Below are 57671 nucleotides of genomic sequence, written 5' to 3'. Positions count from 1 at the left end.
TCAGCCGGTGGACCGGGCGGTCCCGGTCGGCCGCGGAACCGGTGTCGTGGGCGGGCAGCGCCGAGGAGCCGCTCCACTCGCCCACCAGCCGCTCACGCTCCGGGGTGTCCAGCATCCGCAGCCGGGGCGTCGGGAGTCCGTCGGCCGCGCGGGTCATGCTGTCCAGCAGCTGGACGTAGTGCCCGGCCATCCTGCGGACGGTCGCCGGCACGAAGAGATCGGAGTTGTACTTGAGCACGCAGTGGAAGCGCCCCTCCGCCTCGTCCTCGTACGCCGACAGGGTCAGGTCGAACTGCCCTTCCTCCTCAGGGAGTTCGATGTACTCCAACCGGTAGCCGTACTGCTCGGTGGCCACCTTGTGGGTGAGCAGGATGAACATCGCCTGGAACACCGCCGAACGGCTCGGATCGTGCTGGAGCCCCAGTTCCTCGACCAGGAGCACGAACGGGTACTCCTGGTTGTCCAGGCCGTTGAGGACGGTGGAGCGGACCTGCTCCAGCAGCTCGGCGACCGTGGGGCCGCCCGACAGGTCCGCGTGCAGGGGCAGCGGGTTGACGAAGTAGCCGTAGACCGAGGCGAACTCCTGCTGGGTGCGGCCGGTCACCGGGCTGCCCACGACGACGTGGTCCTGCCCGGAGTAGCGGTGCAGCAGGACGTAGTACGCGCTCAGCAGCACCATGAACGGTGTCACCCCGTGCTGCTGCGCGAGGCCGTGCACCCGGGCGCTGAGGTCGTCGTCCAGGACGAAGAACTCGGAGGCGCCGTTGTGCGTCTGGACGGCCGGGCGTGGCTTGTCCACCGGAAGGTCCAGCAGCGGGACCTCGGCCGGGAGGTGGGAGCGCCAGTACTCCAGCATCCCGCGGGCCTCCGGGCCGGCCAGGAAGCGGTTCTGCTGGTTGAGGAAGTCGAGGTACCTCGCACCCACCGGCGGCAGCGCGGGCTCCCGGCCCTGCTTCAGGGATTCGTAGACGGCGAGGAGTTCCTCGATGAAGGTGAAGGTCGAGATCGCGTCCGAGACGATGTGGTGGACCGCCTTCATGATGACCCAGCGGCCCGGCGCACGCTTGAACAGGCGGAACCGCACCAGCGGATCGCGTTCGAGGTCGTACGGCTTGCGGTACTCGCGGATGATGGTCTGCCGGATCTCCTCCCACTCCTGGCCCTGGACGTCGAACAGGGCGAGGTCGGGCTCCGCCCCGGGCGTGGCCCGCTGCACCGGCAGCCCTTCCTCCAGGTGGAAGTTGGTGCGCAGCGCCGGATGCCGGGTGATGAGCCTCCGCACGGCCTCGAACATCAGGTCGGGTTCGAGTTCGGCGCGCACCTCCACCGCGCCACCGATGTTGTAGGCGTATCCGTCGGGGTTGAGCTGCTTGAGGAACCAGAGCGCCTTCTGGTTCTGGGTCAGCGGGTGACCGCTCTCGTCGGTGAACACCTCGACGGCCGACGCCGGACCGTCGCCACCGGCCGCATCGGCCGCCACGCGTTCCAGCAGCCCCTGGTACAACTGGTCGGCCAGCCGACCGACAGGGGTACCGCTCAGCAGGGCGACCACCGGTAGGGCGATCCCGAGATCGGCCTGCACCCTGGCCCGGAGCTCCATCGCGAGCAGGGAGTCGAGCCCGAGACCGCCCAGGCCGGCGGACGGGTCGATCTCCTCCCGCGCCGTGCGCAGCACGGTCCCGGTGAGCGAGGTGAACCGCTCGATCACGAGGGAGCGGCGTTCCGCCTCATCGGCGCGCCGGAAGAGGCCGAGGAAGCCGTCGCCCTCCTCGGCGGCGTGCTCGCGGGCGCTCGCGGCGAGTTCGGAGACCAGCGGCGGAGGCGTGTCGTACCAGGCCAGGAAGGTCTGCCAGTCGACGACCGTCGCCACCAGCAGCTGGGCACGGTCCTGCCCGATGACCCGCTCCAGCACGCTCATCCCGGCGTCCGGGGACAACGAACTCATCCCCCTGCTGTACAGGTAGTGGTCGACGAGGCCGAGTTCCTCGATCATGCCCGTCGCCCACGGACCCCAGTCCAGGCTCAGCGCGGGCAGCCCCTGCGCGCGCCGCCGGTGCGCCAGCGCGTCCAGGAAGGCGTTGCCGGCGGCGTAATTGGTCTGGCCCGCGGTCGTCAGCAGCGAGGCGATCGAGGCGAAGAGCACGAAGTGGTCCAGCGGCTCTTCCCGCAGATGGCGGTCGAGCAGGTACGCGCCCATGACCTTCGGCTCCAGCACGGCGTCGAAGGTGGTCCGGTCCATGTCGGCGACGAGTGTGTCGCGTACCTGCCCGGCGAGGTGGAAGACCCCGCGCACCGGGGCGCCGCCCCCGCGCCGGTACGCGTCGAGCCAGCCGGTGAGCGCGTCCTCGTCGGTCACGTCCACCGGTGCCAGGACCGGCTGAGCGCCGAGGGCCTCCAGTTCGCGCAGGAGCGCCACGGCCCTGCCCCGGCCGGTGGCCGGGTCGGTCGCCGCCCACTCCCGGCGCGGCGGAACCGGGGTGCGGCCCATCAGGATCAGCCGGCGGGCACCCCGCTTCACCAGCGTCCGGCAGAGGAGCCGGCCCAGTGCCCCGTACGCCCCCGTGACCAGATAGCTTCCGTCCGCGCGCAGCCTCAACGGCAGGGGGCCTGTCAGCCCCTCGGCGGGGCGGAGACGACTGGTCGCGCGACGGTCGCCCCGTAGACCGATCTCCTCCTCGTCGTCGGTCAGGAACTCGCGCAGCAGGGCCTCGGCGTCGGCGTGCAGGCCGGCCGCGCCGGGCGTCCGCACCGGGTCCAGGTCGACCAGCTTGCCGCGGTGTCCGGCCAGCTCCTGGTGGCGCAGCACCCGGGTGACGCCCCAGGCCGGAGCCGCGAGCGGCTCGACGCTCTCGCCCGGCGAGACGGGCTGCGCGCCCCGGGTGACCACGTGGAGCCGGCCACCGGTACGCCGTGCGGCGAGGATCCTGGCCAGTGCGACGAGGGAGTAGGCACCGGCCCCCGTGGCCCGCGCCAGGCCTTTGCGCTCGCAGGCCGCGAGTTCCGGGAGATCGAGGTTCCAGAGGTGGACGACCGTGCCGCCGAAGGGCGCGCCGTCCCGGTCCAGGTCCGCGAAGAGCCGCTCCAACTGCTCGGCGGACTCGGGCGCGACGGTGAACCCGCCGTCCCCGGGCAGCCGCCCCTGCGCGGCGCCTGCCCGCACCACACGGCAGCGGTCGCCCCGCGCGGTCACCAGCGCGGCGAACGCGTCCCCGAGGCCGCCGCCGTCCGCGAGGACCAGCCAGTCCTGCCCCGCAGGCCCGGCCGCGGTGCCACCCTCGGGGGCCTCGTCCCAGGGGCGGTCGATCCAGGTGGGCTCGGCGAGCCAGGAGTCGATGGTGCTCCGGGAGACCGCGGCCGACGTCTTCTCCACGTCCGCCGCGCGGAAACCACGTAAGCGGCCGAGCGCCGTGCCGTCCTCCGTGTACAGCGCGAGGTCCCCGACGAGCTCGTCACCGTCGCTGCGCGACACCGTGCCGTGCACCCAGAAGGGCCGGTCGCCGATGGGGGAGAGGCTCATCTCGTCGAGCGAGAGGGGCAGCCGGATCCCGGTACCCCGCGAGGCCGCCTCTCCCGCCAGGATCTGGGGCGTCAGCAGGCTCTGGAAGCAGGCGTCCAGCAGCACCGGGTGGATGTGGTGGCGGGAGGCGTCGTCACCGATCGCCGCCGGGGGCCCGACCCGTGCCAGCACCTCGTCGGTGCCGATCCAGACCTCCTCGATGGCCCGGAACGCGGGGCCGTAGTGGTATCCCAGCGCGGCCAGCCCGGCGTAGCACTCCTCGGCGCCGAGCCGGTGAGCGCTCCGTCCCCTGACCGCGTCGACGTCCAGCGCGGGTCCGGCCGAACGCCGCTGCGCGGAGCGGACCACCCCGCTCGCGTGCACCGCGCGTTCCGCGTCCGGTCCGGCGGGGACGGACGCGACGGTGAAGGTTCCGTCCTCCAGTGACACGGAGAGCCGCACGGTCCTGGCCTTGTCCTCGGTGAGGAAGAGGGCCTTGCGCAGGTCGATGTCGGCGAGCACCGCATGGGTGCCGCCGGTGAGGGTCCGGACCGCCTGGGTCGCCATCTCCAGGTAGCCGGCCGCGGGGAAGACCACGGTGTCCTGGATGCGGTGGTCGGCGAGGTACGGCAGGGTCTCGGTGTCGAGCCGGGACTGCCAGGTGGGTTCGGTGTGGCCGGTCCGGCGACCCAGCAGCGGGTGGTCGAGCCGACCGAGCCGGACCTGGGCGACGGAGCCGGGCTCCGTCCAGTGGCGGTCGCGCCGCCAGGGGTAGCGGGGCAGCGGGACCGTCTCGCCTTCGGGATGGAGCACGTCCCACGCGATGGGGACGCCGAGGTTGTGCAGGGTGGCGAGGGAGAGGGCGAAGCGCTCGCTCTCGTCCTCCGCCCGGCGCACCGAGGGCACGGAGACGGCCGTCCTGCCCCTGGCCTCCAGGCACTCGCGGATCGCGTGCCCGAGCACCGGGTGCGGGCCGACCTCCAGGAAGAGCCGGTATCCGTCGTCGGCGAGCCGGTCCACGGCGGCCCGGAAGCGCACCCGGTCGCGGACGTTCCTCCACCAGTAGTGGGCGTCCAGCTCGACGCCCTCGGCGACACCGTCAAGCCCCGTGAGGTAGAGGGGAACGCGTGCCGGGCGGGGCGTGATGTCCGCCAGGGAAGCCAGTAGTTCGTCCTTGATCCTGTCCATCGCGGCGCTGTGGTAGGGGACTTGGACCGCCAGGAACTTGGTGAAGACCTCTTCGGCGCGCAGCGACCGGGCCAGCTCGGCGAGCGCCTCCTCGTCCCCGGCGAGGGTGACCGAAGCAGGGCTGTTGACGGCCGCCACCGAGATCCGCGCCCCGAAGGGCCGCACCCGGTCCTCCGCCTCTGCCTCGGGCAGACCGACGGCGACCATGGTGCCCGCCCCGGCCAGGGTGTGCTGGAGACGGCTGCGGTGGACGGCGACGGCGACCGCGTCCTCCAAGGAGTAGACGCCCGCCTCGTAGAAGGCCGCGATCTCGCCGGTGCTGTGCCCCACGACCGCGTCCGGAACCACTCCGTACGAACGCCACAGGGCCGCCAGCCCGATCTGTACCGCGAAGTTGGCCGGCTGCGACAACCAGGTCTCCGCCATCCGGGACCGGTCCTCGTCGGCCGTCATCTCCTCGAGGAGGGACCAGCCCGCGAGGCGCCGGATCTCCCGGTCGCACGCGGCGACCGCGTCCCGGAACACGGGCTCGCTCGCCAGCAGCCCGCGTCCCATGCCCCACCACTGCGGGCCCATGCCGGTGAACACCTGGACCAGCCGGCGGTCCTGGGGATCGAGTCGCTTCGACCGGACCACCCGGGGGTGTTCCTCACCCCGGAGGTACGCGGCCAGGGCCTCGTCCAGGGACTCCCGGGAGGAGTGGACGACGGAGAGCCGGGACTCCAGGTGCTGGCGCCGGCGCGCGAGGGTGTGTCCGAGATCGGTGAGGGAGACCGCCGGACCCCGCGCGCCGGCGAGTTCGCCGCGGACGCCCTCCGCGATCGGTGCGAGCGCGTCGGGGTGCCGTGCGGTCAGCGGGAGGATGTTCCACCCCCGCTCCGGCACGGGGGACACGGCGGGGCCGGAGGCACGCTCCGGTGCCTCCTCCAGGACGATGTGCGCGTTGGTGCCGCCGAAGCCGAAGGAGTTCACACCGGCCCGGGCAGGCCCCTCGTGCGCAGGCCACGCGGTGACCCGGTCGGGGATCTCGTACGGCGAGGAGTCCCGGTCGATGGCCGGGTTGACGCGCTCCAGATTGATGTGCGGCGGGATGGTGCGGTGCTCGAGCGAGAGGGCCGTCTTGATCAGTCCGGCGATTCCGGCGGCCGACTCGGTGTGCCCGATGTTCGCCTTCACCGAACCGACGTAGCACCGCGCGCCCGGGGCGCGCCCGATGGCGAGGGCGCGGGACAGGGCGTTGGCCTCGATCGGGTCGCCGACCGGCGTGGAGGTGCCGTGCGCCTCCATGTACTGCAGGTCGCCCGGGGTGATGCCGGCCTCGGCGCAGACCTGCCGCACGAGCGAGACCTGGGCTTCTCCGTTGGGGACGGTTATGCCATTGGTCCGGCCGTCCTGGTTGACCCCGCTGGCCAGGATCACCGCGTGGATCGGATCCCCGTCCCGTACCGCGTCCTCCAGCCGCTTCAGCGCCACCAGGCCGACGCCCTCGGCGCGTACGTATCCGTCCGCCGAGGCGTCGAACGTGCGGGAACGGCCCTCGGGCGAGAGGAACCCGCCCTTCGTCTCCGCGACGGTGTACTGCGGCGCCATGTGCAGCAGGACCCCGCCCGCGAGCGCCAGATCGCTCTCCCGGCGCTTCAGGCTCTGGCAGGCCAGGTGCACGGCGACCAGGGAGGAACTGCACGCGGTGTCGATGGAGAGGCTGGGACCCCGGAAGTCGAAGGAGTGCGAGATCCGGTTGGACACCATCGTCATCATGGTGCCGGTCGCGGTATGGGCCGCGAGCGTCTCGAAGCTCAGGTCGGCGAACTGCAGGATCTTGTAGTCGAGCGTGAAGGCGCCCACGTAGACGGCCGTGTTGCTGCCCGCCAGGTCCGCCGGCCGCTGCCCGCCGTCCTCCAGGGCCTCCCAGGCCACCTCCAGGAGTTTGCGCTGCTGGGGGTCCATGTGGTCGGCCTCGCGACGGCTGATGCCGAAGAAGGCGGGTTCGAACTCGTCGAAGCCGTCGATGTATCCGCCACGGCCGCCCACCAGCCGCCCGGGTTTGTCCCGGTGACCGCTCCGGTGCGTGGTGACGTCGTAGCGGTCCGGCGGCGTGGGGATGACGCAGTCCTTGCCGTCCAACAGGTTCTGCCAGAAAGCACGGTGGTCCGAAGCTCCGCCGGGCAAGCGGCAGCCGATGCCGATGATCGCGATTTTGCCCGTCGAAACGTCGTTGGTCGCGTCAGCCAAGTTCGCACACTCCTCATCAAGTGGTCGCGCAGCCGCAGGCGGCGCCCAGGTCAGCGGTGCGGGGCCCGGAGGCCCTTTCAGGCGATGCCGTCCCCGGGCCGCTTCGCGCGGCGCCACGGACGGAAGAGACTGCCGAGGATCTCGTCGGTCCCCGGGAACGAGGTGGGATCGCTGAGACCCACCGCGGCCGGCTCACGGCCGGGCCGCCAGGTGAAGCTGCCGAAGAGGTGGTCCCAGCAGGACAGGTCGGAGCCGTAGTGGCCCGCCTCGGACAGGTCCGTGCTGTGGTGCAGACGGTGTTGTTCCGGGCTCGCCAGGACGTGGTTGAGCCGGCCGATCCGCACGTCGACGTTGGCGTGGACGAAATAGCCCTGCGCGGCGACGAAGAGCCCGGTGGCGAGCACGGCCTCCTGGGAGAACCCGGCGAGCGCCAGGGTGAGCTGCACGAAGCCCTGGGCGAGGACGATGTCGAGGACGTGGTTGACGCCGTTGTTGGCGACATTGACCTTCCGCGGGACGTGATGGACCCCGTGGAGCCGCCACAGGGCGGGATTGGTGTGCCCCAGCCGGTGGACCAGATAGCCGGCGAGTGAGCCGCTCAGCAGAGCCACGGGTATCTCGGCTCCCAGGGGGAGGAGTGGGTCGGCCGGGGAGATCATCCCCACCGCCGAAGTGACGGAGAACTGCGCCAGCGCGCTCCCCGCCATGGTCAGCAGGAAGTAGACGCCGTACCAACGCCATTCCGCCCCCTCGGGGTGCCAGTCGCGCCGGTGCGGAATCAGCCTTTCGAGGACGGTGAGATACATCAGGGTTCCGACGAGGAAAAGAGAACTCACTCGTTCGGGATTCCAGTCCAGCAGCAGCGCCGCCGCGGCCACCAGGAAGGTGGCCGTCAGAAGCACCGGATAGGCGAGGGAGCCGAGAACGCGCCGCCCGGTCGGGAGCGTGGAACGCCGCGGTGGCGTGTTCGCCGTGGAGGGGGCGGTGTCATCTGTGGGCCATTCGTTTCGGTGCACCCGAAATCCTCCGTAGGGATGCGAAATCAGCCTCGGTCCTGCGCCGTTGCAGGGGGTGGGGCCGTCGAATGCATGCGGAAGTCTCAGGGGGCGTACGGGAAGGTGCGCTGTCTTCTGTGGTAGCGCCCGTGCGAAGTCGGCTCCATGGGCGGCGGGAAGCAATCCCTGCGGACCGGGTGACCGATGTGGTCACCCTTCTTTTTTCGCCCTCTGCGAGCTCGGTTGATTCTTTTCCGCTTCCTGCGGATTCAATCCTCGACCGACGAATGGTTGAGCCTGTCCCCCGGAGAGCCCGTAGTCGGCCCCACGATTATTGAACAGGGGCTCGTGCGGATGCGGAACAGGGTCCGGGTATCTGTCGCCGATGTGAGTGACTTAGTCATGTTGGCGTTCTTATGTAGTTTTCTCAATATCATTTTTATGTATCGGGGGAGGTGCCGGGGAAGAGCTTCCCCGTGAGCCCCGTGAGCCACTGGCCCACCGGGGACGCCGCTCGGCCGTCACTCGTGCGACCCACCCAGGAGGCTTCCGGCGGGGCGTTGCACCAGACTCTGACGCACCGATGATCTTTACTCCCCGTCCGGGTGACGCCGCGGAAGGTGAGGCGCCGAGAGCCCTCGGAAAGGGGCGGACGCATGGCCGGACCGAGGAAACGGCCGGGGGCGCGCCGGCCCCGCCCCAGGCGGGACAGCCAGGCCGTGGACCGCATGTTGCGCACGGTCGTACGCCGTCGCAAGAAGTCCTTCCGCGCCGAGGACGTCACCGTCACCGATCCGCCGAAGGTGCGCCGGGCGGTCACCGCCGCCGCACTCGGCAACACCATGGAGTGGTTCGACTTCGGCGTCTACGCCTATCTGGCCGGAACCCTGGGCAAGGTGTTCTTCCCGTCCAGTTCACCCGGGGCCCAAGTGGTGTCGACCTTCGCCACCTTCGCCGCCGCCTTCCTGGTACGACCGCTCGGCGGGCTCGTCTTCGGCCCGCTCGGGGACCGGGTGGGCCGGCAGAAGGTCCTCGCGGTCACCATGATCATGATGGCGGCGTCCACCTTCGCGGTCGGCTTCCTCCCCACCTACGCCGCGGTCGGTTTCGCGGCTCCCCTCCTGCTCCTCGTGTGCCGGCTCGTGCAGGGCTTCTCCACCGGCGGGGAGTACGCCGGAGCGACCACGTACATCGCCGAGTACGCCCCCGATCAACGGCGCGGCTTCCTGGGCAGCTGGCTGGATTTCGGCACCTTCGTCGGCTACTCCCTGGGCTCCGGCCTGGTCACCGTCCTCACCGCCGTCCTCGGCACCGACGGGCTCACCGACTGGGGCTGGCGCATCCCCTTCTACGTCGCCGGACCCCTGGGACTGATCGGCCTCTACATGCGCATGAAACTGGAGGAGACACCGGCATTCCAACGGCAGGAGGAACAGGCCGAGGCCCAGGCCGAGGGCGACCCGGTGGAGCAGGCGAGGCAGTCGGGCAAGGGCCGGCTCAAGGAGATCTTCTCCCAGCACTGGGAGGCCGTGCTGATCTGCATGGGCCTGGTGCTCCTCTACAACGTCACCAACTACATGGTCACGTCCTACCTCCCCACCTACATGTCGGAGACCCTCGGTGAACCCGAGACCACCTCGCAACTGCTCGTCCTCGGCACGATGCTGCTGGTCGTCCTGACCATCACGACGGTGGGCCGCAGCTCCGACCGGTGGGGCCGCCGCCCGGTGTTCATGGCCGGGAGCGTGGCGCTGGTGGCGCTCTCCGTCCCGGCCTTCCTGCTGATCCGTCAAGGGGGCATCCTGCTGCCGGCCTTCGGCTGCGCGATCCTCGGCCTGCTGCTCGTCTGCTTCGCCGGGACGTCGGCGTCCACCCTCCCGGCGCTCTTCCCCACCCGTATCAGGTACGGCGCGCTCTCGATCGCGTTCAACATCTCCGTCTCGCTCTTCGGCGGCACCACCCCGCTGTTCGCCGCCGGGCTCGTGGAGGCCACCGGTAACGACATGGTTCCCGCCTACTACCTGATGGTGGCGGGCGTCATCGGGCTCGTGTCCACGCTTTTCCTCCACGAGACGGCGGGCCGCCCGCTGCGCGGCTCCGGACCCATGGTGGAGACACGCCAGCAGGCACACCGACTGGTCTCGGTCAGCCGCACCACCGCGGGCCGGCAGGCGCGCGACGTCTGGTTCCGGCTGCGCCACGGGCGACGGCGCGGCTGACGGCACGGCTGCCGATGACGAGGGGGAGCGGGCAGCCCCGGGCCGGCGTGCGAAGGGGACCGGCTCTCCTCAGGCAAGGCGGACGAGCCGCAGATAGCGGTCCCAGTCCCAGAGCCGGCCCGGATCGGTGTGGTCCGTGCCCGGCACCTCGTAATGGCCGACGATGTGCCGGCGGTCCCGGGGTATGCCGTGCCGGTCGCAGATGTCGGCGGTGAGCAGCGCGGAGTGTTCGTACATCGCGGCGGTGAAGTACTCCGGACGGTCCACCCAGCCTTCGTGCTCGATGCCGACCGAACGGACGTTGTACTCCCAATTGCCCGCGTGCCAGGCGATGTCCCGCTCCGGTACGCACTGGGCCGTGTAACCGTCGCCGGACCGCACCACGTAGTGGACCGACACCTTCTTCGACGGGTCCTGGAAGATGCCGAGCGTCTGCGTGAAGGTCTGCTGGGTCATGTGGACCACCACCCGGTCGACGCGCCGGGGCGAGGTGCCCGGAGAAACGGAGTAGTTGGCGGACGAGGCGCGTGCCCAGCGCGCGTGCGTGCTGTCCGTGCCCGCCGCGGGTGCGTCCACGGCGCGCGCCGGGGCCGGCACGAGCAGACCGGCCGCCGCGCCGGCCGTCGCCCGGAGAATTCTTCTGCGGTGCATCGGTGCTCTCCAGGGGTGCGTGCGGATCACGGGCGACGCCCTCCGGAACGGTGGGTACCGACGGGTCCCCCACGGACGGGCGGGTTCGCCACGAACGACGAGCCCAACGGCCGCGCGGTTCCGTGTCACGCCCTCACGCACCGGCCCCCACTACCCTGCGGGTTTCCGGCCGCGACAGGACAGTCGCCCGCCGAGGAGCAGCGTGCAGGCCCCGGTGCTCAGCAGCCCACCGGCCAGGAAGGCACCCCGGGCATCGGCGAGTTGCAGGATCAGGCCGCCGAGCCCGGCACCCGCCGCGATACCCGCGTTGTAGGCCCCGGAGTTCGCAGCGAGCGCGATGTCCGTGCGCCCCGGTGCGCAGTGCAGCATGGCGCTCTGCGTCGTCATGAAGACCGGGCCGAGCGCACCGCCCATCAACAGCAGGAACACCACCGCTGCCGCGGGTTCGCCACCGGTCGCGTACAGACCCGTCATGCCGAGGCTCTGAACCGCCACAGCCGCGACCATCGCGCCGTACGGAAAGCGGTCCAGCAGCACCCCGGTGATGCTCACCCCGGCCAGGCACGCCACTCCGAACGCGACGAGCAGGACGTTCGCCGTGCCGGGGGAGAACCCGCTGACGTCGCCCAGGAACGTGAGGATGTAGGTGAAGCCGGCGAACGCCCCCGTCGCGGAGAGGGCGCCGACCGCCAGCACGGTCCGGAACCGGCGGGCGTCGGGGCGGGTTCCGTAGGCAGCGGGCTGTTCATCCGGAGCGGAGGTCGGCAGCAGGGCAGCGATCGTCACGAGGGAGACCAACCCCAGGCCGGCCAGGGTCGCGACGGGCACCGGCCACTCGGTCCGCCTGCCCAGCCAGGTCCCGGCCGGGACACCGAGCACGAGGGCCAGCGAACCGGCGACGGAGAGCGCTCCGATCACCCGCCCGCGAACGCCCGGCCGGAACAGGCCCACCGCCACGGGCCCCATCACGGCCCAGAACAACGCCTGCCCGAGGGCGGTCAGCAGCCGGGCCACGAGGAGCAGCCAGTACGAGGTCGCCAGGGCCGCCACCAGACTGGACACGACCAGCGCGGCCAGCAGCCCCGTGAGCACATGGCGCCGTGGCACCGCCCGCACACCGTGGGCCAGCGGCAGAGAGGCGACCGCGACCGTCAGGCCGTACCCGGTGACCAGGAGGCCGACCGCCGACACCGGCACCCGCAGGCTCTCGGAGATGAGCTCGAGGAGGCCGATCGGCAGGTTCTCCGCGGTGTTGAAGGTGAAGGCGGCCAGCATCAGGGCCGCGAGCACCGCGGACCGGCGCCACAGCACCGGCCGGCCCGCTGTCGCACGGCCCGCGTCCGACTTCGCACGCCGCGCCCGCCCGATCGCACCGCGCATGGAGGTATCACACCGGTCCACGGGGCTCGCCGCAAGCCAGTTCGTCGGCGTACGGCCTCCTGTCGTGGGGCCGACGCGAGAACGCGACGCCCCGTGACGGGCGTGTACGGGGGCCAGCCCCACCAGGGAATCAGGGGGAATACCCCCTGCTCATCGGGATGGTGGCGCCATGGCCGGTGCAGGTCGCCCCTCATTAGGTTTCTTCGGGTAGGCGCACCCGTCCAGAGAGCTGGAGATGCCATGCCCCAGGCGACCACCACCGCCACCGACCCGTCCGGAGCACGGGCCGCCGCCTCCGTCGCCCCGTCCTCCCGGGGCGCGGACACGGCCCGGCCCGTCATACCCGGGGCCCGGCCGGCACCCGAGGCCGCACCCGCCCGGCAGTCCCTCACCACCGGGGCTCCCGGCGGCAGCGACTTCGCGCCCCTCCTCAAGGCCGTCAAGGGGCAGGGGCTGCTGGACCGCCGCACCGGCTGGTACGCCGTCGGCATTGTCGTGAACGCGCTCTCCCTGGCCGCGGTCGTCACCGGCGTCGAACTCCTCGGCGACACCTGGTGGACGCTGCTCCTCGCGGTTCCGCTGGCCGTTCTGTGGACCCGGACCGCCTTCATCGGACACGACGCGGGGCACGCCCAGATCACCGGGGACCGCAGAACGAGCCGGATCATCGGACTCGTGCACGGAAACCTGCTGCTCGGCATGAACGAGGCGTGGTGGAACGACAAGCACGTCCGGCACCACGCCAACCCCAACCACGTCGAGAAGGACCCCGACGTCGGGGTGGGAGCCCTGGTCTGGACCCAGAAGCAGGCGGCCCAGCGGGAAGGTTTCGCCCGTTGGCTCACCCGTCACCAGGCTCGCCTCTTCTTCCCCATGCTCCTGCTGGAGGGCATCGCCCTGAAGGTCTCCGGCTTCCAGTTCCTGCGTCGGCAGCCCGGCCGCGAGGGCGTGCTGTCCGGGCTGCTGATGGTCGCTCACCTCGGCCTGTGGGCGACGGTGTTCCTCACCGCCATGCCGGCCGGGAAAGCGGTCGTCTTCGCGCTGGTGCTCCACGCGCTCTTCGGACTGCATCTGGGGATGGCCTTCGCCCCGAACCACAAGGGCATGGAGATGCCCGACCCGGACGGCGACCGCTGGGGCCATCTGCAGCGCCAGGTCCTCACCTCCCGCAACGTACGGGGTGCCGTCCTCACCGACTGGTTCCTCGGCGGTCTGAACTACCAGATAGAACACCACCTCTTCCCGAGCATGCCCCGCCCGCACCTGCGTCTCGCCCAGCCGCTGGTCAAGGAGTACTGCCGCCGGATCGGGATGCCCTACACGGAGACGGGACTCGTGGAGTCCTACCGCCAGGGCCTGGCGCACATGCACGAGGTGGGCGAACCGCTGCGGTGATTCCCGGGACCGGGGGACGACGTCGCCGCGCGGGAACCGTTCGCGCCGCGCCGGCGTTGTCATGGGAGAAGCGGCTCCGTGCCGCGGAGGAGGCACCATCATGTCGAACGGCGCGAAGATCGTTATCGGGGGAGTCGTCGTGGCGGCCGTCCTGATCCCGTTCATCGGGTTCTGGTGGGCGCTCCTGGTGCTGATCGGCGTACCCGCCGCGGGATACCTGCTGCTCGATCCCGAGCAGCGGCGCAGGCTCCGGCGCATCCGGCGCAGGGGGATAGGACGTTGAACGGCACGCCCCGCAAGACCCTCGGCAGAGCCTGACCTCTGACCTCCGGGGCTTCCGCCAGGGCTCCGTCCCACGCCCCCGCGCAGGGCTCACGCCGTCACGGGGCTCAAGCGGGCCGGGTGGCGAGCGCGTCGAGTCCGGCGAGGAGCCCGAGGAGCTGCGGGCCCTGCCGTACCTGCAACACCTCGCCCGGCTCCTCGTCCAGCAGGACGAAGGCCATGTCGTCAGTCCGGGCGGCCAGCGACCAGCCGGGCCCGTCGACCCGCAGCGTCCGGGCGTCCGCAGAAGCGAAGGACGACCTGATGCGCCCCGGCGGCGGAGGCGAGTCAAGATACGCGTGCGCCTCCTCCATGACCTTGCGTACGCCGGGATGTCCCCTCGTCTCCGGAGGCCGCTCCTCCCGGTCCCCCTCGTCCGGACTCCCGGGCGCCAGGGACGCCGCCGCTCCGGGCCCGTGAGGGGCCGTGCCGACTGCGTTCACCTGCTCGCGCCAGGAATCCCACCGCCTGGCGATCTCGTCCGCCCCCATCCGCCGCTGCTCCGGGCCCCAGTCGCTGTCGGAGGGCGGCGTCAGCAGCAGCGTCCCGCCCGACCCGTCCTCGGCGGGCTCCGGGTCGTGAGGCGCGGGCACGCCGGGCGCGGCGACCGCCAGCGCGAGGGGCCAGCCCGGCAGTGCGCAGACGACCGTGCGGTCGTCGGGCGAGAGTTCGTGGGCGATTCCGCAGTCCCAGGCGGCGATGGCACCGGCGACCAGGGTGACGTCCTCGATCACCACGGTCCAGCGCGCGCCCGTGCCGTCCTGGCCGAGTACGAGGCCGTACCCCTCCTCGTACGGTTCAAGGGCGAGCGCCTCGCACGCGGCCGGATAGTCGTCGCCCAGCACCGTGGGAAAGTTCGCCGGGGTCAGCAGGAGCGCGGTCAGCACATAGAGCGCCTCGTCCTCGGCGGCGATCATGTCGTCCGTCCCCGCCACGGTGTCCTCCACTGGTCGGATGCGTGTGTCCGCCGCCTTCTCCGGCTACGTCGGCGCACCCTAACCAACCGGTAACCCCGGCGTCGAGACCTCGCGCGGCCGATGACCGCGGGCTTCGGGGCCCGGGGTCCCCTTTTCCGCACCGGGGCCGCACCACTTCCCTCCGCCGTAGAGTGAGGGCTCCGGACCGGCGGAGGGACTCGGGCGTGAAGAGGTACGACCGGCTGAAGGAAATCCGAAGCCTCGATCCCGAGAGGGACTTCCTGCGGATCTACCGCATCTCCGTCACTCTCGAATTCCCCTGGGACGTCACCCGGGCCCTCGAACTCGCGCTGTACCGGACCTATGCGGTGCCCAGCATCGGCCGGCTCCTCGCCACGACGGCGGAACTGACGGAGCGTTCCCAGAAGCGCTACGACGACACGGCGCTCCTGCTCGACGCCGTCGTGGAGCACGGCTTCGACTCCGGCGAAGGGCGTACGGCGCTCCGGCGGATCAACGCGATGCACCGCGGCTACGACATCAGCAACGACGACATGCGCTACGTGCTCTGCACCTTCGTCGTGATCCCCAAGCGCTGGCTGGACGCGTACGGCTGGCGCCGGCTGTCCGCCCATGAGCGCCAGGCATGGGCCCGCTATTACCGCACGCTCGGCACGCACATGGGGATCAAGGATCTGCCCCGCACGTACGAGGAGTTCGAGGGGACCCTCGACGCGTACGAGAGCGCCCATTTCGGGTGGGACGAGGGCGCCAGGAGGGTTTCCGACGCGACCCTGGACCTGATGGCCTCCTGGTACCCCGCGCCGCTGGCACGGCTGGTGCGCGGGGCGAGCCTCGCACTCCTCGACGACGCGCTGCTGGACGCCTTCCGCTACCGGCGGCCGGGCGCCTTCGCGCGTGGTCTGACCGGGGGAGCGCTGCGGCTCAGGGCGCGGGGGGTCCGGCTGCTCCCGCCGCGTTCCCGGCCGCACTACGCCCGCCAGAACCCGGAGATCAAGGGGTACCCGGACGGATACAGCGTGGCGGCTCTCGGTACTTTCCCCGTGCCCGGCGTGCGGGGGTGTCCGGTGCCGGACGCCGGGCACGTGTCGGACGGTGACGCCTCTCCCCGCTGAGGCGTCGCGTACCCGTGCGCTCCGTCGTCGCTCGTCTGCGCATGAGCCCGGCCGGGATGGCCGGAACAGGGCTGTGTGAGGAGTGGGACCACGGTCGGAGGGGAATGCTCCGGCAGGCCGTAGGGAGCGCGGTCCTCGGACTCCGGGGCCACCAGTTCCAGCAAGTTCATGGCGACAACCCGGGCGACCGTCCGCTGACTTTGGGCGACAGATTCAGCCAAACGCCGATCGCTTCGGAACGGTGATCTGTCATATTCCGTGGTTTTCGACGTGTGCCCCCGGCACGTACCGTCCGTAGGGCTAGCGTCCCCGACTTATGGGACACCTGGACCACGCCACCTTCGGCTGGCTGACACCCGTGCTGTCGTACGCGATGGCATCGATCGGCGCGGCGCTCGGTCTGCGATGCACCGTGCGCGCGCTGCACACCACCGGCCGCTCGCGGCGCAACTGGCTGCTCACCGCGGCATCCGCCCTCGGTACCGGCATCTGGACGATGCACTTCGTCGCCATGCTCGGCTTCGGGGTCACCGGCACCGACATCCGCTACGACGTGGGTCTGACCCTGCTCAGCCTGATCGTCGCCATGGTGGTCGTCGGGATCGGAGTCTTCGCGGTGGGATACGGACGCAACCGCGAACGGGCGCTGCTGACCGGCGGGCTCACCACCGGAGTCGGCGTCGCGAGCATGCACTACCTCGGCATGGCCGCCATCCATCTGCACGGCGAGGTCCACTACGACCCCGCGATGGTCACGGTCTCCGTGGTGATCGCCGTCGTCGCCGCCACCGCGGCCCTCTGGGGTGCCCTCAACATCCACACACCCGGAGCCGTGGTACTCGCTTCCCTCGGGATGGGCGCGGCCGTCAGCTCCATGCACTACACCGGCATGCTCGCGGTCGGCGTCGAGGTCGCTCCGTCCGCCGCACCCCTGACCGGGGCCACGTCCATGCAGTTCATCTTCCCCCTCACCGTCGGGCTCGGCTCCTACCTCTTCCTCACCTCGGCGTTCGTCGCGCTGTCCCCCACGGCGCGGGACGCCGACGCCTACGCGTCCGCCTCGGCCGAACGCGCCCGGCACACCGGCCGGCTCACCGCGCCCGGCGACCCGTCCGCGGCCACCGGCTCCTGACCGCCGCCGTCCCCGCCCCCGACCACCCCGACCGGAACGAGGAGGCCATGCGCCCCATCCGTACGAGCCAGGCGCCCGCCGCCCAGGACGACCGGCCCATACCCCCGGTGCGAGGCCGGCGCGCGCACGCGGGCCCGCCGGCCGACGAGCGCGGCGTGCTCAGTGCCCGTCCGCGGCGCCCCCCGGACCCGTCCGGCCGACGGCGCTCCTGGTCCCCGCGGCCGCGTACCGTACGGGCCAAAGTGCTGGCGCTGCTGATGGTGCCGGTCGTCTCCCTGCTCGCCCTGTGGGGGCTCGCGACCGTGACGACCGCCCAGGAGGTGTCACGGCTGCGCCAGGCGGAAAGGGTGGACGCCACGGTGCGCACCCCGGTCCGGCAGGCCGTCGACGCGCTCCAGGCCGAACGGAAGGCCGCCCTCGTCCAGTCCGCCGCACCGGGCGACGGCGCCGCCGCGACCCTGGAGACCCGCGCGGCCCGCACCGACGAGGCGCTCGGCCGACTGAGGATGGGCGAGGGCCACACGGTCGCGGACACCGGTGGCCTGCCCGCGGGGCTCGCCACCCGCATGGACGCCCTCCTCTCCCGTGCCGACGGGCTCGGCCCGCTGCGCGGCCGCCTCCTCGCCTCCCCGGGCCCCGGGAGTGACACCGACCGGGACAGCGCGTACCTCGCGTACACCGACGCCATCGGCGCCGCCTTCGGGGTCCTCGGAGCGCTCACCGGGATACAGGGCGCCGGAACCGGTTCCGAGGCCCGCGTCCTGCTCGAACTCGGCAGGGCGGACGAGATGCTGGCCTGCGAGGACGTCCTCCTCGCCGTGGCCGCCCGGACCGGCACGCTCGACGGGCCGGCGCTGCTCCGGTTCACGGGGGCCGTGGCGGCGCGGCGGTCGTTCACGGAGATGGCCGCCGCCGATCTTCCCGCCGCTGGACGCGATGCCTGGCAGGACCTCGCCGCGGACAGCGCGTACCGCGCCGTGGAGAGCGCCGAGGACGCCGTACTCGCCGCACGGCCAGGGGCTCCGGCCGCCCGTGCGGTCCCGGCCCCCGCCTGGGCCCTGGCGGGCGGGCCCGTCCTCACCCGGCTGCGCGCCGTCGAAGCCGCCGCGTCCGGCCCGCTCGCCGGCCGTTCGGACCCGCTGACGGGCGGACTGACGAGCCCCGACGGGGCCGCCGTCCTGTTCGGATTCGTCGCGGTGGCAGCGGCCCTCGTCATCTCCGTACGCATCGGCAGCGGCCTCGTCACGGAGCTGGTGAGCCTGCGCGACAGCGCCCTGGCCATCGCGCGCCACGAGCTGCCGCGCGCCATGGAACGCCTGCGGTCGGGCGAGGAGATCGATGTGAAGGCCGAATCACCGCCGCGCCGGCCCTCGCAGGACGAAATCGGCCAGGTCGGCGAGGCACTCGACATCGTGCACCGCGCGGCGCTCGGCGCCGCGGTGGAGCGCGCTGAACTCGCCGGCGGCATCGCCGGGGTCTTCGTCAACCTCGCCCGCCGCAGCCAGGTCCTGGTCCACCGCCAGCTCAACCTTCTGGACGGCATGGAACGGCGTGCCGACGACCCCGGCGAGCTCGCCGACCTCTTCCGCCTCGACCACCTGACCACCCGCATGCGCCGGCACGCCGAAAGCCTGATCATCCTGTCCGGAGCCGCCCCCGGACGGGCCTGGCGCAGGCCCGTGCCTCTCACCCAGGTGGTCAGAGCGGCGGTCTCGGAGATCGAGGACTACGCCCGGGTGGAGGTGCGCAGGCTCGCCGACGTCTCCGTGACCGGCGCCGCGGTCGCCGACCTCACCCACCTGCTCGCCGAACTCGTCGAGAACGCAGCCCAGTTCTCGCCCCCGCACACGAGGGTGCGGATCACCGGCGAAGCCGTCGGCAACGGCTACGCGATCGAGATCGAGGACCGCGGCCTCGGCATGGGCGGGGAACTCCTCGCCCGGGCCAACAGGCGCATCGAACAGTCCGAGGCGCTCGACCTGTTCGACAGCGACCGGCTCGGGCTCTTCGTGGTGAGCCGGCTCTCCTCCCGCCACCGGATCAAGGTGGGGCTCCGCAGCTCTCCGTACGGTGGTACGACCGCGGTGGTCCTGCTGCCGACCGCTCTGCTGCACGACGACCCGCCGGAGAGCGCGGAGCCGGGCGCCCTTCCTCCGAAGGCCGCCGTCGGTGAGGAGGCCGTACCGGGGGCGGCGGTCACCGACCGCGCGCACCGGGCGGCCTTCCCGCCGCCCGTCGCGGTCGCCGATCCCGTCCTCGCACCCGTCCCCCCTCCCGGTCCCGGTCCCGGGGCCACCCGGGAGCCCGCCCCGCGGACGCCCACCGCTCCGGTCACCGTACTCCGGCGGCGGCCCCGTACCGCAGTGGCCGGCCGCACACCCGACATCGGCCGACCCCAACCCCCGCCCGGGGCGGCGGCCGGCGGCGACGAGGAGCTCCCCCGGCGCGTCCGGCAGGCGCATCTGGTGCCCCAGCTCCGTGAAGGGCAGGCCCGGCCGCCCGAGGGGCAGCGGACCAGGGGTGCCGGCGAACCGCTGGAGCGCACCCCCGAACAGGTCCGGGACCGCATGACCGCCTACCGGGACGGATGGCGGCGCGGCAGCGGTGCGGTCCCGGGCGCCGCGACGGCACCGCCCCCCACGAGGCCCCCCGCACCGGGCCCGGCGGCCCACCCCCTCGACGTAGGAGACCCCGGATGACCGCGAACGTGAGGACGGACGTGAACCACCGCTCGGGCGAACTCGACTGGCTGCTGGACGATCTGGTGAACAGGATCGCGGAGGTACGGCACGCCGTGGTCCTCTCCGGCGACGGGCTGGCGGTCGGCGCCTCCAGCGTGCTCAGCCGCGAGGACGCCGAACACCTGGCCGCCGTCGCTTCCGGTTTCCACAGCCTGGCCAAGGGAGCGGGTCGTCACTTCGGGGCGGGCGGGGTGCGCCAGACGATGGTGGAGATGGACGACGGCTTCCTCTTCGTCGTCGCGGCCGGGGACGGCTCCTGCCTGGCGGTGCTGAGCGACGCCGTCGCGGACATCGGCCTGGTCGCGTACGAGATGGCACGCCTCGTCAAGCGGGTCGGCGAGCATCTGAGCGCGCCGGCACGGCTCGCCCAGCCCCCCGCCGCGAGGTGAGGGACAAAAGGAGCACGGTGCGCATGTCCGACGACCCCGAAGTTGCCTACGGCGGCCGGGACCCCTACGGCTTCCACGACCCCTACCGGGACCGGGAGACGGGCACCGGTGCGGATGCCCTGCGCGGGAGCCAGTGGTACGACGCCGACGCGGGACCGCTGGTGCGCCCGTACGCCGTCACCGGAGGGCGTACGGAGCCCGGCCCGAGCGGTGTGCCCTTCGACCTCATCGCTCTGGTGGTGGTCGACGACGCGTCCGACCGCGACGCCGAGGCGATGCTCGGTCCCGAGCACCGGGCGCTGCTCGCCCTGTGCGAGGACGAGACCCAGTCGGTCGCGGAACTCGCCGCCGACGCCGACCTCCCGGTGGGCGTGGTGCGGGTACTCCTGGGAGATCTGCTGGAAGGCGGCCACGTGACGGTCAGCCGGCCCGTCCCCCCGGCGCAGCTGCCCGACGCGCGCATCCTGCGCGAGGTCATCGACGGACTGCGGGCGCTCTGACAGCGGCCCCGGGCAGGATTTACGGCGCGCCCGGACTCCGGAGCCGGCCACCGCCGGGCCGGTCGGCGGGGAGTTCACGCACCCTTCGTGGCCGGCCCGGCGGCGTTCACTTCCGTGCCGTGCGGACCTGGCCGAGTTCGTCGTTCATCGCCTCGAGGAAACGGGCCACCGTGCGCAGCTCCGCCGCGTCGAACTGGCCCCGCGCCGCGCGGGTGCTCTCGGCCAGCGGCCGGAAGAAGTCCCGGGCCACCGCCATCGCCGCCGCCGCGTAGTGGAGGTGCACCACTCTGCGGTCGCCGCCGTCGCGGACACGCCGGATGTGACCGGTCCGCTCCAGCCGGTCCAGACAGGCAGTCACCGCCCCCGAGGTTAGGTTCAGCTGCTCCCGGAGCCGCCCAGGGGTCATGGCGGTGCCGGGCTCATGGTGGTCCGCGTCGAGGATCGCGATGAGCGCCTGCACATCCGTCGGGTGGAGGTGCTGGTCATGGGCGAATTCATGGGCGATCCGGTTGAACTCGCTGTTCATCCGCCGCAGCAGCACCGCGAAGGTCTGGAGCCCGGCCGAGTCCTCGTCCGGGCCTCTGTCCGGGCCGCCCTCTGTGCTGCGCATGTGTCCAGGGTAATATCTCTCAACGATTGAGATAGTTGATCGTTGAGAGACCCGCCCGTCCGCGTGTCGGGTCGCCATACGCGCCGTGATCCGGGGAACGTGTCCCGCCTCGCGGCACGGTCGTGTCGCACCGCCCTCGGCCAGTACCGCCGTACTTCCGTCCCCCCCTATCCCGTCCCTCCGCGCAGCCTCTCTTCGCACCACGGTTCACGGTCACTCCGAAGCACGCACTCTCGCTCCGAAGCAAGCTCTGTCACTCCGCAAGCGCGTCCGGTCGTTCACGAACGCGTCGACTCCTGGGGAAGCAATGACGTCCGCATCACGGCACCGCACCCTCCGATGGCTGGTGCCCGCAGTACTCGTCCTCGTCTGGCTCGGCATCGGGGGAGTGTTCGGCCCCTATGCCGGGAAGCTCGGCGAGGTCTCCACCAACGACCAAGCCGCGTTCCTGCCGCGCAGCGCCGAGTCGACCGAGGTCTCCGAAGAGCAGAAGGCGTTCCAGAAGTCCGGCACCGTGCCCGCCATCGTCGTCTGGACCGGCGACGGCGGACCGCTCCCGGACGGCGCGGCCGACGCCGCCACCCGCGCGCTCGCCACGCTCCGGGGCACGCCCGGTGTCGAAGGCACCCCCACCCCCGCGCTCCCCTCCGAGGACGGCCGGGCACTCGAAGGCATCGTCCAGCTCGACTCCGGCCTCGGCGACGCCCTGCCAAGCACCCTCGACCGGGTGCGCGACGCCGCCCGGACCGTGCCCGGCACCACGGTGGGCATCGCGGGACCCGCGGCGGCCCAGGCGGACCTCAAGGACGCATTCGGCGGCATCGACGGCCTGCTCCTCGGCGTGGCCCTCGTGGCCGTCCTCGTCATCCTGCTGCTGGTCTACCGCAGCCTGCTGCTGCCCTTTCTGATCATCCTCAGCGCCGTCTTCGCCCTGGGGCTCGCCTGCGCGATCGTGTACGTACTCGCCGATCACGGCGTCGTACGCGTCGACGGCCAGGTGCAGGGCATCCTCTCGATCCTCGTCATCGGTGCCTCCACCGACTACGCGCTCCTGCTCACCGCCCGGTTCCGGGAGGAACTCACCCGGGGCGGTGACCGGGCGGCAGCCGCGCTCGCCGCCCTCAGGCGTTCGGCGGGCGCCATCACGGCGAGCGCGGCGACCGTCGCCCTCGGGCTGCTCGCGCTGCTGCTCAGCGATCTGACGAACAACCGGGCACTGGGTCCGGTCGGCGCCATCGGGATCGTCTGCGCCGTGCTCTCCACGCTGACGTTCCTGCCGGCGGTGCTGGTGCTCACCGGCCGCGCCGCCTACTGGCCGGCCAAGCCCCGCCCCGTGGACGCCGCCACCGGTGGACACGGCATCTGGCGGCGCGTCGCCTCCTTCGTCGACCGCGCCCCCCGCAAGGTCTGGGCGGGCACCCTGCTCGTCCTGGTGGTGTGCGCGGTCTTCGCGCCCACCCTGAAGTCGCAGGGTGTGCCGCTGGACGAGACCTTCGTCAACGACGCGCCGTCCGTCTCCGCGCAGGCCACGCTCAGCGAGCACTTCCCCGGCGGTTCCGGAAACCCCGCGGTGATCATCGCCCGGGCCGACCGTACCGACGCGGTCGTCGCCGCCGCCGAGCACACCGAGGGGATCGCGGCCGTCACCCCGGTCACCGAGTCGGGGCGTCCCGGCGACGGCACCCCGATGGTCGTCGACGGCCGGGTGCGGATCGACGCCACGCTGAAGGCCGAGGCCGACAGCGACGCCGCCAACGCGACGGTGAAGAGGCTGCGCGAGGCGGTCCACGCCGTGCCCGGCGCGGAAGCCGCCGTCGGCGGGTACTCCGCGCAACGGCTCGACACCCAGACCACGGCGGCCGAGGACCGCGCGCTCATCGTGCCGGTGGTGCTCGCAATCATCCTCGTCATCCTGATGGCACTGCTCCGCTCGGTCCTGCTCCCCGTGCTGCTGGTCGCCACCGTCGGGCTCAACTACCTCGCCACACTCGGCGTCTCCGCACTGGTCTTCCAGCACGTCTTCGGTTTCAGCGGCACGGACGCCTCGGTACCGCTGTACGGATTCGTCTTCCTCGTCGCCCTCGGCGTCGACTACAACATCTTCCTGATGTCCCGGGTACGGGAGGAAGCCCTGCTCCACGGCACCCGACAGGGGATGCTGCGTGGCCTGATCACCACGGGTGGGGTCATCACCTCGGCGGGCGTGGTGCTGGCCGCGACCTTCGCGGCACTCCTCGTCATCCCGCTGGCGTTCCTGGTGCAGATCGCCTTCATCGTCGCGTTCGGCGTTCTCCTCGACACCCTGGTGGTGCGGTCGCTGCTGGTGCCCGCGCTGGTGCTGGACATCGGCGCCGTCTCGTGGTGGCCCAACAAGCGCATGACGACGCGTCGGGACGCGGAGGCGCAGACGGAGCACGAGGACGCGCGCTCCTGAGCCGCAGGGCTGACCCGGTCTCACGGGTATGGACCGAACCGGCCGCAAGGGGTCGTCCCGCCCGGACCTCCGCGCTCGATTGAGGACGCCATACGCGCATCCTCCGACCACCTTCCGGCCGCAACGATCAAATTGCGATCGCCGCCCTCGATCGGCCGACCGGCTTGTCATGCTGCTCCCGACCTGACCGGCACGCGTGCCGGAAACAACTCGACCGAGTCCGAAGGGGTGCGCCCGATCCGCGTGGGCGCACCCGGGCACTCATGGCTGAGAGAAGTGATCGATGTCCTCCGAGCACGCAGGCGGTGCGGTCCGTGGAGACGATGACGGGGTGAACGCGGACCGGGACGCCGCGTCGGGGGAGGGCGGCGACACCCGGAACGCCGATGAGGCTGACAACGCCGGGACCACCGACAGCCCCGAGAACACCGCCCTCGCCCTGAAGATCCTGGTCGCCGGAGGATTCGGTGTCGGCAAGACCACGCTGGTCGGTGCCGTCAGTGAGATCCGCCCGCTGCGCACCGAGGAACTCCTCAGCGAGGCCGGGCAGACCGTCGACGACACCGAAGGCGTGGAGCGCAAGACGACGACCACGGTCGCGATGGACTTCGGCAGGATCACCATCCGCTCCGGGCTCTCCCTCTACCTGTTCGGGACGCCGGGACAGGACCGCTTCTGGTTCCTGTGGGACGAACTGTCGCAGGGAGCGCTCGGGGCCGTCGTCCTCGCCGACACCCGGCGGCTGGAGGACTGCTTCCCCGCCGTCGACTACTTCGAGCACCGGCGCATCCCGTTCGTCGTCGCCGTCAACTGCTTCTCCGGTGCCCGTGCCTACGACGAACAGGACGTGTCGCTCGCCCTCGATCTGGATCCCGGGACGCCGGTCGTCCTGTGCGACGCGCGTGACCGCGCCTCCGGCAAGGAAGTTCTGATCAGAATGGTCGAGTACGCCGGGCGGATGCACACCGCCCGGCTGCTCGACTCCGTGGGCCAGTAGGGGACCGCTGTCCTCAGGCCCGAGCGGGGCCCGTGCCCGTCGGTGCCGCCACGGTCAGTCGGCGATGTCGGCCATCGAGACCACCTTCTCGACCCGCACCCGTACGAGCAATTCACCCGGGACCGCGTTGCGGCGGCCGTACTCCGCCGCCGCGTCCGGCCCCATGTACCGGGCGGCGATCCGGGTCGCCCAGGTCAGCAGCTCCTCGGGGTCCTCGCTGAGCGCGGCCCGCCCCTGGACGACGGCGAACGAGAACGGTGGCCGGTCGTCGTCCACGCACAACGCCACCCGGCCGTCCCGCGCGAGGTTGCGTCCTTTCACCGTGTCCCGGCCGGTGTTGAAGACCAGATCCTCCCCGTCCAGCAGGAACCAGACCGGTGCGATGTGGGGGCTCCCGTCGGCCCGGACGGTGGACAGCTTGCCGGTGCGGGTCCCCGCGGAGAGGAACGCCCGCCACTCTTCCTCTGTCATGTGGTGTGCCATGGGCCCATCCTGCGCCGTCGGCACGTGAGTGGCGCGAAGCGACGCCCCGGAACCCGTGCGCCGCTTGCCCGCAGGGGAGGTGTGCGCAAGGCTTACGCGCGACGAGGGGTACGGGGCAGTGGCAACGGGGAGGGCACGCATGGCGTTGGACCGGGGACTCGACTGGCTTCTCGACGATCTCACCAGCAGGGTGGAGCACATACAGCACGCCTTGGTGCTCTCGAACGACGGACTGGTGACAGGAGCCAGCACGGGACTCGTCCGGGAAGACGCGGAGCACCTGGCGGCGGTCTCCTCCGGGCTGCACAGCCTGGCACGCGGCTCGGGAAGACACTTCAGAGCGGGCAGAGCACGGCAGACGATGGTGGAGTTCGACGAGGCGCTGCTGTTCGTCACCGCTGCCGGGGACGGAAGCTGCCTCTGCGTACTCACCGCGGCGGAGGCCGACGTCGGTCACGTGGCGTACGAAATGACGCTGCTGGTCAACCGGGTCGGTGAGCACCTCGGCGTGGCCGTCCGGCAGGAGGACACTTACCCCTTCTGAACCGCCGCCGACCCGTCGTTCGTCTGCCGGGACGCCGGGACGCCGGGATGCCGGGACCTTGGGACGCCGGCCGGCCCGAGGGCCTCCGGGATGGTCCGGCACCCCCGTTCCTCACCCGTCCGACAGTGTCCGACGGTGTCCGACCCGTGCCGCGAGCGGTCCGCCGGACCTTCGCGACCGAGCGCTTCGAGCCAATTTCGGTCCGACACCCGCGGGGGTGACACCGATGCACGGCGTCCTGTCCGTCAGGTCCCGGCACTTCCGGAAGGGGCGTGGCCCACGGGCTTCTGCCCGTCCGGCGGTTCCTGGGCCCCGCGCCCGTCCGGAGGACCGGGAGAATCCGGCACCTCCCGGGCGGCGGGCGGGTCGGGCGGCCCCATCTCGCACCACACGGCCTTCCCTTCGCCCCGGGGCTCGATCCCCCACCGGAGGGCGACGGCGTCCAGCAGCAGCAGCCCGCGGCCCGAGGTCGAGGTCTCGCCCGGCGAGCGCCTGCGCGGCCACACGCTGGAGCGGTCCTGGACCGAGAGCCGTATCCGGCGCACGGGGTCGGGGAGCACCTCCACCGTGAGCACCGCGCCTCCCTCCGTGTGCAGCAGCACATTGACCAGGAGTTCCCCGGTGACGAGTTCGGCGTCGTCGGCGAAGTCCTCCATGCCCCAGTCGGCCAGCGCCTGCCGGACGATGGAGCGGGCGTCCGAGAGGCCCTCGGGGTCGGCCTGGTGAATGTACTGGTGCAGCCGGGGCGCCAGGGAGGACCCCACGTCCGGACGGCGCCGCAGCACCAGCAGCGCGACGTCGTCGCCCGATCCCCAGCGCTCCCACAGCCGTTCGGAGAGATGGTCGGCGAGCGCCTCGGCCCCGGCCGGCCCGGTCCGCACCTCCTGCGCCAGCGCGGCCAGCCCCGTGTCGATGTCCGCGCCCGGCTCCTCCACCAACCCGTCGCTGAAGAGCACGAGCGTCTCGCCCGGCACCAGATCGAGACGGGTCTCCGGGAACTCCTCGTACTCGAAGTACGTCGAGACGCCGAGCGGGAGGCCGCCCCTGACCTGGGGGCTGCGGACCCGCCCGTCGGCGTGCCGGATGAGCGGCCCGAAGTGGCCCGCACGCGCCACGCGCAGGGCGCCCGAGCCCAGGTCGACCTGCGCGTAGGTGCAGGTCGCGAAGCGGTCGGTGTCCAGTTCGGAAAGAAAGCGAGAGGCCCTGGCCAGCACGGTCGCCGGCGGGTGCCCCTCGGCGGCGTAGGCGCGCAGGGCGATCCGGAGCTGGCCCATGATCGCCGCCGCATGGGTGTCGTGTCCCTGCACATCGCCCACCACCAGGCCGTACCGGCCGTTGGGCAGCGCGATCATGTCGTACCAGTCGCCGCCGACCTGGCGCCCGGTCCGCGCCGCGTGGTAGCGCACCGCGATCTCGCCGCCCTCGACGCCCTGGATCCGCCGGGGGAGCATCGCCGCCTGCAGCCCGGTCGCGAACTCACGCTCCTCGTCGAAGAGGATCGCCCGCTGCAGGCTCTGCGCGAGGATGGCGGCGAGCCCCAGGCAGAGAATCCGCTCGTCCGCGGTGAACGACATCCGCCTGCCGTAGAACATCGCCAGCCCGCCCAGCGAACGCGCCTGGGCGACGAGCGGCAGGTATGCGGCGGCGGAGAAGCCCAGCAACTCCACGTGGGACTTCAGCGCCGGGTAGCGCCGGACCAGGTCGTCGGGGGAGGTGATGAACCGGGGGCGGCCGCTGAGGATGGTGTCGACCAGGGGCAGCTTCCGGCCGAGGTCGCCGGAGCCCAGACCCTCGAACGCCTCCAGGGTCTGCCCGCTCACCGCGACGACGTTGAGCGACGCGTTCTCCACCAGCCCGAGCGTCACCCCGTCCGCGCCCAGCCTCGCCGTTCCCCCGGGCCCGGTCAGCGCCGCCGTCACGTCGTCCACGGACGCGGCACGCGACATCGCACTGGTCGTCCGCTCGACGATGCTGGTCTGCCGCTGCCGGCGCTTCTCCAGTTCGAGTACGAAGTCCGAGTGCGTCACCTCCGCCGTCGCGTCCCGCACCACGCCGACGATGCGGTGGGCCCTGCCGTCGGGGTGACGCAGGATGCGGGCCTGCACGTGCGTCCACTGGAACGCACCGTTCGGCATGGGGACCCGGAAGTGCACGCTGTACGAATGGGCGCCACTGGTGACGGCCTCGTCGATGGACAGGTTCAGGCGCTCACGCTCCGCGGGCTCCAGCAACTCGATCAGGGTTCCCGGGCGGCTGGCGTCGAACGTGTCGGGATCCACCCCGAACACGATCAGCCCGGCGGCGTCCACGTTCACTCTCCGGGTCTCCAGATCCCAGTCGAAGCTCCCGGTCCGGTTCATCGCCAGCCGCTGGACCGTGCCGATCCCCCTGCCGAGTGCGGGGGCGTCCGGACGCGGCGGTGCGGACGCGTGATCCGCGGACTTCCTGTGGTCGGTCATTGCGGCTCCGGAGGTCGTCCGGCGGCGGGCCCGACGGGCTGCGGGAAAGACCCTGGTCGTCCAATTGTCGAGCCGGTCCGGTAGGAGTGCCACAGATGCTGGTGGGCCCGGTGCGATCCGCGCGGCCCCGCGCGCGGGCGGGGCCGCGCGGCGTCGCAGAATGGCGGGCATCGATCGTCCGCACCCGCGGGCGCCGCCGCGGACCACGTACCGGAGCCCTTCCATGACCGACGACGCCCCCGTCCTGCTGCGCACCGACGGCCACGTCCGCCACATCACCCTCAACAGGCCCCGCGTGCTCAACGCCCTCGACCACGCCTCCGTACGCGCCCTCGACGAGGCGCTCGGAGCGGCGGAACACGACGACGGGGTCACCGCGGTGGTGATCTCGGGAGCCGGAGACCGCGGTCTGTGCGCGGGCGGCGACATCCGCGCCCTGCACGACGACGCCAGGGCCGGCGGCACCGCGTCCCTCGACTTCTGGCGCGACGAGTACCGGCTCAACGCCCGGATCCACCGGTACCCCAAGCCGTACGTCGCCTACATGGACGGCATCGTGATGGGAGGCGGGGTCGGGATCTCGGCGCACGGGAGCGTACGCATCGTGACCGAGCGCTCGCGCATCGCGATGCCGGAGACCGCGATCGGATTCGTGCCGGACGTCGGCGGACTCCACCTGCTGTCCCGGGCTCCCGGGGAGCTGGGAACCCACCTCGCGCTCACCGGCCGGCCCGTCGGCGCCGCGGACGCGCTGCTCTGCGGCCTCGCCGACCACCACGTCCGGTCGGGGGACCTCCCGGCCCTCACGGCCGCGCTCTCCGGATGCGCGACCCCCGCCGACGTGACACGCACCGTCCTGCGCCACACCACCGGCGCGGAGGCCGGGGAACTCGGCGCCGCGCGCGACTGGATCGACAGCTGCTACACCGCCGGCACCGTCGGCGGCATCGTCGGCCGACTGCGCGACCACGGGGCCGCAGCCGCGAAGGAGACGGCCGAGACGCTCCTCACCCTGTCACCCACCGCCCTGGCGGTCACCCTGTCCGCCGTACGCCGGGCGCGGGCGGCGCGGAGCCTGGAGGAATCGCTCGACCAGGACTTCCGCGTCTCCACCCGCGCTTTCGCGCACCCCGACTTCGTCGAGGGCGTGCGGGCCAGGATCGTGGACAAGGACTACGCGCCCCGTTGGCGGCCGTCGCACACCGAGGACGTGCGCGAGAGCGACGTGGCCCGGTACTTCGCTCCGCTGGACGCGCGGGAACTCGGGCTGGCACCCGCCCCGGGAGAGGGCTGAACCCCGCGGACCCACCCTCCGCCCGCAGGTGCAGAAACAGGAACGGGATCGGGAGCGGTGGATCTCACCTGCTGCTCGCCGACAGGCTGGGCCGCAGCGCCCGTACGAGAGCGAAGAGGCGTTCCTCGTTCCCCGAGAGGTCGGCGTCCCGGAGCGCCCGGTCCGCCTCCTCCATCGGTGCGGTGAGCAGGGGCAGGCAGAACGGCGCTTCCTGCGGTTCGGTGAGTACGGCCCGGGTGGCCTCCAGCAGCCTGACGTAAGCCTGGGCCGCGGCGAGCTCGTCCTTCTCCATCTCGGCTTCTCCTGGTCGGAAGTGTCGGGCCATCAGCATCTCCCACGGGTCTGACAACGACGGGCAACCGGCCCCACCGCGACGCGGGCCCCGTCACCGACCGGTCGCCCGCCGGAGGCCGGACGGTGGCTCCACCTCGAGGAACCGGCGCCGCCGGGGCCCCCGGTAGAGCAGCGCCGTCCAGCCCAGTCGGCGCAGGACGCCCGCACACCGGGTGAGCGCTCCCTCCTCGTCCTGGGAGGCGCCGCTGCCCGCAGGGCCCACCCACTCCACCCGGACGGTGCCGGGCGCGGAGCCCGCGTGGACCAGGTAGCCCGCCGAGGCCCGCAGGCCCGAGGCGTGCACGGCCGACGGCCTGACACCGGCCGCCTCCAGCGCCAGTGACACCGCGCGCACGGGTCGCAGGACTTCCCAGGCCGCGGGCACCGACTCCGGTGCGGGATGCTCCGAGTTGGTCAGGCGCCGGATCTGCAGCAGGCCCCCGTGGGCGGTGGCCACGGCAGCCGCACGGGCCGCCGCGGCGGATTCCGGGAGGACCGGCCCGTCCCCGGTCGCCGGTTCAAAGCCCGTCTCCTCAGCGTCCGGCACCGCGCACCCCGACAGCTCGCCCCGGCCTCCGTGTCATCCCCGCCACCCCTCGCCCCGTCCTGTCCCGTCCTGAAGTCTGGTTCCCCTGCGACCAGTCTGCCGCGACGCACCGACAACGACGGAGGGTACGAGCCGGGTGCCGCACGGGCGGCTCCCGGCCGCCCGGTGCGTCGGCGTGGCGGCAAGTCAGGCCCCCGGGAGGTCCGCGGCCAGCACCTTCCCGGGGTTGAAGATGTGGTGCGGGTCCAGGGCGGACTTCACGGCCCGGTGCATGGCGAGTACGGCCGGACCCAGTTCCCTGCTCATGCCGCCCCTCTTCAGCAGGCCCACCCCGTGTTCGCCCGTCACCGTGCCGCCGAGCGCGATCGCGTCGTCCAGGATGTCCTCGAACGCCAACTGGGCCCGGGCCCGTGCGGCTTCGTCCCCGGGCGGTGTGATGATCAACGGGTGGAGGTTGCCGTCGCCCGCGTGCGCGATGTTGGCCACCAGGATGTCGTGCCGGGCGGCCGTACGCTCGATCCTCGCCAGCATCTCCGGCACCGCGGTCCTGGGCACGCACACGTCCTCGGTGAGCACGGGGCCCAGACGCTCGAGTGCCGGGTAGGCGAGCCGTCGTGCCTCGAACAGGGCGTCGGCCTCCTGCTGGTCGGTGGAGACCGCCGCCCAGGTCGCCCCCGCGCGCTCGAAGCACTCCCGCACGAGCTCCGCTTCCGCGTCCCCCTCGGCCCCAGGAGTGTCGACCCTGCCCAGCAGGACCACCTCGGCGTCGGCGGACAACCCCATGTTCTTCCACGCGTCGACGGCGGCGAGGCAGTGACGGTCGACCAGTTCCAGTGCCGAGGGGATGACTCCCGAGGCGGTGACGGCACTGACCGCCTCGCCCGCCGTCACGACCGAGGAGAAGTACCCGGCGACGGTCCGCTCGGCAGGCCGCTGCGGCCTGAGCCGAACAGTGATTTCGGTGATCACGCCGAGCGTGCCCTCGGACCCGACCATCAGCCCGGCCAGGTCGTACCCCGCGACACCCTTGGCGGTGCTCCGCCCCAGCCGGACCGTCTCGCCCAGCCCGTTCACGACCTCCAGGCCGAGTACGTAGTCGCGGGTCACGCCGTACTTCACGCAGCACATGCCGCCGGCGTTCGTCGCCACGTTCCCGCCGATGGTGGACCACGGGGAACTGGCGGGATCCGGCGGATACCAGAGACCGCGCTCGGCGCAGGCGGCCCGCAGGTCGTCGTTGACGACGCCCGGCTGCACGACCGCCAGCCGTTCGGCGGGATCGATCCGCAGCACGGCGTTCATGTCCTCGAACGAGAGCACGATCGCACCGTCCAGCGCGTTGGCCCCGCCCGACAGCCCCGTGCCGGCGCCGCGCGGCACGAGGGGGATGCCGTGCTCGACGCAGTGGCGCACCACGGCGCGCACCTCGCCCGTGTTCTGCGGCCTCACCACTGCCAAGGGCGTCCCGTACGGAGCCCACTCCGCCTCGTCGTGCTGATAGCGGGCCAGACCCGCCGGATCCGTGAGCACCCGCTGGGCCGGGATGCTGTCGACCGGTGCGTTCGTCATGCCGGTGGCCACCTCCTACAACGATGTATGTGCCATCCATCATGGCGCCCGAGGATCGGGTCCCCGGAAGCGGGCCGCCGAAATCCAGGAGACCGCACCGGGGCGACTGGATAGGCTGCACGCGCCATCGCTTCGCAGAGGGACTTCGCAGAGAGACGCAGAAGGACACCGAACGTGCCCAGAACAGCCCGGACGCCCGGTCCACATCCCGGGTCTCCCGATTCCGGCACCGCGCCGGACGTCCTGCGAGCCGACTGCGCCAACTGTTTCGGACTGTGCTGCGTCGCTCTCACCCTGTTCGCGTCCGCGGACTTCGCGGTCGACAAGGAGGCGGGCGAGCCCTGTTCCCACCTCGGGGAGGACTTCCGCTGCGGAATCCACCGGCGGCTGCGCCCCGCCGGATTTCCCGGATGCACCGTGTACGACTGTTTCGGCGCGGGCCAGAAGGTCTCGCAGGGCGTGTACGCGGGTCAGGACTGGCGCTCCCGTCCGGAGACCGCGGACCAGATGTTCCGGGTGTTCCGGGTGATGCGTCAGCTCCACGAGATGCTCAGCCATCTGACGGAGGCTCTCGCGCGGCCCGAGACCGAGCCGATGCGCGAGGAACTGCGGCAGGCGCTGGGCGCCACGGAACGACTCACGCGGGAGCCCGCCGACGAGCTGGCCGACTTCGACGTGACCGCACACCGGGAGGCCGTCGCACCCCTGCTGCGCGAGGTCAGTGCCCTCGTCCGCGCCACCGTGTCCGGGCGCCCCGGGAAGCGGCGCCCGGGCCGTGATCTGTTCGGGGCCCGGCTCCGGGGCGCTGATCTCCGGGGCGCGGACCTGCGGTCGGCGTGCCTGGTGGCGGCGGACCTCACCGGCGCGGACCTGGGCCGGGCGGACGTGATCGGAGCGGACTTCCGCGACACCCGGCTGTCACGCGCCGACCTGACGACCACGCTCTTCCTGACCCAGGTCCAGCTCAACGCGGCGCGGGGCGACGGCGGGACGAAAATTCCGCCGTCGCTCACCCGCCCCGCCCACTGGAGCGTCTGACGGCGACCGGCACGGCGCTCGTCCCGCCACGCCGGACCGCCGCGGAGGGGGTCAGGCCCGCCACTCCGCGGTGCGCTCGGGCGAGGCCGCGGCCAGGGCCTTGAGGATGGTTTCGGCGTCGCCCCGGTTGCCGTACACGGGTGTGCCGGGCTGCTGGCGCCAGGACTCGTCCAGACCCCCGGCGTCGACCGTGTCAAAACCCAGCTCGTCGATGAGGTCCCGTACGACCCTCTTCGCCTCTTCGTCGTCCCCCGCCACGGGTAGCGCCTGCCGCCCCGGAGTTCCCTGCGGAAGCCCCCGGTCCAGGATGTCCTGGGCGAACGTACCGTTGAAAGCCTTGACCACCGGATGGCCGATCTTGGCCTCGGTCCAGCGGCTCTCCGGCAATCCGTCCTCGATCTCCTCGATCCGGCCGTCACGCTGCTGCGGATAGTAGTTGCCGGTGTCGATCACCACAGCGCCGTCGGCCGCGTGGTCGAGGAAGCCGGCCGGCAGGTCGGGGACTGACTTCAGTGGCACGGTGACCACGACGATCCGCGCGCCACGCGCGGCCTCGGACGCCTTCGCCGTGGTGGCGCCGGTCTCCGCGGCGAGGGCTTCGAGAGTCTCCGGGCCGCGCGAATTGGCGACGGTCACTTCGTGACCGAGAGCGGTCAGACGCCGGGTCAGGTTGCCGCCGATATTGCCCGCACCGATGATGCCGATCTGCATATGATCCGACCTTCTTCATGTAGTGCCGCAAGGGTGAATGGTCCCGTGTAGTGCGCCAACCTCTTCGTCCCGCCCCCTATTCCTGCCGCTGAATCGATACTTCCGCCGAAGCGGAAGTGGGGCGGTCCCGTTGCGGGCATCTGAAGGGGCGAGGACGGACGTGTCGGACGCGCCGGAGGGTGGCCCCCATGCTGCACGGAATCGATGTCAGCTCCTACCAGGAGACGTTCGACACCGACGGAGTGGACTTCGTCTTCATCAAGTCGACGGAGGGGAGTTCCTACGTCAACCCGCACCTGGCCGCGCAGGTGAAACGGGCGCGGGACGCCGGCTGCGTGGTCGGCTTCTACCACTTCCTCTGGCCGGGCAAGGTGGCGGAGCAGGCACGCTTCTTCCTCGCCCGGACGCCGGAGAGGGCGGGGGACCTCTTCGCCGTCGACTGGGAGCAGACCGGTGACGGTACCCGGGCGAGCAATGCCGACAAGGATGCGTTCCTCCACGACGTGAAACGGCTCCGTCCGGACCACCGGGCCCTGCTCTACTGCGGCCGTTCGTTCTGGCTCGACGTCGACAGGACCTCGTACGCGGGCGACGGCCTGTGGATCGCGGACTACGTGGAGCCGGGGAAACCGCGCATCGAGGCGGACTGGCGCTTGCACCAGTACACGGATCATCCACTCGACAAGAACGTGGCGGCCTTCGCCTCGCCCGCCGAACTGCGCGACTGGGCCGGGGGGTGAGGCTGTCCTCCGGCTGCCCCAAGACTCCTCACCGAGCCGCGCCGATCGGATGCAGCCCGACCGGCTCACGGGCTGTCCCGTCCCGCACGTCCTGGCAGGTGGGCGACGACAGTGACGGCACCTCGCCGGTTGTCGGGGCGTCCGCGTACATCCAGTATGCGGACGCCCCTGCGCCTCGCGATGCACCGCATCCGACGCCGCGCACCGATCCACCACGATCACGGGAGAGGCCTTAGTGTATTTTGTGCCAAATGTCCGATCTGGTGTGAAGGTGGCTCGCCACGCCCCCGTCCCACCGGGTGAACGGAGGAGCGCCCATGAAAGCCGCCGTGGTCCACAGTTTCACCGAACCCCTGACCGTGGAGGAGAGGCCCGTCCCGACGCCCGCGCCGCACCAGGTGCTGGTGCGGATGGAGACCTCCGGCCTCTGCCACACCGACATCCACGCCGCCCGGGGGGACTGGCCCGTGAAACCGGCGCCCCCCTTCGTTCCCGGCCACGAGGGGATCGGCGTGGTCGAAGCCGTCGGCGACCAGGTGAGCCACCTCGCGCCGGGGGACAGAGTGGCGATCCCCTGGCTCGGCGAGGCCTGCGGCCACTGCGACCACTGCGTCTCCGGATGGGAGACCCTCTGCCTGGAGCAACGCAACAGCGGCTACTCCGTCGACGGCAGTCACGCGGAGTACGCCGTGGCCCACGGCACCTACGTGGTGCCGGTGCCCGAGGGAATCGACCCGCTCGACGCCGCCCCGCTGACCTGCGCGGGCGTGACCACGTACAAGGCGGTCAAACTGTCGGGTGCCCGTCCCGGCGCCCGGGTCCTCGTCTCCGGAATCGGTGGCCTCGGGCACCTCGCGCTCCAGTACGCGCGGATCTTCGGGGCGGAGACCATCGCGGTCGACGTCACCGACGAGAAGCTGAGCCTCGCCCGCGACCTGGGTGCGGACCACGTCATCGACGCCCGTACCCAGAACGTCGCCGAGGAGGCCCAGAAGCTGGGCGGCGCCGACGCGGCGATCTCCCTGGCGGTCAGCAACGAGTCCTTCTCCGCCGCCTACGGATCGCTCCGCCGGGGCGGGACGCTGGTCCTCGTCGCGCTGCCGGCCGAGGGCACCCTGGCGCTGCCGGTCTTCGACACGGTTCTGAACGGAATCACCGTCGTCGGCTCGATCGTCGGGACCCGCGAGGATCTGGCGGAGGTCTTCCGGCTCCACAGCCTGGGCCGTACCCGGGTCGCACGCGAGACCCGGAAGCTCGACTCCATCAACAGCTCGATCGACGAGGTGCTCGAGGGGAAGGTGTCCGGCCGCCTCGTCTTCGATCTCCGCTGACGCCTTCCTGGGCGGCGACCCCGCCGCCGTTGGGCCGTTCGAGTGTCGTTGACGCACGGTGGCGCTCCACCGTGAAGGATGTCCCACCGGGCCGAACCCCACCGGGCCATTCTGGTCGGCGTGTCCGCAACGGACCGTCGATCAAGGGAGCGTCGCAGTGACGACGAGCAGTACCTCAGAACCGGTGGAATCAGACGACTCGTACGAGGACGAGCTGCCGGTACGGCACAAACAGCCGGGGAACGTCGTCATCAAATGGCTCACCACCACCGACCACAAGACGATCGGATCGCTCTACCTCATCACGTCCTTCGGCTTTTTCTGCGTCGGCGGCCTGCTGGCCCTGGTCATGCGCGCGGAACTGGCCCGGCCGGGGATCCAGATCGTCTCGAACGAGCAGTACAACCAGCTCTTCACGATGCACGGCACGATCATGCTGCTGATGTTCGCGACGCCGCTGTTCGCCGGTTTCACCAACTGGATCATGCCGCTGCAGATCGGCGCGCCCGACGTGGCGTTCCCGCGGCTGAACATGTTCGCGTACTGGCTGTACCTCTTCGGTTCGCTCATCGCGGTCAGTGGCTTCATCACCCCCAACGGCGCCGCGGACTTCGGCTGGTTCGCCTACTCCCCGCTCTCGAACGCGGAACACTCGCCCGGCGTCGGCGGAGACCTGTGGGTCATGGGTCTGGCCTTCTCCGGCTTCGGCACGATCCTCGGCGCCGTCAACTTCATCACCACGATCATCTGCATGCGCGCGCCCGGCATGACGATGTTCCGGATGCCGATCTTCGTGTGGACCGTTCTGCTGACCGCTGTTCTGGTCCTGCTGGCCTTCCCGGTTCTCGCCGCCGCGCTCTTCGCATTGGAAGCGGACCGAAAATTCGGGGCCCACGTGTTCGACGCGGCCAATGGCGGCGCATTGCTCTGGCAGCACCTCTTCTGGTTCTTCGGGCACCCGGAGGTGTACATCATCGCCCTGCCGTTCTTCGGCATCATCAGCGAGGTCATCCCCGTCTTCAGCCGCAAGCCGATCTTCGGTTACGTCGGCCTGATCGCGGCGACGATCGCCATCGCGGGTCTCTCCGTGACGGTGTGGGCGCACCACATGTATGTGACGGGCGGCGTGCTCCTGCCGTTCTTCTCCTTCATGACGTTCCTCATCGCGGTGCCGACGGGCGTGAAGTTCTTCAACTGGATCGGCACGATGTGGAAGGGCTCACTCTCCTTCGAGACGCCCATGCTCTGGGCGACGGGGTTCCTGGTCACCTTCCTCTTCGGTGGTCTGACCGGCGTTCTGCTGGCCTCGCCGCCGCTGGACTTCCACGTCTCGGACTCGTACTTCGTCGTCGCGCACTTCCACTACGTCGTCTTCGGCACCGTGGTGTTCGCGATGTTCGCCGGATTCCATTTCTGGTGGCCGAAGTTCACCGGCAAGATGCTGGACGAGCGGCTCGGCAAGATCACCTTCTGGACGCTGTTCGTGGGTTTCCACGGCACGTTCCTGGTGCAGCACTGGCTCGGTGCCGAGGGCATGCCGCGTCGCTACGCGGACTACCTCGCGGCCGACGGCTTCACCGCGCTGAACACGATCTCGACGATCTCCTCGTTCCTGCTCGGTCTGTCGGTCCTGCCGTTCTTCTACAACGTGTGGAGGACCGCCAAGTACGCGAAGCCGGTCGGGGTCGACGACCCGTGGGGCTTCGGCCGTTCTCTGGAGTGGGCCACCTCCTGCCCGCCCCCGCGGCACAACTTCATCACCCTGCCCCGGATCCGGTCCGAATCCCCGGCGTTCGACCTGCACCACCCGTACGTCCGCGAGATCGACGACGCGACCAACATGCCCGGCGCGTCCGCGACCGTCGCCCCGGGCGACAAGCAGCAGTAGACGCAGCAGTGGACGCAGCCCCACCCGAAGACGTCCGCCGTCACGAGAAGAGGAACGCGTGAAACCCGATCCTGACTGCGCCCGGGGTCTCGCCCGCATGGAGGGCTACCTCCTGTGGAACGCCGAGGTCGAGGAAGCCCGCCGCCACGCAGGCCGCTTCACCGATCAGCTCCCCTGGCTCACCAGCGCCCAACGCGAGGACGTGGAACGCGTCTACGTCATCGACCGCGTGGCGGTCTGCCGCGACTCGTTCACCAGAGTCGCCGGGCGGGCCGTCGAACTCCGTGCCGAGTACACCGCACGCTACGAACAGCTCAGGAACCGCTGTGTGGCGCTGTCGGTCGCCGGGGCCGGTGCCGTGACGGGCGCCTGCGCCGCGCTGACCCTGCTCACCCGCTGACCCGCTGCACCACGCTCCCCGCCGCGGGCACCGCTCCCGCGGCGGGGACCTCCACGAGTCCCCACCCCGCCCTCGGCGGCGCCCCCGCACCGTGCCTGTCCGGTCCGAAGACGCCCGTCCGCGCGGCGGCGAGAGCGGACAGCCGGGCGGTCAGACGGTCGGCGTACGGACGGGACAGTCCGGCCGGGCGCCCGGCCAGGTGCACGGCGCAGGCCGTCGTCGTGTCGATCAGCATCTCCAGCGCCTGGGCCACCTCGGCAGCCCCCGCCGTACGCCGGGCCACCGGAGGCAGTTCGGCAGCCGACAGATCGATCGCGTTCCGGGCCACCGCGAGTGACCGGTAGGCATCCCGCCGCAGGTCGCCACGGCGCTCCACGTCCCCGGGGTGCTCCAGCACATGACGCAGATACCGGTGCGCGGCCGAGGCCGACGCGTCCAGCGCCGAGCGCACCGAGTGCATCCGCTGACGCGGCATCCGCACATGACCGATGACCAGTACGAGAGCACACGCCAGCAACGACTCCACGACGCGCCCGGCACCGGCGGAGGGCTCACCGGTCAGCAGCACCAGCGAGAGCACGAGCACGGTGACGACCGCGGTCTGGGCCGCGAAGTGCCGGCTGGCCACGGGGATGAGCGCGCCGCACACCGCCACCGCTCCGACCGCGACCGCAGGCCCGGCGAACGGCGCCAGCAGCACGGCGAAGAGGGCGGCTCCCGCCACCGTCCCGGCCGCCCGGCACAGCACCCGCGAGGCCAGCGGCCCGAGATCGGGCTTGACCAGGAACACGGCGGTCGCCGGCAGCCAGTACCAGTGGTCATGACGGAGCACCTGGGCGAGCACGGTGCTCGTCCCGCAGCACAAGGCGACCCGGATGCCGTACGCCCGTCCGGCCGGGCCGAAGGCGCGCCGCAGCAGCGACGTCGGGCCGGACGCTCCGCCGGGCCGCAGCCGGCGCCCCTCCCGGTTGTCGAAATCGGCGGCCGCGCCCAGCAGCGCCTCGTCGAGAGCCCGCAGCCCCGAGCGGGACCGGACCGGCGCGGGGAGCGGGCCGCAGGGGGCACCCGTGAGGACGGCCCGCGCCAGCCGGTCCGGCCCCTCGGAGATCCGGGCCGGCAGCGGTTCCCCTGCCCAGGCCAACGCGGTCGCCGCCTCGGCCAGGGGGAACGCGGCGGCGTACCGGGCGTGCAGTCTGCGCTCGGCCGCCGAACTCGCGTGCCGCCGCAGCCTCGGCCCGGACAGCGTGTCCTGCGCGTGGTCGAGCGCGGCACTCAGGGCCGCGCGACGGCTCGGGGCGTGCTCGCTCCCGGCGGCCCGGAGCAGATCGGCGACGGCCGTGTACACCGCCGCCACGGCCTCGCGCTCCCCGTCGAGGACGTACGGAGCGCCTCCTCCGGCCCGCGAACGTACCGGGGAGGGCAGTACCAGTCGCAGAATGAGCAGCCACACCGCGCCGGCGAGGAAGAGACCCGCGCGCTGCCAGCCAGGTTCGGGCAGCGGCATTCCGGCGCCGATCACGGCCGCCACCAGCAACTGGGTTCCGCAGGAGGAGGCCACCGGTCCGGCGGAGCTGAGCGCGCCCGCCACGAGCCCGAGAAGGCCCAGCGCGAGCGGCAGGAACACCAGCGAACGGCTCCCGCCGGTGATGTCGCCGAGCCAGGTGCCGACGAACAGCCCGAGGGAGCCGATCACCGCGGGAAGCCCGAGCCGCAGCACCGCGCCGCGGCGGCTGCCCGGCCGGTCGTTGATCCCCGCGAGCATGGCCCCCAGCGCGGCGGGTACCCCCAGCGAGGGCCGGTCGGCCAGGACCGACAGCAGCAGGGGCAGTGCGGCAGGCCCGCCCCGCAGAACCGCACCCCAGGGCACCGGGGCGCGCGGCAGGTTCATGACGTGGCCGAGCCAGCGGGGCAGCGGCCGGGTGCGGATGGGGAAGGAGAAAGCGGGCACGACAGGTCGGATCACGAGGCTCCCGTCCAGCGGTGACGTGATGCGCCGGTGGACGTCCTCGGCCTTGGCTTCGAGGCCAGCCTAAGGGAGCGCCGGCGAGAACCCGCTGTCCTACCGTTTCCGGCAGGTGAACACTCCACGCCGTGAAGACGCGCCCGTCGGCGGGAAGAGCGCCCGGGGCGGCGCGCCGGCCCGGGGAGACCCTGCGGCCCCGACCGCGGCTTCCCACGACGGCGTGCGGCGGATCACAGCGGCTCCGACGCGCCGCCGGCCCGTCTACCGGCGGGGCGGGTCGCTCTCGCCGCCCCGCTCGTCCCCCGCCCCGAACTGACGCCGGAGGCCGTCCTGAGCGGTGTCGACCTGGCCCTCGTACTTGTTCCCGGTCTTCTTGTCGACCATGTCGCCGCCCTTGTCGACGGCCTTGCCCGTCTGCTCCTCATGTCCCTTGAGCATCTTCTTGATCTTGTCCATCGCCGACATGGCGCGTCCCTTCCGTCTCGTCCCCCGCGGTCCTCTCAAGGTTCGCCGCACCGCGCCCGCTCCGCATCCCCGGTCGTACCCCCGGGATGCGAAGCCCGCACCCGCGCGGAAGTGTGAACACCGCCCCCCTGGGCAGATACCGGTTGACCAACAGGAGGTGGTGGCCATGGGCCGCATCAGGATCGTCCGCCGTCCACCGCCGCCCTCGGGGCCGCCCCCGCTCGATCTGCGCACGCCGTCCGGTCGGCCGCTTCCCTACTGAGGACGCGCACGAAGGTGCCGGATGCCACCCTCACCGGCCATCCCGTCGACCGGTGCCGGTGACTAAGCTTCGTACGCATGATCGATCATTCTGTCCCGCGCTCATGTCCCGAGCAGGGAACCGCCGCGTGTCCGCAGGCTGCTGCGCGCCCCACCGCCCGTACGGCCCGACGGGAGAGCGCCGCGTGAACGCGCCCGAGCGGAACTGGGCCAAGAACGTCACCTTCGGTGCCCGGCGCCTGCTGACCCCCACCTCCGTGGAGGAGCTGCGCCACATCGTCGGATCGTCCGCCGAAATACGCGCCCTCGGCACCCGGCACTCCTTCAACGAGATCGCCGACACGCGCGGTGACCTGGTCTCCGTCGCCGGGCTGCCCCGGGTGGTCGACATCGACTCCGTCGCCCGGACCGCCACGGTGAGCGCCGGACTGCGGTTCGGGGAGTTGACCGGCGCCCTGCACGGGAGCGGCTTCGCCCTCCACAACCTCGGCTCCCTGCCGCACATCTCGGTCGCCGGAGCCTGCGCCACCGGGACCCACGGTTCCGGTATCGGGAACCGCTCGCTGGCCGGTGCGGTCCGTGCCGTCGAACTCGTCCGCGCGGACGGTTCCCTGACCACGCTGGAGCGTGGCCACCCCGACTTCCCCGGCGCGGTGGTGTCCCTCGGGGCGCTCGGTGTCGTCACACGGCTGACCCTCGACCTCGTGCCCACCTTCGACATCCGGCAATGGGTCTACGAGGACCTGCCCCGCGACCAGGCGGTGCACGGGTTCGACGAGATCATGTCCGCGGGGTACAGCGTCAGCCTCTTCACGAGCTGGCGCGACGGACCGGTCGACCAGGTGTGGGTGAAGCGTGCCGTGACCGCAGAGGACGCGGACGACGCCCCGGCCGAGTGGCGCGGCGCGGTGCTGGCGGACGGCCCCCGTCACCCGGTACCCGGGATGCCGGCCGGGAACTGCACCGTGCAGCAGGGGGTACCCGGCCCCTGGCACGAACGGTTGCCCCACTTCCGCCTCGAGTTCACCCCGAGCAGCGGCGACGAACTGCAGTCGGAGTACTTCGTGGCACGGCAGGACGCCCCCGCGGCCTTCGAGGCGCTGGAGCGCATCCGGGACCGCGTCGCGCCCCTGCTGCTGATCGCCGAGATCCGGACGGTGGCGGCCGACGACCTCTGGCTGAGCCCCGCCCAGGGGCGCGACTCGGTGGCCTTCCACTTCACCTGGAAGCCGGACGCCGCGGCCGTCACGCCGGTGCTGCACGCCGTCGAAGAGGCACTGGCCCCCTTCGGCGCCAGGCCCCACTGGGGCAAGGTCTTCCCGATGGGCCCCGGAAACCTGCGGGACCTGTACCCCGACTACGCCCGCTTCGAGGAACTGGCCACCCGGTACGACCCCGAGGGAGCCTTCCGTAACGATTTCCTGCGGCGGTTCTTCCCCCGGTCGGGGGACTGACGCTCGCGCCCGGCCGCCCGTCTCACCCGGGCTCCGGACCGATCGCCGCGCGTTCGCCGGACGATGGTCTCCGGGCACGGGCGGCCGATCGGGGCGTCAGTTCCTCGACCAGCTCCGCCAGCTCCACGCAGGCCCTCTCCATCTCGCGGCGGATGACCAGCTGCTCCGTGACGACCGCCGACAGCAGGAGCGAGGTGAGCGTCACCGAGCCGTTCAGCAGGGCGAGGTCGAGCATCACCTCCAGCACCCCGTGGCCCCGGAACGGCCCGGCCTGATGCGTCGCCGAGATCACCGCGAGGACGGAGACGAGCAGGGCGCACGGGGCGCTGCCCGCCAGCTGGAAGCGGAGCGCCGCCCAGATCAGGACGGGAAACACCAGGTAGAGCATGGCGAGCGTGCTGGTCGTCGCCAGGACCGAGGCGGCCGTGATGACGATGAAGAGACCGATGGCCTCCAGCCAGCGGTCCGTGACCCGGGGCCACCGCGCGCGGCGCAGGACGAGAAGGATGGGCGTCACCACGAGCACCCCCATCACGTCACCGGCCCACCAGCACGCCCAGACGGGCCAGAACCTCTCCGGTGGCAGCTTCTCGGTCAGTACCAGCGTGACGGTACCCAGGGTGGCGCTGATCAGCATGCCGGCGAAGGCGCCCAGGAAGACCAGCGCGACCCCGTCCCGCAGGCGGTCCAGCTCCTCCCGGAAGCCCACCGAGCGCAGGGCGATCCAGGCGCACACCGGTGCGAGTGTGTTGCCGATCAGGATGCCGATCCCCAGGGGCGAGAACGAGCCGCTCACGGAGAGCGTGGTGCCCAGGGCGCCGAGCGCGATGCCCGGCCAGATCCGTCCGCCGAACTGCAACAGGGCGCCCAGCGCCATTCCCGTGGGAGGCCACAGGGGCGTCACGACCGACTGGTACGCCTCCACCCGTCGGAGCAGGCCCAGTCGGCCGGACAGGTAGTACGCGGCTGCGACGCCCAGGAGCTGGGCGGCGGCCACGGTCCGGCGTCTGGCCTTCTCACTGCGGGTCACAGAGGTCATCAGACACCGCGCCCCGCGTGACACCGGCGGTGACACGCGCGGTCCGCCGTCAGCCGTCCGGGCCGCCCCCGTGCCGCAGGACGAGGAAGGCCACGTCATCCTCGTGGCCCGTCATGTCCGCGGCACCGAGCACCGTCTGGGCGAGTTCCTCTGCGGAGGCGGTCACATGGGCGCTCACCAGTCGGCGTATCGCATCGAGTCCCTCGTCGAGGTCGAGGGAAGGCCCCTCGACGAGCCCGTCGGTCAGCAGAACCACCGCGCCGGGGACGTCGAGCCTGCGCCGGGTGACGGGATAGACCTCCCCGCCCATGATGCCCAGCGGCAGCCCACCCGGGCCCTCCGCGATCCCGGACCGCCCGTCGACGGTCGCCCACACGCTCGCCACGTGACCCGCGCGGGCGGAGTGGAGTTCCTGGCCGGCCGGATCGACCCGCAGGAAGGTGCAGGTGGCGAAGAGGGGCGCCGTCACCGCCATCATCAGGTCGTTCGTGCGGCGCATGACCTCGCCCGGGTCCGAGATGCTGCCCGCGATGGCCCGCATCGCGATCCTGATCTGTCCCATGACGGCCGCCGCCTCGACGTCGTGCCCCTGCACATCACCGATGGCGAAGCCGAGCGCCCCGTCCGGCAGCGCGAACCCGTCGTACCAGTCGCCGCCGATGTCGAGCCCGTGGTGGGTCGGCTGATAGCGGGCGGCGGTCTGCAGACCGGGCACCGAAGGCAGCGCGCCCGGAAGCATGGTGCGCTGCAACGCCTCGGCGAGTTCCACCCGGGCCTGGTGGAGTTCCACTTCCTGCCGCGCGCGGGCCGTGAGCTGCTGCAGGGTGCCGAGGAGGTCCGCGGCGCTCGCTGGGGCGGAATTCCTCCGGCGAGTCATCGGCTGCTCCAGTGCGGATCGGTCATTGCAGCGTATTTTGCGCGGGCCGGTCCGGCGACCCGGCGGCGTCCGGGTACGGACAGCGGTGTCGACGCCCCGGTGCCGCCTGCCGGGCTCCGGCACCGTACGATCCCGACCGGAGCCGCCCGGACCGCGTGAGCTGCGGGCGGCGCGACTCGTGCCGACGGGAGGGGACCGGCGTGGAAGTCCACGAGCGTGAGGTACACACCCCCTGGGAGGGCGTCCTCGCCACGCCTGCCGGGCGGAGCCGTGCCGCGGTCCTCGTCCTGGCAGGATCCAGCGGGCGGGTGGACCGCGAACGGGCGCGTCTCCTCGCCGGTCAGGGCCTGACCGCACTGGCGGTGCGCTGGTTCGGCGGTCCCGGACAGTCGCCGGGCATCTGCGAGATACCGCTGGAAACGTTCACCTCCGCCATCGGGCTGCTGAGGTCGACGGGCGCCTCGCGCATCGGGGTGCTCGGCGTCTCCAAAGGGGCCGAAGCCGCTCTGCTCACTGCCGTGCGCGATCCGCGGGTGGACGTGGTGGTCGCGGTGTCGCCGACCGACTCGGTCTGGTGCAACGTGGGACCGGGCCCCGACGGCAGGCACCACCCGTACCGTTCCTCGTGGTCCTGGCGCGGTGAGCCGCTGCCCTTCCTCCCCATGGACGACTCCTGGACACCCGGGACCCCCGCCGGTGAGCCGGTCGGTATGACCGCCTGGTACGAGCTCAGCCGCCGGTCCTTCGGGCACCTGCTTCCCGGCGCGGCGATCCCCGTGGAACGCGCCCGAGCCGCACTGGTCCTCGTCGCGGGCGGCGACGACGCGATGTGGCCCTCCCTCCCGGCCGCCGAACGGCTGGCCCTCCGGCGGCGCCGGGCGGGCGCGCCCGTCACGTTGATCAGCCGGGCCGGAGCCGGCCACCGTCCCCGCTTCCCCGGCGAGAACGTCCTCCCGGCGTCCGCGGCCCATCTCCACGGAGGCACTCCGCACGCGGACGCGCTGCTCGGAGAGGACGCCTGGCCACGAGTCGTCTCCGCGCTCCGGGGAACCCCGGCGGACCGGCCCGCCGGCTGACCGCCGGACCGCGGGCGGGGGCGACTCCCGGCCCGGCCTGCCCGCTCGGGGCGAGGCAGAACCAGGGGGGCGGACGGTTGTCGATACGGGTGTTCGACGCTACGGTCCACCTTGATCATCGGGAGCCCGGGTGCCCGGGCCGGAGCGGAAGGCCGCGAAGCACGTGCGAGACGGATCTGCACAGGTCGTACGGAATCCCGTGCTGCCCGGTTCCCACCCTGATCCCTCGATCGTGCGGGTCGGCGACGACTACTACCTCGCCACCTCGACGTTCGAGTGGTGCCCGGGCGTCCGGCTCCACCACTCACGGGACCTGGTCCACTGGGAGCCGCTCGGAGGGGCGCTCACCGGGCCGCCGGCGCTCGATCTGACCGGCTGTCCCGACTCCGGCGGCGTATGGGCGCCCAGCCTGAGCCACGCGGACGGGCTGTTCCACCTCGTCTACAGCAACGTGTCGGCGTACACCGGCGGATTCTCCGACGCCCCCAACCACCTCGTCACCGCTCCCACGATCCACGGTCCCTGGTCCGAAGCGGTCCCGCTGCACGCGCGTGGCTTCGACGCGTCCCTCTTCCACGACGGCCCCGACAGCTGGCTGATCAACCTCGTCCACGACTGGCGGCCCGGGCACGGCGGGTCCGCCGGCCTGGAGGCGACCCGCTACGACCGCACGGCCCGCGCCCTGAGCGGCGACCCCGCCCCCATCGACCTGCCTCCCGGGGACGGATGGATCGAGGGCCCCAACCTCTACCGCGTCGGCGACTGGTACTACCTGGTGACGGCCGACGGCGGAACCGGCTACGACCACCAGGTGACCGTCTCCCGCTCCCGCACCCTGACCGGCCCTTACGCACGCGATCCGGGCGGCCCGCTCATCACCGCACGCCACCGCCCCGAACTGCCCCTGCAGAAGGCCGGCCACGGCAGCCTGGTGACGACGCCCGCCGGAGAGTCCTACCTGGCCTACCTCGTCTCCCGCCCGCTCGGCCGGCGCGGGCCGTGCGTCCTCGGCCGCGAGACGGCGCTGGCGCCCGTGACCTGGACACCCGACGGCTGGCCCCGCGTTCCCACCGGCGAACCGGCCACGGAGGTGGCCGCCCCCACCTCCGTTTGGGGAGGCGGGACCGGTCCGCAGGACGCCCCGGCCCCGGGCACCCACGTCGAAGACGGCTTCGACCATTCCACCCTCGGGCCCCAGTGGTCCACCCTCCGGCGCCCCGCCGCACCGGACTGGCTGTCGCTCACCGACCGCCCCTCCCACCTGCGCATACAGGGAGGCCGCGCCCCGCACAGCCTTGTCGGACCCAGCCTGGTGGCGCAACGGGTGACCGCCCCCCGCTGCTCCTTCGAAGCGACGATGGAGTGCCGCCCCGGGGGATTCCAGCACCTCGCCGGGATCACCGCCTACTACAACACCCGCAACTGGCACTACCTGTACGTCACCGCCGACGACGAGGCCAGGCCCGTGCTGCGTACGGCGAGCAGTGACCGGGGCGTGCTGACGGTCGACGAAGCCGGCGGGATTCTCCTCGACGGCACCCTCGACGGCACCGCGCGTCTGGACCTGGGGTGCGACCTCGACGGCGGGGAGCTGCGCTTCCGCTACGACACCGGCGCCGGCTGGCGTCCTCTCGGCGGGGTGGCCGACGCCACCGTGCTCTCCGACGAGCACGCCGAGGACGTCCAGGGAGGGCAGGTCAGAGCCATGGGCTTCACGGGCGCCTTCGTCGGACTGTGGGTCTGGGACCTCGCCGGACGGGGCCGGCACGCCGACTACGATCAGGCGACGTTCACAGCGGAGGCTGATCCCGAGGGGTGGCAGACATGACAGATGTTGCCGACAAGCGGGCCCACCGCTACGACGCCGAACTCGTCCGGGCGGCCGAAGACGTGGCCCGCGCACGGTGCCGGGGCGACAATCACACCATGGCCGCCGCCGCACGCGCCCGGGACGGCCGGATCATCACCGCGGTGAACGCCTACCACTTCACCGGAGGGCCCTGCGCCGAGCTGGTCCTCATCGGCACCGCAGCGGCCCAGGGGGCGTACGAGCTGGACACCGTTGTCGCCGTGGGCGACCGCGACCGGGGGATCGTACCCCCGTGCGGACGCTGCCGGCAGGTGCTCCTCGACTACTTCCCCGCCATCGGGGTCATCGTCGGCGAGGGGGAGCGCGTACGGACCGTGGCCATCGCCGATCTGCTCCCTGAAACCTACGTTTGGGCCGACCACCAGCTCGAAGCGGGCTGATCCTGCGTCACGTCGTCCGCGCGGTCGATCCGGGCCCGTCGCCGTCGCCCGGGTCAGAGGCCGACGACGGCCCAGAGGCGCCGGCCTTCCGGGCCCGTCTCCGTGCCGCACCCCTCGACTCCGGGCAGGGCGGTGACCCGGTGCAGGACGTCGTCGCCGTCCGCCGTGTGCCCCGGGGACAGGCCGCTGCGGTGGGAGAGGACGACCACGCACGCCTGCCCGCCCTGGTCCGACAGGTGCACGCTGACCCTCCGGCCACCGTCGCCGAGGGCGGTGGCGAGGAGCAGTTCCGTGGCCGAGCCCACACCATGCACCGCGGCCGGCCCGAGGCGGTGTCCCCATGCGCCGAGCTGTCCGAGAACCTCACGCCGGGTCTTTCCGACCACCCACGCGGCGGACTCGTACGTCCAGTTCGCACCCCGTCGGTTCCGCATCCCGACCCGACGCAGGACGGTTCTCCGTACCACCCGTCCGCCCTCCGCCCCGTCGCGGGGAAGATCCGGCAAAGGCGGCGAGAGCGGCTTCTTCGCGGGAGGCGGCGTGCGCGGGGGAAAGCTCGGCGGGTTGGGGCCCTCGGCCACGGGCGCGGTCATACGGGGCCTCCCGAACGGTGTGCGGCACCTCCCGACGGAGTGCTGCCGTCCCGTCAGGGTAGAGCGCCGCACCTCGGTCCGGGCCGTTTCGCCCCGTTCGGTCCGGCGCGCTCCGCGTGCCCGCCCGGGTCGGCACCCCGCGGCTCCTCCACCGGCGAAACGCGGCAGGGGGAGTGCGCGAATCATCCCCCACGCCCGCGCGCCCTTGGCGTCCGACCGGCCGTCAGCGCCCCGACGGCTTCAGGAAGACCGGGTTGGTGAGGGCCGCCATCGGACCGAACATCAGGGCGTCGCCCATGGTGTTGCCCTGTCCCGCCGAACCGTTCGCCATCGGGTGGCGGACCTCGGCGCGCACGTACGCGGCGAGCGAGGTGGTCGTGCGCCACACCACCGTGCCCGCGCCCTCGGCGCCCAGGGACTCCTGGTGCATCTGACCCTCGTCGGTGATGAAGCGGACCGTGCCGTTCGGGACGCCCTTCACGTCCAGCCGGACGTCCACGGGCGCGTCCGCCGGCGCGTCGAGCCTCTCGCCGATTCCGGCCTGCCGCGCGTCGCCGCTGACGGTGAAGGTCAGCTCCACGGCTGCCGACTCGGCGATCCAACTGCGCCCGGCGCGGATTCCGTCCATGACCGAGTCGGTCCGCAGGTCGTCCGCGAGGACGACGTTGTGCGGCAGCCCGATGACCTGCGGGGCGCTGTGGGCGTCACTGTTGCCCATGGCCGGCACCCAACGGCCGCCCGAGCGCACCGCCTCGCCGATCTTCTGGTCCCAGGTACTGACGGCGTGCTCGTCGTCGTACGTCCACGGGCCGGTCCACACCTCGGTGGCGTCGGCGTCGTCGAAGCCGAACTTCCACTGGCTCGCCACGTACGCGCAGTACATGTGGGCGGGCACCACGAGGCCACCGCCGCGGCGCACCTGACGGGCGAAGCGCGGGAAGGCGTCGTCACGGTTGCGGTAGCGCCAGTCGATCCACTCGCCGGGGGGAAGGCCGAGGGCGAGCCAGTGGCCGTTGCGGGTGGTGACCTCCTCACCGGTGATGATCAGCAGGTCGGATCCGGCGCAGTCGCCCCACACCGCGTGCGCGGACGAGGTGTTGTGATCGGTGGAGACCATGAAGTCGAGCCCTGCTTCACGGGCGCCGGCCGCCACCTCGGCGGGCAGACGCTTGCCGTCGGAGTGGACCGTGTGCAGGTGGCAGTCGCCCCTGTACCAGGCGCGGCCCCGGCCCTTGGCCCGCTGCGGCGGGAAGTCACGGGGAGCGGCAGGGCCGGGCTCGCCGTAGGTCAGGCCCACCTCGACCCGATAGTTCAGCCCCTGCGGGGCGACCTGGTACGGGCCGAGGACGATGTGCCAGGTGCCGCGGTGGACCTTGCCCGGCAAGTAGCCCGGGGTGGCCTCGCTGTTGCTGATCTCGAAGGAGGTACGGGCCCCACCGGACCATCCGCGGAAGCCGCGCCCGCCCAGCCCGGCGCCGCGCTCGTCGAAGATGCCGATGTCGCAGAAGTTGCCGGGCGTGCCGGAGGGAACCGCGGGCTTGTCGTAGGAGTACGACACGGAGATCTTCCGCACGCCGGACGGCACCTCCACCGGGAGGTGGACGAAGTCGGCGACGCCGGTGGCCAGATGTCCGCTGATGACCTGCGTCGTCCCGGCGTTCCCGGCGTTCCCGGTGCTACCGGTCGTCCCGGTCGTCCCGGTCGTCGACTCGGCGGCCTCGGCGGAGTGCGCGAAGGTCATCGGGGCGAGGGTGAGGGCGGCCGCGCCGGCGACGCCCGCGGCCAGGAGTCCGCGGCGCCCCGGGCCGTTACCGGGTTCACCGGACCGCTCGGCGTCCCGGCGGAGGATGTCCACCTGGTGATCGCAGTGTCCATCAAGGCACATGGGTCGTCCTCAGCGAAGTGTGTGGTTATTGAACTCTTACTTCCCGACTCTCGGCGAGCTTCGTGAACGAGGTATGAGCCCCGTATGGCGGGGCGAAGTATCGGCAGCGGCGGAAAGGCGCGGGTCACGGTGGCGCCGCCGCACGGCCGCCGCGGTCACCGGTTGGTCCACGGAGGCACAGTCGATCGTGGTCCGCAGCCGCCGGGGGCGCTGGTGCCGTACCTCGCGTCGTAGGCATTCCTCCGAACACCGACCGTGAGTCGGACGCCAAGAGGGGTATACGGAACACATTTTGGACCGTCGGTATCCGAAACCAGCTGTAGCCGCCGGGTTCTGTGTGGCACAGCGAGAACTATTCGCCAACGACGGGCGAAACGCGAACGGGCCACCATTATCGGGCCCTGGATGTGGCTTCCGATCGCTCCTCACCCCGCAACAGGACCAGGGAAGAGATCTTCCGGGTCATCCGGGGCGGTGGTGCTCTCACGCGCGCTCAACTCGCCGAAGCCACCGGCCTTTCCAGGAGCACGGTCGACCACGCCGTGTCCCGGCTCATCGCCGAGGATGGTGTCCCGTGGAGTGGTGGAGCGGATCTCGGCGGAGAAATGCGCCTGTTCTGAGCCGTCGTGTGCGTCGACTGCCTGCGAGTGCTCCCTGAACACGAGGATGGCCACCGTGTAACTGGTCTGTGTGAACAGGCAGTTCGACCCCAAGGGGGTACACGGTGGCCTTGTCCCAGCATGACCTATTCCGCCTGCTGGAGTCACTGCGTCCGGTACATGGTCTTGAACTCGTGAGGGAAGTCGCCGAGCGGCTGTTGCAGGAGCTGATCGAGGCCGAGGCCGAGGCCACTGCGCACGTCGGCGCCGGATGGAACGAGCAGACGCCCACGCGGACTGGTTACCGCAACGGCCACCGGGACAAGACCGTGACCGAGCAGGCCGGCCACCTGGAGCTGGCGATCCCGAAACTGCGGGCCGGCAGCTTCTTCCCCAGCCTGCTCGAGCGCCGGCGCCGCATCGACCAGGCTCTCCACGCCGTCATAAGCACTGGAAGAAGATCCAGTCGACCAACCCCCTGGAACGGCTGAACCGGGAGATCAAACGCCGGTCCGACGCCGTCCAGGTCTCCCCGAACACCCACGCCGTCGCCCGGCCGGCCGGCCACCGCCGTCCTGGCCGAACTCCACGACGAGTGGATCGCCTTCCCCGCCACTACCTGTCCGTCGAGAGCATGGACAGCCTCTATCCGGACAGCACAACCCCCCTGCCCGGCACAACAGGGTGATCGCCTGCGCCACATCACGGGACAAGACCCGCTTTCCCTACCTCACCAGCCGATTCCTATACGGTGGTTCGTTAATCACAGGGAGGCAGCCTCACCGCCCACGGTGTCGGGAAGGTCGTCGTCATGAGTGTCGGCTATGACTTCGGCGAGGGTGAATTGGGCATGCTCGGCTGACATCCGATGATGGACTTCCAAGATGTAACTGCGGTCGGTGACGCGAATAACCTTCCTTCTCTGGCGACGGCGCCCCGACTCGGACCTCGGCTGCGCGTAGGTGTCGACGATGCGCAGCATCGCGCTCAGGGCTTCGGCTTCGGTCCCTTCGAGGTCGCGGTAGGGGGCGTTGTAACGGAACCCTTCCGACATGCCATCAGTTCGAAGGACAACCCATCGGGACACGGCGATTCTCCTCTCAGGGAAGCGGGGCACACCGAGGTCGAAGAGTGTCTCGGCCAGCCCAATTATGACGCCGGGGCCTGGTGGTGCGGCGCTGCGAGGCTATCGGTTGGGCCGACGCGCCGGAAGGGGCGGGGTGCGCGGGCCGTTTCCTCGCGGGGCCGTTTTTGTACCAGCCCGCGAACCGCAAGAGGTTCGGCAGCTGTGGCGGCTGGCCCGCGCAGAGGACACGGCTTAGAGCTCGTAACACGATCTTGTTGATGTTGGCTGGTGAGGCGTAACCGGTGTGATGATTCGGCCGTTCGTGAGGGTGTGGGTACTCGACCGTGGATCGTGGACGATGAGTTGTGGGCGTTGATCGAGCCGTTGCTGCCGCAGTGGCCGGAGCGGTCGCCGGGGCCGAGGCCGGTGCCGGACCGGCTCTGCCTCCAGGGCATCCTGTTCGTCCTCTACAACGACATAGCCTGGCAACTTCTGCCCTTGGAGCTGGGGTTCGGCTCGGGTCAGACGTGTGGGCGCCGACTGGACCGTTGGCAGAAGGCAGGGGTCTTCGACCGGTTGCACCGGGTCCTGCTCGCGGAGCTGAACGCGGCCGGCGAACTCGACTGGTCACGCGCGTGCGTGGATGGATCCCACATCCGCGCGAAAAAGGGGGCGCCGACACCGGCCCGTCGCCGGTCGACCGGCGGAAAACGGGCAGCAAACACCAGTTGATCTGCGACGGTCGCGGCACCCCGCTCAAGGTCATCACCACCGCGGCCAACGTCAACGACGTCACCCAGACCCTCGCCCTGGTCGACGGCATCCCACCCGTCGCGGGCCGACCCGGACGACCCCGCCGCAGGCCCGAAGCCCAGGGGTACGACTCCAACCCGAACCGCGACGCACTGCGCAAGCGCCGGATCCTGCCCGTCATCTCCCACAAGGGCCGCCCGAACATCAAGGGCCTGGGCAAACTCCGCTACGTCGTCGAGCAGACCTTCGCCCTGCTCCACCACTTCAAACGCCTCGCCGTCCGCGGGGAACGCCGCACCGAACTCCACGACGCCTTCGTCTCCCTCGCCTGCAGCCTCATCTGCTACCGCCGCCTCAAGAAGACCCGACCATGATCGTGTTACGAGCTCATAGGCTGGAACATCCGCACCATGGACGACCCTGCAGATACGGAAGCACGAAAGACCGCTATCAGAGGAGACTCCATGTTCAAAGAGACACGGCATCACGAGCTTCGAGGGTCCGAGCAGCGCTCGGAAGTGTGTCCCGCGGCCACGGCCGGCTACTGGCAGTCCAGACGAACCTGGTCGGTGTCCACCCCGAACGGGCGCCTACGGAGGAGTGGGCATGACGGGGAATGACGCGTTCGGGGAGGCATGGACGCGGCTTACGGAGTGGCTGGCCGTGATGGCCCCAGGGAGTCTGGCCGCAGTACGGCCAGCTGTTGCCAGAGAGGGTCTCCCACAGGAACTGAGCGAGTTGTACGCACATTGTGACGGCACGCTCCCCACCGAGGCAGGCCGGTTCTTGGTATCCGGGTGCGGTCTCCTCGGCGTAGATGAGGCGCTGGCGCTGCGTGCGCGCTTGGTGTCCCTGGTGGACGGACCGGATGCGGAGGCCGACTGGTGGCGTCTGGACTGGATCCCGTGGGCGGCGAACCACGACGGTGCGAGCTGCCTCTTCGTTGACACCGGGCCAGGCCCGGGCCGGGGCAGCGTCGGCTACTTTTTCAAGGAGACAGGCGGGGAGGCGCAGCTTTGGCCCTCGCTCACCGCGTTCCTTGTGGCCTTGGCCGACGCCGTGGAGGAGGGCACGCCGTTCCTCGGCGAGACGCCGGTCGTGCACGGCGACGCACTCGGCTGGGGTTGAGGGTGGGGTCGGCCCCCGGAGAGTGTCTCCGGGGACCGACCCGCTCACTGCGGCCCTGCTATGAGCTCGTAACACGATCATGGTCGGGTCTTCTTGAGGCGGCGGTAGCAGATGAGGCTGCAGGCGAGGGAGACGAAGGCGTCATGGAGTTCGGTGCGGCGTTCCCAGCGGACGGCGAGGCGTTTGAAGTGGTGGAGCAGGGCGAAGGTCTGCTCGACGACGTAGCGGAGTTTGCCCAGGCCCTTGATGTTCGGGCGGCCCTTGTGGGAGATGACGGGCAGGATCCGGCGCTTGCGCAGTGCGTCGCGGTTCGGGTTGGAGTCGTACCCCTTGTCGCCGAGGAGGGCTTCGGGCCTGCGGCGGGGTCGTCCGGGTCGGCCCGCGACGGGTGGGATGCCGTCGACCAGGGCGAAGGTCTGGGTGACGTCGTTGACGTTGGCCGCGGTGGTGATGACCTTGAGCAGGGTGCCGCGACCGTCGCAGATCAACTGGTGTTTGCTGCCCGTTTTCCGCCGGTCGACCGGCGACGGGCCGGTGTCGGCGCCCCCTTTTTCGCGCGGATGTGGGATCCATCCACGCACGCGCGTGACCAGTCGAGTTCGCCGGCCGCGTTCAGCTCCGCGAGCAGGACCCGGTGCAACCGGTCGAAGACCCCTGCCTTCTGCCAACGGTCCAGTCGGCGCCAACACGTCTGACCCGAGCCGAACCCCAGCTCCAAGGGCAGAAGTTGCCAGGCTATGTCGTTGTAGAGGACGAACAGGATGCCCTGGAGGCAGAGCCGGTCCGGCACCGGCCTCGGCCCCGGCGACCGCTCCGGCCACTGCGGCAGCAACGGCTCGATCAACGCCCACAACTCATCGTCCACGATCCACGGTCGAGTACCCACACCCTCACGAACGGCCGAATCATCACACCGGTTACACCTCACCAGCCAACATCAACAAGATCGTGTTACGAGCTCTAAAGGGAAGACCCGACCATGATCCTGTTACGAGCTCTTAGGGCTGTCCCGCAATGCGTGGTGGATCAGTGCGCGGCGTCAGATGCGGTGCATCGCCAGGCGGAGGGGCGTCCGCATACTGGATGTATGTGGACGTTCCGACAACCGGCGAGGTGCCGTAGCTGTCGTCGCGCACCCGCCAGGGTGCGGACGGCTGCCGGACACCTCCCGGAGCGGTCCCTGGCGACACCATGGGTGCGGCAGCCCGGTCGCGACGGGCGCACTCAGCGATAGTCCTCCGGGTGGCCCTGCATCCAGCTGTTGATGCGATCCCGGGTCCCGATCAGCTCGGTGCGGTGCTTCTCCAGGTTCGGGGTGGAGACGTCGCCGGCCAGCGTGGTGACCAGCGTATCGATCCAGGCCAGGGGCTCCTTGAAGTGGGCCGGGCCCTGCCGGTCCGCCTTCATCGACTTGTCCAGTCGGAGGAGTTCGTCGTGGACCCGGCCCAGGAAGTACGCGCAGTTCCCGTCTCCTGGAGCGCAGCCGTCCTGGTAGGTGGCCTGGAGACCGGAGAAGGCGTCGCGGACCAGTTCCGGGCCGGCCGGGGGCACGGTGGTGTCCAGCGAGTCGTCCGTGGGCGTGGGGGACGCGCTCGCCCCGGCGGCCGCGACCTTCGCGGCCGCTACCGACGGGTCCACGTACGGAACGTCGCCGCCCGCCCCGGTGGTGGTCGCGGCACTGCAACCCGCCAGACATACTCCCAGGACCACGGCCGGTATCGCGGCACGCAGTCGGACATGAAACACCATGAGCCCCCCAGTTCGGTAGGGCCGCACCCTATCGTCACCTCGTTGCCGGGCCGCACCCCGCACCGTACCCGGCGGAAGGCGCTCGCGGCCGTACCGAGCGCCACCGAGCGAGCGCCCGGGGCGTCCTCACCTGCAGAGCCGTGCACGAGGGCGCCTCCGGCCCGGACCGGCGGGGCGGGTCGGGGTGTCAGCGAGCGGCCCCGGCTGCCTGGTCGGCGACGGTGATCCCCAACCGGTCCGCCACGGCGGTCAGGGTCGCCCCCAGCGGGAGCGCGACGCGGGCGACGGCGTGCCGGTCGCCCCGCGTAGGGTCTCTGTTGACGATCAGCACCGGCTTCTGGTCCTCTGCCGCCTGGCGTACGAAGCGGAGACCGGACATCACCGTCAGCGATGAGCCGAGAACCAGCAGCGACGCCGCGTCACGGACCATGGCGCGGCACCGCTCGACCCGCTCCGGGGGCACGGACTCGCCGAAGAAGACCACGTCAGGCTTGAGTACGCCGCCGCAGACCGCGCAGGGCACCACACGGAAGTCGCCGACCTGCTCGTCGGTGAGGTCGGCGTCACCGTCCGGGTTGAGGGCGGCGGCCACCGGCGCGAAGCCCTCGTTGGCCGCCTCCAGCCGGACAGCGAGGTCGCGGCGCGAGCCGAAGGTGCCGCATGAGAGGCAGACCACCCGGTCCAGGCTCCCGTGGAGCTCCACGGCGTCCGGGCTGCCGGCGGCCTGGTGCAAGCCGTCGACGTTCTGGGTGATCACCCCTGAGAGCAGGCCGTGCCGCGCGAACGCGGCAACCGCCCGGTGCCCCGCGTTGGGGCGGGCGCGGCCGAAGGTACGCCACCCGAGGTGACTGCGCGCCCAGTAGCGCCGCCGGGCCCCCGCGTCCGCGGTGAACTCCTGGTAGGTCATCGGGGTGTGCCGGCTCAGGCTCCCGCCGTCTCCCCGGTAGTCGGGGATGCCCGACTCCGTGGAGATGCCCGCCCCGCTGAGCACCAGCACTCCGCCGGCGCTGAGCGCATCGGCGATCGGAGACGGATCCGTGATTCCGGGCGGTAGATCTTCGGGAGGTGTCCAGGTCAGAGTGGGGCGCATGCGCATGCCCCCAGGTTACGGCGCCGCCCGGCAGGCCCCGGGGGCGGTCAGCGGCGGCGCCCGTCGCCATCGCGTGGGGCGGCCGGGCCGGTGGTCCACCCAGAAGTGCGGGAGGCCACCCGCTACCCTCCCCGTCTCTCCGGCCGGGTATCGGCGTGCGTCCTCTCGCCGCTGTTCCGGGGCCCCTTCCACAGGCGTCGTCGTGCTCGCGGCCGTGTCGGCCGTGGGCCGCCCGGCGGCCTCGGCGACCGCGCCTGCCGGGTTGCTCCCGCCCCCTTCGCGCTCGCCGTCCCCGCGCCGCTCCCGCCGGCGGCCGGCGACAGAACCACCGGCGACCGGAGCGGACGATCGGCGCACTGTGCCACGTACGCGAACGCGGCGGACAGAGCGTTGGCACACCCGGTCAGGCAGGAGTGGGACACACCCCGGAAGCGCCACAGCTCCGTCAGGGATGGACCGGGAAGGACGCCTGCAGGGCGAGACGTCGTTCGGCGCCGTCGCCGATGTGCTCGAGCGCCTCGTCCAGGGCGAGGAACTCCTCCCAGTGCTCCCTGCCGGTGGCCCGGACCAGACGTGTGACGAGGAGGTCTTCGAGATCCGGCACCCGCTTGTTTTTCCAGATCTTGTCGGCGGTGCTCACCAGCAGGTCTTCGATCGTTGTCCCAGGAGCGGTCCACGCGGCGTGCGTTCCGGCGAATCGCGCCAGACCGGCGTGGAATCCGTGCGCCAACAGCATTTCCCTTCCGGCTTCTTCGTGGAGGGAACCGGGTCCGGAGAGTTCTGCGGGATGCTGCGTCTTGCCGATGTCATGGGTTGCCGCCCCGAAGAGGACAGCCGCGCGGTCGACGGCGAGCCCGGGAGCGCACAGCTCCGTCCAGTCGACCAGTTGGTACGCCACGTCGTGTACGGCGCGCAGGTGTGCGGCGAGTCTCGGGGGAGCGGTCACTCGGCGGAGGAGGTCCGCGACGTGCGGGGGCAGGGGGCGCAAAGGTGGATCGGTGGGTTCGAGCATGGCCCGGGACAGAAGGTCTGATGACGTCACCGGGACAGGTTAGGGGCCCCTCCGGAACCCTGTCATCGGCTCGGCGCCTTCTTGAACGGGCCGGTCCGGCGCGTGATCCACTGGCTGCGTCCATGCAGACGGAAGTTGATGGGTGCGCCCGTGGGGCGCGCGTCAGGTTCGCGCCCCACGGGCTGTCGGGGGAGGGGGAGGGAGAGAAGGTCGCCCGCCGGCCGGACCTGTCGAAGGGCGCGTGGGCTAAGAAGTCATCTCATTTGGCGAGCCTGCGGTAGCAGATGAGAGTGCAGGCGATGCTGGTGAAGGCCAGGAAGTGGTCGGCCTTGCGTTCGTAG

At 71.5% G+C, this 57671-nt stretch carries 48 protein-coding genes and 1 pseudogene (1 of these 49 running past the window's edge); 26 read left to right on the top strand and 23 right to left on the bottom strand.

Going from position 1 to position 57671, the window contains the following annotated elements; translation table 11 throughout:
* A protein-coding gene (locus ACFYPN_RS23425; RefSeq protein ID WP_358757424.1) for a non-ribosomal peptide synthetase/type I polyketide synthase crosses the window boundary here: on the bottom strand, positions 1–6916 show its 5' portion. It extends 2486 nt beyond the left edge of the window; only the first 6916 of its 9402 coding nucleotides appear in the window; the start codon lies at positions 6914–6916; the stop codon falls past the left edge of the window.
* 77 nt (positions 6917–6993) lie between these two features.
* Positions 6994–7818 carry a sterol desaturase family protein gene (locus ACFYPN_RS23420; RefSeq protein WP_389300959.1) on the bottom strand — a complete coding sequence of 275 codons (825 nt, stop codon included), beginning with the start codon at positions 7816–7818 and terminating at the stop codon, positions 6994–6996.
* A gap of 821 nt (positions 7819–8639) precedes the next feature.
* Here ACFYPN_RS23420 and proP point away from each other — a divergent pair.
* Positions 8640–10130, top strand: coding sequence for a glycine betaine/L-proline transporter ProP (proP, locus tag ACFYPN_RS23415; protein ID WP_358757628.1), 1491 nt, complete (start codon positions 8640–8642; stop codon positions 10128–10130).
* Between the two features lie 69 nt (positions 10131–10199).
* Here proP and ACFYPN_RS23410 read toward each other — a convergent pair whose 3' ends face one another.
* Positions 10200–10781 (bottom strand): N-acetylmuramoyl-L-alanine amidase, encoded by a 582-nt coding sequence (locus tag ACFYPN_RS23410; RefSeq protein WP_358757422.1) that lies wholly within the window; start codon positions 10779–10781, stop codon positions 10200–10202.
* Between the two features lie 150 nt (positions 10782–10931).
* Entirely contained in the window at positions 10932–12056 is a 1125-nt protein-coding gene (locus ACFYPN_RS23405; RefSeq protein ID WP_389300955.1) for an MFS transporter, read from the bottom strand.
* Positions 12057–12401: 345 nt separating this feature from the next.
* Here ACFYPN_RS23405 and ACFYPN_RS23400 point away from each other — a divergent pair, with 345 nt between their 5' ends.
* On the top strand, positions 12402–13556 hold the full coding sequence (locus tag ACFYPN_RS23400; protein WP_389300754.1) for a fatty acid desaturase family protein: 1155 nt from the start codon (positions 12402–12404) through the stop codon (positions 13554–13556).
* Between the two features lie 100 nt (positions 13557–13656).
* Positions 13657–13839 carry a hypothetical protein gene (locus ACFYPN_RS23395; RefSeq protein ID WP_358757419.1) on the top strand — a complete coding sequence of 61 codons (183 nt, stop codon included), beginning with the start codon at positions 13657–13659 and terminating at the stop codon, positions 13837–13839.
* 106 nt (positions 13840–13945) lie between these two features.
* On the opposite strand, the gene ACFYPN_RS23390 is transcribed toward ACFYPN_RS23395, so the two are convergent.
* Positions 13946–14812 (bottom strand): hypothetical protein, encoded by an 867-nt coding sequence (locus ACFYPN_RS23390; protein WP_358757417.1) that lies wholly within the window; start codon positions 14810–14812, stop codon positions 13946–13948.
* A gap of 206 nt (positions 14813–15018) precedes the next feature.
* Here ACFYPN_RS23390 and ACFYPN_RS23385 point away from each other — a divergent pair, with 206 nt between their 5' ends.
* The 5 genes from ACFYPN_RS23385 (at position 15019) to ACFYPN_RS23365 (ending at position 20692) form a co-directional block, all read left to right on the top strand.
* On the top strand, positions 15019–15930 hold the full coding sequence (locus ACFYPN_RS23385) for an oxygenase MpaB family protein (protein ID WP_389300751.1): 912 nt from the start codon (positions 15019–15021) through the stop codon (positions 15928–15930).
* A gap of 316 nt (positions 15931–16246) precedes the next feature.
* Positions 16247–17062, top strand: coding sequence for an MHYT domain-containing protein (locus ACFYPN_RS23380; RefSeq protein WP_389300748.1), 816 nt, complete (start codon positions 16247–16249; stop codon positions 17060–17062).
* A 47-nt stretch (positions 17063–17109) separates the two neighbouring features.
* The gene (locus ACFYPN_RS23375; RefSeq protein WP_389300745.1) at positions 17110–19761 is read left to right on the top strand and encodes a nitrate- and nitrite sensing domain-containing protein; all 2652 of its coding nucleotides are present in this window, start codon (positions 17110–17112) and stop codon (positions 19759–19761) included.
* Complete coding sequence (locus ACFYPN_RS23370; protein ID WP_358757410.1) at positions 19758–20192, top strand: roadblock/LC7 domain-containing protein; 435 nt, start codon at positions 19758–19760, stop codon at positions 20190–20192. The genes ACFYPN_RS23375 and ACFYPN_RS23370 overlap by 4 nt, the downstream gene beginning before the upstream one ends.
* A gap of 23 nt (positions 20193–20215) precedes the next feature.
* Positions 20216–20692 (top strand): DUF742 domain-containing protein, encoded by a 477-nt coding sequence (locus ACFYPN_RS23365; RefSeq protein WP_358757408.1) that lies wholly within the window; start codon positions 20216–20218, stop codon positions 20690–20692.
* A 106-nt stretch (positions 20693–20798) separates the two neighbouring features.
* On the opposite strand, the gene ACFYPN_RS23360 is transcribed toward ACFYPN_RS23365, so the two are convergent.
* On the bottom strand, positions 20799–21302 hold the full coding sequence (locus ACFYPN_RS23360; protein WP_358757406.1) for a helix-turn-helix domain-containing protein: 504 nt from the start codon (positions 21300–21302) through the stop codon (positions 20799–20801).
* 307 nt (positions 21303–21609) lie between these two features.
* Between ACFYPN_RS23360 and ACFYPN_RS23355 the strand changes: the two genes are divergently transcribed.
* Together ACFYPN_RS23355 and ACFYPN_RS23350 are read left to right on the top strand one after the other, a co-directional pair.
* Entirely contained in the window at positions 21610–23736 is a 2127-nt protein-coding gene (locus ACFYPN_RS23355) for an MMPL family transporter (protein ID WP_389300741.1), read from the top strand.
* A 439-nt stretch (positions 23737–24175) separates the two neighbouring features.
* Positions 24176–24733 (top strand): ATP/GTP-binding protein, encoded by a 558-nt coding sequence (locus ACFYPN_RS23350; protein WP_358757625.1) that lies wholly within the window; start codon positions 24176–24178, stop codon positions 24731–24733.
* 54 nt (positions 24734–24787) lie between these two features.
* Here the strand turns inward: ACFYPN_RS23350 and ACFYPN_RS23345 are convergent, their stop codons facing one another.
* Positions 24788–25216, bottom strand: coding sequence for a PPOX class F420-dependent oxidoreductase (locus tag ACFYPN_RS23345; RefSeq protein ID WP_358757403.1), 429 nt, complete (start codon positions 25214–25216; stop codon positions 24788–24790).
* Positions 25217–25355: 139 nt separating this feature from the next.
* On the opposite strand from ACFYPN_RS23345, the gene ACFYPN_RS23340 reads away from it, so the two are divergent.
* Positions 25356–25760, top strand: coding sequence for a roadblock/LC7 domain-containing protein (locus tag ACFYPN_RS23340; protein ID WP_358757401.1), 405 nt, complete (start codon positions 25356–25358; stop codon positions 25758–25760).
* A gap of 245 nt (positions 25761–26005) precedes the next feature.
* Here ACFYPN_RS23340 and ACFYPN_RS23335 read toward each other — a convergent pair whose 3' ends face one another.
* On the bottom strand, positions 26006–28219 hold the full coding sequence (locus ACFYPN_RS23335; protein ID WP_389300737.1) for a SpoIIE family protein phosphatase: 2214 nt from the start codon (positions 28217–28219) through the stop codon (positions 26006–26008).
* Between the two features lie 223 nt (positions 28220–28442).
* Between ACFYPN_RS23335 and ACFYPN_RS23330 the strand changes: the two genes are divergently transcribed.
* Positions 28443–29513 (top strand): enoyl-CoA hydratase/isomerase family protein, encoded by a 1071-nt coding sequence (locus tag ACFYPN_RS23330; protein ID WP_358757397.1) that lies wholly within the window; start codon positions 28443–28445, stop codon positions 29511–29513.
* Positions 29514–29577: 64 nt separating this feature from the next.
* Here the strand turns inward: ACFYPN_RS23330 and ACFYPN_RS23325 are convergent, their stop codons facing one another.
* The 3 genes from ACFYPN_RS23325 to ACFYPN_RS23315 all read right to left on the bottom strand — a co-directional run bounded on the left by ACFYPN_RS23325 (position 29578) and on the right by ACFYPN_RS23315 (position 31962).
* Positions 29578–29805 carry a hypothetical protein gene (locus tag ACFYPN_RS23325; RefSeq protein WP_358757396.1) on the bottom strand — a complete coding sequence of 76 codons (228 nt, stop codon included), beginning with the start codon at positions 29803–29805 and terminating at the stop codon, positions 29578–29580.
* A 93-nt stretch (positions 29806–29898) separates the two neighbouring features.
* Complete coding sequence (locus tag ACFYPN_RS23320) at positions 29899–30393, bottom strand: hypothetical protein (RefSeq protein ID WP_389300733.1); 495 nt, start codon at positions 30391–30393, stop codon at positions 29899–29901.
* A 186-nt stretch (positions 30394–30579) separates the two neighbouring features.
* Positions 30580–31962, bottom strand: a complete 1383-nt coding sequence (locus tag ACFYPN_RS23315) for an FAD-linked oxidase C-terminal domain-containing protein (RefSeq protein ID WP_358757392.1) — start codon at positions 31960–31962, stop codon at positions 30580–30582.
* 174 nt (positions 31963–32136) lie between these two features.
* Here ACFYPN_RS23315 and ACFYPN_RS23310 point away from each other — a divergent pair, with 174 nt between their 5' ends.
* Positions 32137–33000, top strand: a complete 864-nt coding sequence (locus ACFYPN_RS23310) for a pentapeptide repeat-containing protein (protein ID WP_389300731.1) — start codon at positions 32137–32139, stop codon at positions 32998–33000.
* Positions 33001–33051: 51 nt separating this feature from the next.
* On the opposite strand, the gene ACFYPN_RS23305 is transcribed toward ACFYPN_RS23310, so the two are convergent.
* On the bottom strand, positions 33052–33711 hold the full coding sequence (locus ACFYPN_RS23305; RefSeq protein WP_389300728.1) for an NADPH-dependent F420 reductase: 660 nt from the start codon (positions 33709–33711) through the stop codon (positions 33052–33054).
* A gap of 188 nt (positions 33712–33899) precedes the next feature.
* Between ACFYPN_RS23305 and ACFYPN_RS23300 the strand changes: the two genes are divergently transcribed.
* The 4 genes from ACFYPN_RS23300 (at position 33900) to ACFYPN_RS23285 (ending at position 38070) form a co-directional block, all read left to right on the top strand.
* Complete coding sequence (locus ACFYPN_RS23300) at positions 33900–34451, top strand: GH25 family lysozyme (RefSeq protein ID WP_389300725.1); 552 nt, start codon at positions 33900–33902, stop codon at positions 34449–34451.
* 317 nt (positions 34452–34768) lie between these two features.
* The gene (adhP, locus tag ACFYPN_RS23295) at positions 34769–35782 is read left to right on the top strand and encodes an alcohol dehydrogenase AdhP (protein WP_358757388.1); all 1014 of its coding nucleotides are present in this window, start codon (positions 34769–34771) and stop codon (positions 35780–35782) included.
* A 157-nt stretch (positions 35783–35939) separates the two neighbouring features.
* Positions 35940–37670 (top strand): cytochrome c oxidase subunit I, encoded by a 1731-nt coding sequence (ctaD, locus tag ACFYPN_RS23290; RefSeq protein WP_389300722.1) that lies wholly within the window; start codon positions 35940–35942, stop codon positions 37668–37670.
* A gap of 58 nt (positions 37671–37728) precedes the next feature.
* The gene (locus ACFYPN_RS23285) at positions 37729–38070 is read left to right on the top strand and encodes a hypothetical protein (protein ID WP_358765940.1); all 342 of its coding nucleotides are present in this window, start codon (positions 37729–37731) and stop codon (positions 38068–38070) included.
* On the opposite strand, the gene ACFYPN_RS23280 is transcribed toward ACFYPN_RS23285, so the two are convergent.
* Both ACFYPN_RS23280 and ACFYPN_RS23275 read right to left on the bottom strand, forming a co-directional pair.
* A complete protein-coding gene (locus ACFYPN_RS23280) occupies positions 38060–39958 on the bottom strand; it encodes an FUSC family protein (protein WP_358765961.1) in 1899 nt (632 codons plus the stop codon). The genes ACFYPN_RS23285 and ACFYPN_RS23280 overlap by 11 nt on opposite strands.
* A gap of 336 nt (positions 39959–40294) precedes the next feature.
* Entirely contained in the window at positions 40295–40498 is a 204-nt protein-coding gene (locus ACFYPN_RS23275) for an antitoxin (RefSeq protein ID WP_358765942.1), read from the bottom strand.
* 446 nt (positions 40499–40944) lie between these two features.
* Between ACFYPN_RS23275 and ACFYPN_RS23270 the strand changes: the two genes are divergently transcribed.
* Entirely contained in the window at positions 40945–42213 is a 1269-nt protein-coding gene (locus ACFYPN_RS23270) for a D-arabinono-1,4-lactone oxidase (RefSeq protein WP_389300720.1), read from the top strand.
* A 22-nt stretch (positions 42214–42235) separates the two neighbouring features.
* Here the strand turns inward: ACFYPN_RS23270 and ACFYPN_RS23265 are convergent, their stop codons facing one another.
* Together ACFYPN_RS23265 and ACFYPN_RS23260 are read right to left on the bottom strand one after the other, a co-directional pair.
* Positions 42236–43243 carry an MASE1 domain-containing protein gene (locus ACFYPN_RS23265; RefSeq protein WP_358765963.1) on the bottom strand — a complete coding sequence of 336 codons (1008 nt, stop codon included), beginning with the start codon at positions 43241–43243 and terminating at the stop codon, positions 42236–42238.
* A gap of 58 nt (positions 43244–43301) precedes the next feature.
* The gene (locus tag ACFYPN_RS23260; RefSeq protein WP_358765946.1) at positions 43302–44129 is read right to left on the bottom strand and encodes a PP2C family protein-serine/threonine phosphatase; all 828 of its coding nucleotides are present in this window, start codon (positions 44127–44129) and stop codon (positions 43302–43304) included.
* 200 nt (positions 44130–44329) lie between these two features.
* Here ACFYPN_RS23260 and ACFYPN_RS23255 point away from each other — a divergent pair, with 200 nt between their 5' ends.
* The 3 genes from ACFYPN_RS23255 to ACFYPN_RS23245 all read left to right on the top strand — a co-directional run bounded on the left by ACFYPN_RS23255 (position 44330) and on the right by ACFYPN_RS23245 (position 47455).
* Entirely contained in the window at positions 44330–45205 is an 876-nt protein-coding gene (locus ACFYPN_RS23255; protein WP_389300717.1) for an acyl-CoA thioester hydrolase/BAAT C-terminal domain-containing protein, read from the top strand.
* A 199-nt stretch (positions 45206–45404) separates the two neighbouring features.
* A complete protein-coding gene (locus ACFYPN_RS23250) occupies positions 45405–47033 on the top strand; it encodes a family 43 glycosylhydrolase (protein WP_389300714.1) in 1629 nt (542 codons plus the stop codon).
* Positions 47030–47455 carry a cytidine deaminase family protein gene (locus ACFYPN_RS23245; protein WP_389300712.1) on the top strand — a complete coding sequence of 142 codons (426 nt, stop codon included), beginning with the start codon at positions 47030–47032 and terminating at the stop codon, positions 47453–47455. Before ACFYPN_RS23250 ends, ACFYPN_RS23245 begins: the two co-directional genes overlap by 4 nt.
* 53 nt (positions 47456–47508) lie before the next feature.
* Here ACFYPN_RS23245 and ACFYPN_RS23240 read toward each other — a convergent pair whose 3' ends face one another.
* On the bottom strand, positions 47509–48048 hold the full coding sequence (locus ACFYPN_RS23240; protein ID WP_389300709.1) for a hypothetical protein: 540 nt from the start codon (positions 48046–48048) through the stop codon (positions 47509–47511).
* Positions 48049–48271: 223 nt separating this feature from the next.
* Positions 48272–49933, bottom strand: coding sequence for a CehA/McbA family metallohydrolase (locus ACFYPN_RS23235; RefSeq protein WP_389300707.1), 1662 nt, complete (start codon positions 49931–49933; stop codon positions 48272–48274).
* Between the two features lie 407 nt (positions 49934–50340).
* Between ACFYPN_RS23235 and ACFYPN_RS23230 the strand changes: the two genes are divergently transcribed.
* The 3 genes and pseudogenes from ACFYPN_RS23230 to ACFYPN_RS23220 form a co-directional block, all read left to right on the top strand.
* The gene (locus tag ACFYPN_RS23230; protein ID WP_389300951.1) at positions 50341–50553 is read left to right on the top strand and encodes a winged helix-turn-helix transcriptional regulator; all 213 of its coding nucleotides are present in this window, start codon (positions 50341–50343) and stop codon (positions 50551–50553) included.
* Between the two features lie 104 nt (positions 50554–50657).
* Positions 50658–51023 carry a transposase gene (locus ACFYPN_RS23225; RefSeq protein ID WP_389300705.1) on the top strand — a complete coding sequence of 122 codons (366 nt, stop codon included), beginning with the start codon at positions 50658–50660 and terminating at the stop codon, positions 51021–51023.
* Positions 50981–51220 (top strand): annotated as a pseudogene (locus tag ACFYPN_RS23220) (transposase); the annotation flags it as partial. The gene ACFYPN_RS23225 and the pseudogene ACFYPN_RS23220, both read left to right, overlap by 43 nt.
* 75 nt (positions 51221–51295) lie before the next feature.
* On the opposite strand, the gene ACFYPN_RS23215 reads toward ACFYPN_RS23220, so the two are convergent.
* Positions 51296–51619: a hypothetical protein gene (locus ACFYPN_RS23215; protein ID WP_358765960.1), complete on the bottom strand. Its 324-nt coding sequence runs from the start codon at positions 51617–51619 to the stop codon at positions 51296–51298.
* Between the two features lie 327 nt (positions 51620–51946).
* Between ACFYPN_RS23215 and ACFYPN_RS23210 the strand changes: the two genes are divergently transcribed.
* Both ACFYPN_RS23210 and ACFYPN_RS23205 read left to right on the top strand, forming a co-directional pair.
* Positions 51947–52725 (top strand): IS5 family transposase gene (locus tag ACFYPN_RS23210; protein WP_389300948.1). Its coding sequence is split into 2 segments (ribosomal slippage): positions 51947–52261 and positions 52264–52725, totalling 777 coding nucleotides; the frame shifts between segments, so codons are not numbered across the junction.
* Between the two features lie 232 nt (positions 52726–52957).
* On the top strand, positions 52958–53479 hold the full coding sequence (locus ACFYPN_RS23205) for an SMI1/KNR4 family protein (RefSeq protein ID WP_389300702.1): 522 nt from the start codon (positions 52958–52960) through the stop codon (positions 53477–53479).
* A 77-nt stretch (positions 53480–53556) separates the two neighbouring features.
* On the opposite strand, the gene ACFYPN_RS23200 is transcribed toward ACFYPN_RS23205, so the two are convergent.
* The 4 genes from ACFYPN_RS23200 to ACFYPN_RS23185 form a co-directional block, all read right to left on the bottom strand.
* Positions 53557–54347, bottom strand: a protein-coding gene (locus tag ACFYPN_RS23200) for an IS5 family transposase (RefSeq protein ID WP_389300945.1) whose coding sequence is annotated in 2 segments (ribosomal slippage) — positions 53557–54030 and positions 54033–54347 — 789 coding nt in all. Because the reading frame shifts where the segments join, the coding sequence is not laid out codon by codon here.
* 356 nt (positions 54348–54703) lie between these two features.
* A complete protein-coding gene (locus ACFYPN_RS23195) occupies positions 54704–55228 on the bottom strand; it encodes a hypothetical protein (RefSeq protein ID WP_358766304.1) in 525 nt (174 codons plus the stop codon).
* 187 nt (positions 55229–55415) lie between these two features.
* Positions 55416–56324 carry an NAD-dependent protein deacetylase gene (locus ACFYPN_RS23190; protein ID WP_358766302.1) on the bottom strand — a complete coding sequence of 303 codons (909 nt, stop codon included), beginning with the start codon at positions 56322–56324 and terminating at the stop codon, positions 55416–55418.
* A 439-nt stretch (positions 56325–56763) separates the two neighbouring features.
* Positions 56764–57330 carry an HD domain-containing protein gene (locus ACFYPN_RS23185; protein WP_358766306.1) on the bottom strand — a complete coding sequence of 189 codons (567 nt, stop codon included), beginning with the start codon at positions 57328–57330 and terminating at the stop codon, positions 56764–56766.
* Between the last annotated feature and the right edge of the window lie 341 nt (positions 57331–57671).

The sequence above is a fragment of the Streptomyces sp. NPDC005576 genome (assembly GCF_042871745.1).
Classification (GTDB): domain Bacteria; phylum Actinomycetota; class Actinomycetes; order Streptomycetales; family Streptomycetaceae; genus Streptomyces.
Note: the sequence above shows the minus strand (reverse complement) of the source record. Positions and strands in the feature narration are given on the sequence as shown.

Bases quoted from the DNA above. Each gene is read 5' to 3' on its own strand.
- proP (WP_358757628.1), top strand. From the start codon at position 8,640: ATGTTGCGCACGGTCGTACGCCGTCGCAAGAAGTCCTTCCGCGCCGAG.
- ACFYPN_RS23410 (WP_358757422.1), bottom strand. From the start codon at position 10,781: ATGCACCGCAGAAGAATTCTCCGGGCGACGGCCGGCGCGGCGGCCGGT.
- ACFYPN_RS23405 (WP_389300955.1), bottom strand. From the start codon at position 12,056: ATGCTGGCCGCCTTCACCTTCAACACCGCGGAGAACCTGCCGATCGGC.
- ACFYPN_RS23400 (WP_389300754.1), top strand. From the start codon at position 12,402: ATGCCCCAGGCGACCACCACCGCCACCGACCCGTCCGGAGCACGGGCC.
- ACFYPN_RS23395 (WP_358757419.1), top strand. From the start codon at position 13,657: ATGTCGAACGGCGCGAAGATCGTTATCGGGGGAGTCGTCGTGGCGGCC.
- ACFYPN_RS23380 (WP_389300748.1), top strand. From the start codon at position 16,247: ATGGGACACCTGGACCACGCCACCTTCGGCTGGCTGACACCCGTGCTG.
- ACFYPN_RS23375 (WP_389300745.1), top strand. From the start codon at position 17,110: ATGCGCCCCATCCGTACGAGCCAGGCGCCCGCCGCCCAGGACGACCGG.
- ACFYPN_RS23370 (WP_358757410.1), top strand. From the start codon at position 19,758: ATGACCGCGAACGTGAGGACGGACGTGAACCACCGCTCGGGCGAACTC.
- ACFYPN_RS23365 (WP_358757408.1), top strand. From the start codon at position 20,216: ATGTCCGACGACCCCGAAGTTGCCTACGGCGGCCGGGACCCCTACGGC.
- ACFYPN_RS23360 (WP_358757406.1), bottom strand. From the start codon at position 21,302: ATGCGCAGCACAGAGGGCGGCCCGGACAGAGGCCCGGACGAGGACTCG.
- ACFYPN_RS23355 (WP_389300741.1), top strand. From the start codon at position 21,610: ATGACGTCCGCATCACGGCACCGCACCCTCCGATGGCTGGTGCCCGCA.
- ACFYPN_RS23345 (WP_358757403.1), bottom strand. From the start codon at position 25,216: ATGGCACACCACATGACAGAGGAAGAGTGGCGGGCGTTCCTCTCCGCG.
- ACFYPN_RS23340 (WP_358757401.1), top strand. From the start codon at position 25,356: ATGGCGTTGGACCGGGGACTCGACTGGCTTCTCGACGATCTCACCAGC.
- ACFYPN_RS23335 (WP_389300737.1), bottom strand. From the start codon at position 28,219: ATGACCGACCACAGGAAGTCCGCGGATCACGCGTCCGCACCGCCGCGT.
- ACFYPN_RS23330 (WP_358757397.1), top strand. From the start codon at position 28,443: ATGACCGACGACGCCCCCGTCCTGCTGCGCACCGACGGCCACGTCCGC.
- ACFYPN_RS23325 (WP_358757396.1), bottom strand. From the start codon at position 29,805: ATGGAGAAGGACGAGCTCGCCGCGGCCCAGGCTTACGTCAGGCTGCTG.
- ACFYPN_RS23315 (WP_358757392.1), bottom strand. From the start codon at position 31,962: ATGACGAACGCACCGGTCGACAGCATCCCGGCCCAGCGGGTGCTCACG.
- ACFYPN_RS23305 (WP_389300728.1), bottom strand. From the start codon at position 33,711: ATGCAGATCGGCATCATCGGTGCGGGCAATATCGGCGGCAACCTGACC.
- ACFYPN_RS23300 (WP_389300725.1), top strand. From the start codon at position 33,900: ATGCTGCACGGAATCGATGTCAGCTCCTACCAGGAGACGTTCGACACC.
- adhP (WP_358757388.1), top strand. From the start codon at position 34,769: ATGAAAGCCGCCGTGGTCCACAGTTTCACCGAACCCCTGACCGTGGAG.
- ACFYPN_RS23280 (WP_358765961.1), bottom strand. From the start codon at position 39,958: ATGAACCTGCCGCGCGCCCCGGTGCCCTGGGGTGCGGTTCTGCGGGGC.
- ACFYPN_RS23275 (WP_358765942.1), bottom strand. From the start codon at position 40,498: ATGTCGGCGATGGACAAGATCAAGAAGATGCTCAAGGGACATGAGGAG.
- ACFYPN_RS23260 (WP_358765946.1), bottom strand. From the start codon at position 44,129: ATGACTCGCCGGAGGAATTCCGCCCCAGCGAGCGCCGCGGACCTCCTC.
- ACFYPN_RS23245 (WP_389300712.1), top strand. From the start codon at position 47,030: ATGACAGATGTTGCCGACAAGCGGGCCCACCGCTACGACGCCGAACTC.
- ACFYPN_RS23240 (WP_389300709.1), bottom strand. From the start codon at position 48,048: ATGACCGCGCCCGTGGCCGAGGGCCCCAACCCGCCGAGCTTTCCCCCG.
- ACFYPN_RS23235 (WP_389300707.1), bottom strand. From the start codon at position 49,933: ATGTGCCTTGATGGACACTGCGATCACCAGGTGGACATCCTCCGCCGG.
- ACFYPN_RS23205 (WP_389300702.1), top strand. From the start codon at position 52,958: ATGACGGGGAATGACGCGTTCGGGGAGGCATGGACGCGGCTTACGGAG.
- ACFYPN_RS23195 (WP_358766304.1), bottom strand. From the start codon at position 55,228: ATGGTGTTTCATGTCCGACTGCGTGCCGCGATACCGGCCGTGGTCCTG.
- ACFYPN_RS23190 (WP_358766302.1), bottom strand. From the start codon at position 56,324: ATGCGCATGCGCCCCACTCTGACCTGGACACCTCCCGAAGATCTACCG.
- ACFYPN_RS23185 (WP_358766306.1), bottom strand. From the start codon at position 57,330: ATGCTCGAACCCACCGATCCACCTTTGCGCCCCCTGCCCCCGCACGTC.